The following is a 57,279-nucleotide window of genomic DNA, read 5'->3' on the forward strand; positions in this document are numbered from 1 at the left end:
TTTTTTAAGTACATCTGTAACACCGTTAAGGTGAAAGTTACACAACGTAGGACATTTATAATAAACAAGAGATAGTAGCACCGGTTTATCTCTTTTAAAGAAGGAACTTAAGAGAACCGATTTTCCGGATTCATCTCGGAAAGAAAGGGAAAGATCAAGTTGATTACCCAACTTTTCCTGAACTCCCACCCCTTCCAATTCTTTCGGTTTTTCATTTTTATCAAACCGAGCAGCGGGATCGTATGAGTAAATGGAAGCAGTAAATAAACAAAAGATGGCCCCTGAAATCAGGGAATTTTTAAAAAACAAGATTTAACTCCGGGTATTTTCCCAGATTATTTTGTCTGAATATTTGCAGGAAGATTAAGAGAATGTTCTTTAACTCCCGGATGTAAAAAAGAAAGATAAACGAAGAATACCAAATTTCCTAATAAAACAATAATAAAAGTCCAAAACCCAGGTCGATTGTATCCACTTTGTTGTGTCATGGAAAAAGACTCCTCTGTAATTGATTCCTATTCTCTTAAAGAATAAAATTAAAAGATTCAAGGACAAAATCGGACGAATCTATTTTTTTGAAAGTAATATTTTAATACTTTCAAAATACGTTCGGCGATTCTAATAAAAACTACAATTTTAGAGATTTCGCGTTTACATTTATCTACACTTTCATTGCTCTTAAAAATCGTTTTTCGAGTATGGTATTTCAGAACCTCTTTTGAGGATTTCAGAAAAGAATGAACTCTAACTCAGATATTTCTTCAAAATTTCGTTTGTTCTATAAAGTCTCTCTATTCTTGAGTGTACTCATTTTTTTAAATTTACTCTATGGTCCTTTGGTGAGGGCGACCGGTTCAGGCCTTGCTTGTCCTGATTGGCCGTTTTGTTTTGGAAAGATTTTTCCGACTTTTGATTTTCAAATTTTTATGGAAGTCTCTCACCGTTATTATTCCGCTTTTTTAGGACTGATTCTTTTAGGTCTTACAATCTGGACGTTTACGGATAAAATTCTTAGAAAAGAATTCGGCATCTATTTAGGAATCGCGATCCTTCTATTGATCTCTCAAATCAATTTAGGAAGACTTACCGTCACTTTGAAACTCGATCCTACTTCTGTAAATCTTCACTTATTGAACGCGATCGCTTTCTTTTTAGTTATACTTACAGTTTCTATCGACTCTAGAGAAAAAGCTTTGTATCAAAGTAAACATTTTATCGAAACCGCTTATTTATTCAGAAAAGATAATATCCTTTATTTTATTCTTTTGATCGGAATTGTAGTTCAAATTATTTTAGGCGGTCGTGTTAGTTCTCACTACGCGGGACTTGCCTGTCCAGATTTTCCGACTTGTTGGGGTCAGTGGATTCCCAACAACCCATTAGAAATCGTTAAAATTCAAGTATTCCATAGATTCGGGGCTTATGCGGTGGTTTTGTTGCTTGTGGTCTCTCTTGGTTTTGCAATTTGGAAGAATTTTCCAACGACCTCAAAAAGATTTCTTCAAATTTCCATGTATCTTGTAGTCGCCCAAATTATTTTAGGAATTTTGAATATATTTTTCGGCCTACCAAAACTTATAACCGCACTTCATACCGGCTTTGCCGTTCTTTTACTTACCTCTACTTATTTATCCCTGATTTCTAGGGTCGTCGTATTGACTAATGAACGGAGGACCGAAAAATAATTTCGGTAAGCTATAATGGCTAGTTCCACTTTCTTTTCAGACTGGAATCAAATGCTGAAACCTAGGGTTACTTCTCTGGTTTTGGCTACAATCATTCCGGGTTTATATCTCGCAGGCGAACAATCCCCTTCCGGGTTTTTGATTGCGACTACTTTGTTCGGAACATTTTTAATGTCTTCGGCTTCGTTTATTTTCAACCAAGTGATCGAAAGGGATCGGGACGCAAAAATGAAACGTACTTCGGACCGTCCGATTCCTTCGGGGAGAATCAGTGTCACACAAGCAACATTAGTCGGAATATCTATGATGGGATCTTCCTTTTATGTTCTGGCAGTCTATGTAAATCTTTTGACCGCCTTGTGTGCTTTTGCTGCTTTAATCTCTTACGTCTTTCTTTATACAATTTTTTTAAAACCCAGAACAACTCAAAACATAGTAATCGGCGGAGTGGCCGGATGTGTAGGACCTTTGATTGGTTATGCTGCAATTGGAAATTCTCTACCAGTACAAGCATGGGTTTTGTTTATGATGATTTTCTTATGGACTCCAGCTCACTTTTGGGCTTTAGCAATTTTTCTGAAAGAAGAATATTCGGATGCAGACTTTCCTATGTTGCCAGTTGTCAAAGGAATTCATCAGACTACAAAATCCATATTCTTCTATACAATTTTTTATTCTATTGCCTGCGTTAGTTTTTATTTTTTAGAATCTTCTATGGGATTTTTGTATCTCATGACTGCTTTAGTCGTTTGTGCTTGGATGGGAATTCTTTCTTACCGATTGATTCAAAACCCGGAACCTCAATCTGCTAGAAAATTTTTTTTCTTTTCCATACTTCACCTTTTCATAATTAATATTACGATCGTAGTCGATCATCTTATTTAACATAAGTTAGGCCTAAGAAATCCGTTTTATAAAAACCTGATTTTTCCATAAAAAATAAATGTGGAACTTTCCGACTCGAATCACAAAAAATGAATGTTTAAAAATTTATTATGTGACTTAATCTGTGGGAACTCACACAAATAATAGTTAAAATTTGAAATTGTGGGAACTACTAGGAAACACAAAAAGAATCATCATCCATCCGATTTTTGCACAAAACCGCTGTTTTGTGGTCATCATCAAATTTAAATCCTATTTTTAACGTGAGTTCGGCCTAACGCGAAAGGGATCGTACGGGGAAACTAAAGCAGAACGCTCTCTACCAACCCCACAAGTATTTAGATTTCAATATTAAATCTGTGGGAATTACGACAAATCCTCTGTAAAACTGAGTTCCCACCCCACGACGCGATCCATAGAGAGCGTTGTGTTTAGTTTTCCCTATTTTTGGGTGGGGGTAACTCAATGAATTGCTTCCCATGGGTCGCAATTCAGGTGGAGAAGTTCGGAAGACTTTTTCTCTATCAGAAAAACATACTTTTTGCAAGTAAAAAGACTCATTCTTGTCGGAACACTTGAAAAATGTGCGTTTTTGAGCCCACAACGCGATCCGTAGAGAGCGTTGTGTTGAGTTTCCAACGCTTTCGCAAAAAGCGTTTTGCTGAGTTCAATTTTGATTCTAAAATCCTATTCAACTTGTGGGGTTGGTTATGGCTCTCTACGGATCGCGTTCTAAATTGAATCTAAAGACGATTTGTTGTATTATGTTTCCTGTATGCAATTGATTGACCAGAGCTAAAGAGCCCAGTCGGCTGCCTGTGGCAAGCCGGATTCGCCCAGTTTTCTTACGTCGAACTCACGTTATAAACGTAAGTTGGAGAAAGCCTAAGAACATCCTGCTAAATTCATCCAGTCAGATTTCGTTATATTGCTCGATACTATTATAAACATCTTGAATTGTATCTGATAATTCGAAACGAGGCTCCCAACCGAGTTGTTTTAGTTTCTGACTATCTCCAAAAAGACGTTTCATTTCTGCAGGACGAAAACGAGTAGAATCCACTTCCACCGGAATTTTCTGTCCCGAAGTAGAAATGATTTCATCTAACACGTCTCTGATGATCACTTCTCTACCGGAACAAATATTATAAATTTCACCTGGTTTTCCTTTTTCAGCAAGAATTCGATACGCAAATACGACGTCTCTCACATCTAAAAAATCTCTCGAAGACGAAAGATCTCCTACTAAAATTTTTCTTTCCGATTCCGGTCTTTTAAGCGTCTCTAAAACTTGAGAACAAAAATTAGGAATCACAAAATTCAAACCTTGTTTTGGGCCAGTATGATTGAAAGGTCTTGCAATTACAATTTCAAGATCTTGAATCCATCGATGATACTGTAGACAATAAATTTCCGCACAGTATTTAGAAGAAGAATACGGATTGAGAGGAGCAGGGACGACCGACTCCGTAACTGGAAGATAAGATTCCGGAACGTTTCCATAAACATCGGAAGAAGAAATATAAACGAAACGAACTTTCTTTTTTAAAGAACGCAAAGATTCTAATAGATTCAACGTTCCGTGTATGTTGATCTCCAAAGTTTCACCCGGATCTTCCACCGCCTTTGGAACAAAAGGTTGTGCCGCAAGATGAAATATAACATCCGGTGAAAATTCATAGATGATAGAACGAACTTGATTTAAATTCCGTATATCACAAACAACGGAGCGATATGATTTCGGAAGTTCAAGATTTTCTGTTATATTAGGACCGGATTGAATGCCTATTCCTAAAAAATCGGTATAAGATTGTTTTAATTCTTTTAGTAGATAACTACCAACAAAACCTCCCGCTCCCGTTATTAGGCATTTCATAGAATTCTTGATTTTCCGTAAAAATACTGTTGTTTTAGAAAATGAATAAAAAACAATCGAATAAAATTCTTTCCCCCTTTTGAGTATGGAAGATAAATTTCAGGAACTATTTGAAATCAGAGATTCTCGGATCAACGTTCGGGAGATCATGGAAGAAATAGAATCTAAACTCAAAAAAAATCCTTCCACAAAAGAAGATATAGAAAAACTCACTCATTGGAAATTCTCTCCTCCTAGTCCAGAAGGTTATAGAGATTTTGATCCTTCAGAAATCGCCCATCTTTTCGAAAAAGGAATTTCTCCTCCTAAGTTCACCAATCCTAAACTTAGATTTGTAAAAGGACCTCTCAAATGGCTTTTGATTCGATTTGCAGAATTTTATTCTTTTTTAGATAAAAAACTTTCCGAAAATAGAACCCGCGCATTCTACAGTGTGTTACACGAATTAATTTTAATCCGTTCCGAAAATCAAAATCTGAAAAGAAAAATGGAATCCTTTTATTCCGAATTTTTAGAATGGAATCAAGCCATCGGAAAAGAAGTAAGACCGGAATTTCTTTGGGCTAATGAAAATCTTTATTCGGAAGATTCCACACAAGAAAGTGAAAACTTTTTATTGGAATCCGTCAATCCTTCGGAAAAAGTTTTGGTTTTATCTCCCGGCTGGGGAAAAATGCTCAAACAACTTTTGAAGTTAGGCGCTAAGTTTGATTCGATTAGTTGGAACAAGTCTTGTGCTGAGTTCATAAAAAATTCAATTACAACGAACATACACTTTGAAGAACTCGGCGAAGTTCCTAAAAGTTGTTCAGAATATTCTAAAATTATAATATCAGAAAATTTATCGATTCATCCGCATTGGTTGATTGAAAAAACGCTCAAAACTCTAAGTTTGAAAGTTTCACCAGGAACTGAAATTCGTTTTCGATTTTCCAATGAAAATTCCAACTATCCTTCTCCTTTTTTGCCTTTAAGACTTACAAGAGTTCAAGAACCTTTGATCCGAGATTATCTCAAACAACTCGGTTTTAGAAACATTATAGAAAGAAAATCAGAAGACGGTTTTACCGTTCTTTCGTTTCGAAAATGAAAGTTTATCAACACGTCACCGAATTTAAAGACGGAGACGGAATCGGAAACGACATTAAAGGAATTCGAAACGTTCTCGAAAAAATAGGCGTTCCTAATTCTATTGTATGCCTTAAAAACTTTTCTAAAGAATCACTTCCTATCGAAATTCATCCTACTACATTACGTTTTTCTCCCAACGACATTCATATATTAAACTACGGTGGTTGCGGTTATCCACTGGATTGGTTCCGAAATTTATCCGGAAAAAAAATAGTTCGTTACCAGAGTTTCACTCCAGCAATCTATTTTAAGAATTTCTTAAGTTCCGAAATTTACAACACACTTCAACTTGAAGAAAAACGTTCTTTGTTAGAACTCTATTCGCTCAAAAACGAAACGGATCTATTTTTACCTTCTTCCGAATTTAACGTAAATTTTTTACGATCTCTACAAATCACAAATGTTTTCGTTCTTCCAATCGTCAAAAAATATCCGATCAGAGAAACGGTAATAAAAGATAAAAAGGAATTTACGATCGGTTTTATCGGTAGAATTTCTCCAAATAAAAAAATGGAAGATCTTTTGGCACTTTTAGAATCGATTTTAACAATCAGACAAAACGTCCAACTTTTGATTTGTGGAAACGTTCCTTTGGTTTTTAAAGAATATTACAATTTTCTTAAAAAGAATATTTTAATCAAGCGCTTGACGGAAAACGTTCAAATCCGTTTGGGCGCAAACGACGCAGAAATAAATTCTTTTCTAAATTCTATGGATTTATACGTCTGTATGAGCGAACACGAAGGTTTTAACATTCCGGTTTTGGACGCATTCGGGGCCGGAATCCCTGTGATTTCTTATAAAGCGGGAGCAACTCCCGAAACGATGAAAACCGGAGGAATCATTTTCAAAGATAAATCTTCTTCTTCCATAAATCTACTCGCGCTTCTGATAGACAACCTTTTGGAAAAAAAATCGTTACGCCAACAAATTTCTAAAAAGGAGCAAGAAATCGCCCAAGAGTATAATTTTTTTCCATTCGAAAGTTTTTTTAAAGAGAAAATCCTAGCATGAAAGAGGTTCATCAATTTTCTGCGGGTTTTAATCCGGGTGATGCGATCAGCAATCAGATGCTTGAAATTCGCAATCACTTAAAAGATTTTGAATATAAAGGAGATATATTTTCGGAAAACATTGGAGCGTCTAAACTTACTTTTGTAAAAAAATATAAAACCTACAACAAATCTTCAAAAAATATTTTATTTTATCATCATTCGATCCATTCCAATGTGTTTGATTTTTTAAGATCCTTTCGATCTCCCAGAGTTTTAATTTATCATAACGTAACTCCTCATCATTTTTTCGAATCCTACGATCTAAAAATGAGTTATCTTCTCAAAAAAGGAAGAGAAGAGTTAGAAAAAATGAACGAGAAATTCAATTTCGTTTTTGCGGTTTCTAAGTTCAACCAAATGGAATTAGAAGAATTAGGATTTCGGAATGTAGAAATTCTACCGATCACTTACCAATTGTCCGAACGTTTTCCTAAAATTGAAAAGTCGAAATCTAAAATTAAAAAAATCATTTTTGTAGGTAGAATCACTCCCAATAAAAAACAGGACGATTTAATCCGTCTTGCATTCGCATATAAATCCATGATTTCCGACCAGTTCCAGTTTTATCTCGCAGGTTTTAATTCCAAAGAATTGTATCTTTATCGAGAAGAACTAGAAAGGATGCTGGACTTTTACGATCTCAGAAAAAACGTTTTGATCACAGGTTTTCTCTCCGACTTAGAACTAAATTCTCTTTATCAAGAAGCGGACGCTTTCGTTTCTATGAGCGAACACGAAGGTTTTTGTGTTCCTTTGATCGAAGCTATGATTTATAGAATTCCAATCCTCGCTTTTTCAGGTGGCGCGGTTTCCGAAACTTTAAACGGAGCTGGTATTCTTTTTAAAGAAAAAAATTTTCCGAACTTGGCTATCTTACTCAATAAAATTTTGACTGATGTTTCTTTTCAAAATCAAATTTTGACGGAGCAAGATCTACGTCTGAACGAATTTAAAAAAACGGATTATAAATCCGTTCTTAGGAAGGCGCTTGAAATCATCTCTTAAAAAGATCGCGGTTGTTTGTCCGATTTTTTCGGACAAGGTTTCCGGAGGTTCGGAAAAACTTATCTTTCAATTTGTAGAATTATTGTCCTCCGATTTTGATATCACCGTTTTGACTACCCGAAGTCTGGATTATATTTCTTGGAAAAACTCAATTCCAATTCAACCCAAGGATCTATTTCAAGACGGTTCCAAACAGATCCGTTTTGAAGAAAGGCACTCATCTTTGGGCGGAAGTTATAAAATTCTCCAATTTACTGTCGAAAAACAAAGAAACATAGATCGATTTAATCGAATTTCGAAAAAAATTTTAGAAAAACCTTCCTTACAAAATAAGGAAAATGTAAATTATTGGCTTCAGGAACAAGGTCCTTACGTCCCGGAATTAATTCAATTTATCGAATTTAGAAAAAGTGAATATGATATTTTTTTCTTCGTAAGTTATCTTTATTATCCTTTGGTTTTCGGATTACCTTTGGTAGAAGAAAAATCAGTCGTTATTCCTACATTTCACGACGAAGCTCCGGCATATCTTCCAATATATAAGGAAGTTCTAACGGACCGTAGCTCGTATTCTTTTAACACTCCTGAAGAATTGGAGGTTTTTCGAAATATCTTAGGATTCAAACCGACTATATATTCAATTACTGGAATGAATTTGAATTTTGATCGATGGTCCGATTTTAAAGAGAATTCGAATTCAGAAGTAAACCCTAGTTTTTTAGAAAATTTCGAAATCGCCCATTCTTTGATTAAATCAAAATCCTCTAATTTATCCGAAAGTTCGCCTTTTTTACTCTACGTTGGTCGTGTGGATCAAGGAAAAGGTTTTCTGGAAATGGTGGAATGGTTCCTGGAATGGAAAACGAATTCGTATTTTCCGCACACTCTCAAAATCGCCGGTAAAATCGTTTCTAAAATTCCTAAAAAAATATTAGAAAATCCGAATGTAGAATTTTTAGGATTTGTGGAAGAGAATATCAAATTAAGTCTTATAGAGAATTGCTCCTGTTTGATCAACTCTTCTCCTTTGGAAAGTTTTTCCATCGTTCTTATGGAAGTTTGGTTAAAAGAAAAACCTGTTCTTGTCAACGCAAGATCGGACGTCCTCAAAGGTCATTGTCTCAGAAGCAATGGCGGTCTTTTTTATTCCGATCGCAAAAGTTTTTTTGCCACCTTAAACTTCATTTTGAATCATCCGATAGAATCCATTGAAATGGGCAAAAACGGTAAAAAATACGTAGAACAAAACTTTAATCCGAAAATCGTAAAAGATAAATTACTGCGATTGATCGAAAAAACGATTCAGAAAAAGTATTCCGGTTCGTAAACTTTAAAATTCCCGCTAAATTGTCTTTTGAGGAAAAGAAATAATTTCTAGATATTTTATAATTCATTATAAAATAAAGTTTAGAATATTCCAAATGATTAAAATTCAAAAAATCATATATAAAATCCCTTACAAATAATTCTCCAATTAAATACCTACATAGGAAACTTAACAGAACGCTCTTTTAAACTAAAGCCGTCTCACTTCTACGGGCGCTCGAAGTACTAAAGCGTCTCACTCCCTAAACTCAGCAAAACGCTTTTTGCGAAAGCGTTGGAAACTAAAGCACAACGCTCTCTACCATAACCTTACCCACAAGTTGAATAGGATTTTAGAATCATAAGGCTCAAAAACGCACATTTTTCAAGTGTTCCGACAAGAATGAGTCTTTTTACTTGCAAAAAGCATGTTTTTCTGATAGAGAAAAGTCTTCCGAATTTCTCCACCTCCGCCCCCACCCAAAAATAAGGGTGGGAACTCAGTTTTACAGAGGATTTGTCGTAATTCCCACAGATTTATATTAGAGTTGCTGAAAAATTCCATAGTTCAGTTTAACAAAACTATTTCAATTGCTCGTTTCCATGAAATAGAAACAGATGGAGAATTCATTTTTCAACAACTCTATTGAGATCCAAATACTTGTGGGGTTGGTTATGGCCCTCTACGGATCGCGTTTTAGGTCGTTCGACAAGTCGCACTCTAAATTGTAGCTAAAGATGAAATAGAATATTATGTTTCTTTCATGCAATTTATTGACTATAGCCATAACCCGGTTTCGGAGAAACAAATGAAAATCAAATTTTCAGAATATAATAAAAATATAAAGCTCTAAAAACTCTTTCTCCGAAAACTACCCAACCTAAATCACGTCGTGCAGATAATCTCCCATTCTTTCCATCATCTTTTGATGAAGCAGTTTGTTACTTGCGATCACGTTCGGTATATAAGGAGTGAATGTATTACCATCGTAAGTAGACATTTCTCCACCCGCTTCTGAAAGTATGATAGCCCCCGCGGCCATGTCCCAAGGTTTTAAATCTTCTTCCCAAAACGCATCAAAACGTCCTTCTGCTACCCAACATAGATCTAATCCGGCAGCTCCGGTCCTTCGAACTCCCCTCGTTTTTAATAAAAAGTTTCTATAATAAAACATGAGTCGATCAATTCTCTTTTCTCGATCGTACGGAAAACCGGTACAGAGCAAGGATTGTTTTAATTCCTTCGTTTTTGAAACCGAAATTCGTTTTTGATTTTTAAACGCTCCTTGTCCTTTTCGAGCATGATAGATTTCGTTCATCGCCGGAAGTGGTACAATTCCCATTACAACTTCCTGATTCTCTTGATTTTCCAAACCGATACAAATACAATACAACGGAAGTCTATGTGAATAATTAATCGTTCCATCCAGTGGATCTATAATCCATTTAAATACGGAACTTCCTTTTTTATTGGTTCCTTCTTCTCCTAATATACTATCCGAAGGAAACACCCTTTCAATCTCATTGATGATTCTTTCCTCAGAACCTTTATCCGCTTTGGTTACTAGATCGATCTCTCCTTTATATACAACTCCAAGATCATTCTCTTCTTGAGTCGCCGCTAAAAATTTCATCACCTCAGGAACAAAATTCAAGAAGTGTTCGTATCTTATTTTGATTTCGTCGTCTAAGCTCATTTTTTCTCCAAAAATTCTCTAGCCTTTATCCTATGTTCTTCACGGATCGCGGACTGAACACTTGCCAGTACGGCAGCGATTACTCCGGCGTCATCTAGAAATCCCGCCCCAGGTATAAAATCCGGAATAGCGTCCAACGGAGAAATAAAATAAACAAGCGCTCCTGCAATGATAAGTTTAGTCCTAAACGGAGTTTCAGGGTCCATCATGGAATAATAAAGTGCAATTAGATCTTCCGTGAACGGTATCTTGGATACTACGTTTTTCAATTTAGGCCAAAATTCCTCTTTTACCTTTTCAATCAGATTCATAAAAGGCTCCTTTTCTTTTTCAATCGATGATTTCTCTCTTGTCCTCAATTGGACGTTAGAGTATCAAGAAAGAAAGATGATTTTCATTTCCGTCGCACTTTTTGCCGAAGCAAAACCTTTGATCGAAAGCTTAGGTTTAAATATCCTACGAGATAAAACCGTTTTCCCGGTATATCAAAATGAAAACCATACTTTAGTTATTTCCGGAACTGGGAAAATCCATTCCGCAATGTCAGTCGTTTTTTTATTAAACGAATTTAAAAATCAAATCTCAGATTCCTCCTGGATTTTGAATTTCGGCATCTGTGGCGCTCGGAAAGATATTTCCGAAATTGGTAGGTCATTTTTGATCCATAAAATCACAGATGAAAGTTCGTTTAAAAACGTTTACCCGGATATTCTTTTCCATTCTCCAATTTCCGAATCGGCTCTTCGAACCTTTGACAAACCGATTTTCGACGACGTTGTTCCAGAACTCCCGAATACACTAGTCGACATGGAAGCCTTCGGCTTTTTTACGGCTTCTAGAAAATTTTTTTCTTCGGATAGAATTCGAGTCGTAAAAATAGTTTCAGATAATTTTAATAAATTAGAGTATTCTAATATTGAAGATTTTTCGAAAACGATCTCGTTTAGGATACAAAACTCCCTTCCGGATATTCTTTCAATTTTGTCTATTCCTGTTTTTCAAGGAAACGACATACAACTTTTAGCTAAAGAAACTTCCGCACTTTTACAAATCTGTGAGACATTACGTCTATCGGAAACAGAAAGGATTCAACTCAAAGATTGGATGATCGGCTATAAAATCAGGACCGGCAACTCCCCCGACCTAGGTCTTAGTATTTTAAAAAATTCGAATGGGCTTTTTAAACCCGATCGAACCCTAGTGGAAACCAGAGAATTAGGTAAAAAAGGACTATATGCGCTCAGGCAATTTTATCAGTCCTAAAAGATTCTCCCATATTTATGTGGAAGAGTCCGCTAAAGATCATCCAAAAACTTTGGAAATTCTCTCTAAATTTCCAAAATCATATACAATCCCTATCAATTCTTACAAAGAAGTATTCAACCCTTCTGCCCAAAATTTCCAGGCTCAAAAAAGAAGTCCTAAACTCATATTAGCAAAACGTAAAGAACAATTTTTATATTCAGGTTCGGGTATCGCACCAGATTTCGGCTATCGTTTTTTTTATTACAATGCGCTTGTACTAAACTGTCTTTACAATTGTTCCTATTGTTACCTTCAAGGAATGTATCCTTCCGCAAATATAGTCATTTTTGTAAACAATGAGGACTTTATTTTGGAAACCAAAGAACAACTTACATTTTCAAAACCGCTGTATCTTTGTATTTCTTATGATACCGATCTTTTAGCCCTAGAAAATACATTAGGATATTGTAAAGAATGGATTCTATTTGCAAGCTCCCATCCGGATTTGATAATCGAAATCAGAACAAAAAGCGCAAATTTCAAGTCGATTGCAGATCTTAAACCGGTTCCAAACGTTATTTTAGCTTGGACGCTTTCCCCTAATTCAGTGATCCAAGAACACGAACCTTTAACTCCCAGACTTTCCTCTAGATTAAAAAATATTAAAGAAGCGTTAAACTCTGGCTGGCAGGTTCGTCTTTGTATCGATCCGATTCTAAACGTTCCAGATTGGAAATCGGTTTACCCAGAGTTCATCCGTAAAATTTTTGAAGAAATTCCAGGAGAAAAACTAAGAGAAATCAGCTTAGGAGTTTTTAGAATGAATTCGGATTATTTTAAAAATTCTAAAAAAAGGAGACCGGATTCTTATTTGTTTTATCTTCCGATGAACACAAATTCCGGAATGAAATCGTATCCGGAAGATTTGGAAAAAGAAATGTTTGCAGTCGTTGAACAAGAATTAGAGCTTTTCATTTCGAAAGAAAAAATCCACAAACTCTCCGCCAGTGAAATGGAATTCAAATGAAAACACCTAACGGAAATTTAGCGATTGTCACAGGTTCTTCCAAAGGAATCGGAAAGGCCATTTCAGAGTTTTTAGTCTCCGAAGGTTATAGAGTGATCGGAATTTCTAGAACGGAACCGAATTCGTCTTTTTTAAAAGATTCCTCCTTATATCGGCACATTTACTTGGACCTTTCGAACACAAAAGAAATCGAATTCAAGTTATCTAATATTCTTAAAGAAGAACCTGCTCTCAAAATATTGGTAAATAACGCTGGCTTGGGTAATTTTTCACCTCACGAAGAGATTCCATTTGGCACATTAGAAAGAATGCTTCTTGTAAATTTTGTATCTCCAATTCTTATCACTAAATTATTTTTAAGAGATTTGAAAAAAAACGAAGGATGGATCTTTCAAATCCACTCCATCGCGGCTTTAAAAGAATCCATCCGAGGCGCCGCATACGCCGGATCCAAAGCGGGTCTCAGGCATTTCGGTTTAAATTTATTCGAAGAAATTAGAAAATCCGGAGTCAAATTAGTAAACATCAATCCGGACATTACGGAAACTGAATTTTATGATCGTTTGGATTTTGAAACGGATTTCAATCCTACATCTTATTTAAACGTCTCCGAAATTTTAAACGCTTTTAAATTCTCTCTCTCTAATCCGGAGAATGTAGGTTTTACTGAAATTACGATTCGTCCGAAACTTCATCGAATTTCCAAAAAACCTTTTGTTCGAAAAAATGAAAACGATTCGAAAGATTGATTATAAATTATCTAGAGAATCATTTAAATTATTTGTAATTAGTTTTGAAACAGGTTTTAAAAATAAGATTCTAAAGTTATTCAAGGAGAATCAAATTGAATCCAAATGAATTGAACGTCGCCCTCATACAATGTGACCTTTCTTGGGAAAATCAGAAAGCGAATTATGAGCACGTTCGAAATTTGATCCATTCCACTTTGGAAAAAAACTCGAACGAAAAACCAGATCTGATTTTACTTCCGGAAACCTTTGCCACCGGATTTACGATGAGATCAGAAAGAATCGCCGAACCAGACGAAGGTCCAACGGAAACCTTTCTACAAGAAATCGCAAATTTTACACGAGCCACGATCTGCGCCGGTTGGATCCGGAAAAACCAATACGGCAAACCTCTCAACACGGTAAGCGTAGTAAACCCCAAGGGAATTATTATATTAAGATATTCTAAAATTCATCCATTTACTTTCGGTGGAGAAGATCGTTATTACAGCGCTGGTTCCGAAATTTTCAGTTACGACCTGAACGGTTTCAGAATTACCCCCTTTATTTGTTACGATATTCGTTTTCCGGAAATTTTCAGAAAAGTCGCCGGTGATACTGACGTTTTTACAGTACACGCCAACTGGCCGGTTCCCAGAATTCATCATTGGGAGTTAATCCTAAAAACGAGAGCGATCGAAAATCAAGCTTACGTTTTCGGAGTCAACCGAATCGGTATAGCAGGCTACAATCAAAGTGTTCCTCACAACGGTCATTCTCTTGCAGTAGCGCCTAACGGAGATTTTGTGGATGCGGGAGAAGGAAACGAAACAATTCTATTTTACAAGGCCAATAAAAATTCCATTTTGGATTATAGAAAAAATTTTCCAGTCCTTTTAGATCGTAAAGACCCAAATCTAATTGGAGTCAAAGTAACGGAGCATTCTTCTCAAATCTAAGAAATCTCTCGCTTAAAGGCAGAACCGCTTCTATCTTCTCGTTCGTAAACGGATCCTTAAATTTAAGAAAATAAGATAAAAGCTGCAGTCCATAGGATTCAAATTGAGAACCAGCTCTTGAATACAATAAGTCTCCTACAACCGGACATCTCTGATTTTGAAAATGAACTCGAATCTGATGAGTTCTTCCCGTTTCCAAACCCACTTCTATAAAACTGAATTTTCTTCCGGACCTAGAATTGATGTATTTTAGTACTTTATAATGAGTTATAGACCTTCTTCCTTTTGAAGAAACCGTCATTTTTAACCTTTCAACGGGATGTCTTGCAATCGGTAAATCGATGGTCCCCGACTCTTCCGGGGGATGTCCTTGTACCCAAGCGTAGTATTTTTTTTCAATTTCTCTTTTTCTAAATAACTCCGAAAGTTTTCCATGAGCCCGGTCGTTTTTTGCGATTAAAATCAATCCTTCCGTTGGTTTATCCAATCGATGTACAATTCCCGGCCTTGCTTCTCCCCCCATTTTTGATAATTCTTTAAAATGATAAAGAAGTCCGTTCACCAAACTAGGAGATCTATCTCCCGGTCCGCTATGACTTGCGATCCCAGAGGGCTTATGAATGATTAGAAAATTCTCTCTTTCTAAAATTACCGGCAACTCCATCGGAATCGGTTCTAAATTGAGAGGAGGTTTTGGTGGGATGGATAGTAAATATTGCTCTCCTGTTTTTACCTTCCAGGAGCTTTTATCTAAAATTTTTCCACCTTGACCTTGAACATACCCTGCTTCGATCCATTTCTGAATCGTTGCTCTGGATATTTCATCCCCTAAAGAATATTTTAAAAATCGATCCAATCGATTTCCGGAAAGTTCTTCTGATACGTCTGCTTTGAGCTCTAAGTTCATTGAAAATGAAAAAGGATTCCAGATTTTTACTTAGCACGTTTTTAGCACTCTAAAAAAACAGTTTTCATTTTCCTTCCTTAACCTTATTATGACACTCTGATATCAAACCCCTTATATTTAAGGAAGGAAAGAAACATGGTCAAAAAGATTTTGAATCTGATTCTGCTCGGTGCAATTGCATTTTCATTCACTCTTTGCTCCTCTGCCGAAAAAAAAGAGGAATCCGCAGCTCCTGAGCCTTCAGCACAAGAGCAATCCGCAGCTGCAAACAGAAACGTTGACGTCAATTCTCCGGAAGCGATCGCAGATTCTTTAAACGAAAAACTAAAAGATTTCCGGTATCCAGACGGATTAACTCGTCCTGGATTTAGTTATAAAAAAGCGGATGTTACCGCTGGTGATTTCAGCGAGTGGTCTAAAACAAACGCTCCTGTAATCAAAGAAGGTCTTGGAAAACTTCCAGATAGTTACGCTCTTGAAATTACAGGTCACACCGATGCGATCGGTCCCGAACAAGCAGAAGGTGCTAAAAAAGGAAATATTTTTTACTCCGAGCTTCGTGCAAATGCAGTTAAACAAGCTTTAATCAAACAAGGGATTCCAGCAAATCGTATCGTTACTAAAGGTGTCGGTTCTTCCGAGCCTGTTTCTGGTCTTGATGCGAAAGACGCTAGAAACAGAAGAGTCACTTTTCGTTTTGCGACTTCTGCGCCACAACAATAAAATTATCAATCGAAAGTATAATTCGATCTTATCAAAAAGGCCGATGAGAAATCATCGGCCTTTTTATTTAAAGTGAGTTAAGAAAATTTTAACAATAAAGAATTCAAAAGAAACATTATTAATTTTGAATATATTTGAATCCGGATTGTAAAGTTTTACCTCTTAAAATCAGAGTATGATTTCTATAAGGCATACAAGGTATCTTATAGTCGTAACATCTATCACCTTCTGCAGGAATAAAAACTTCTAAATGATTCATTTGAATCTTTTTAAATTCTAGATTTTGCGGAATTTCTATTTTTTTAGGACGAACAAAAAGTGCTGAGTTTTCTCGAATAAAACTCTTAAACCTATTATAAGTTCTGCGGTTTATTAAAAAAACAGATATTACAATAAAAATGAAAACAAGAATTACTTGTTTTGAAGTTTTCGATATTTTGATCGGAAAAAAATCAATCCTAAAATTGAAATAGAAAAGAGGTGAAATTGCAGAAATACCTAAAAACGCTTTACCGAATCTTATATCGGGAGCGAGTAAAATCCAAAAGATTGCTCCCATCCAAGAAGTAAAAAGTATCGCAAACGTTTGAAAATCTATTTTTACCTTTTTAAATAAACTATATATAAAAATAAAAATCGGAGATAAGAACGATATAACAATAAAAAGTCGATTCAATTTTGAAATTGAACTCCACCAAATCGGGAACCACTCCCAAAACTTCATCTGAGCCGCTTCTTTATATCCTTCTCCTGGATTTCTTGCCCATCCCGTAATCGATAATTTTTCGGAAACGACAGCATTCAAAGGAACTTTCCAATCAAAATTGAAAATGTCAATAGCAGGAAAAGGATAAATTAAATAACCGGATAAGATAACATTCCGTATCAGCCAAGGCAAAAGGATCAGAAACATTATTGAAATTACAATCGATAACTTTTTTCTGTCAAATTTATATCGAATCATTAAAAGTAGAATCAATATACATAGCGGAACGGTAGATAACTTAACGCTTATAGTATATACGGATAAAATAATAGAGACAAAGTAATTTTCTAAATTCAACTCTGAATGGTTTTCGTTTTTTGGCAAGTTCGTCAGAATATACAACGGAAGTACAATAGAAATAAGATCCGGTGTAGGAGATGATAAACTCATAAACTGCTCTAAAACTAAAAATAATACAATTGAATTTAATAAAAAAGAGTTCGTAAATCCTTCTTGTTTCAAAATTTTATATATTCTATTTATAGAATGTAATACCAATAGAGAATAAACTAAGAAATTAACCGAGAATATTTCCTGTTTAAAAATCTCTTTTAAGGAGGTAAGCGCAAAAATCGTGAATATATTCGGGTTAAAACCAAATCTTCCGTGTAAGTTGGCCAGACCAGGAACTACTGAATATTCCTGAATCCATTTGATAGATTGAATATGATAAAGTCCTGAATCGTAAGCAAATGGAGGATTTAAGGAAAAAATCAACGCCGATAATAAAAACGATACTTTTACGTATCCAATCAAACGCTAACGACTTTAGATTTTCTCTTTCAAAGTATAAAAAGACGGAACAAAATAATAGGAAAATGTATAATACCGATACGGTTATTGGTAAAAATAAAGATACAAAAGATACTAACGTATTTGTTACGGACAAACCTACTAAAACCCTGTCCGTAAATTGAAATTTCACTTTTAAAATTCTTTCCGCTAAAATTCCCAAAGAAATAAAAATGTACAAAGACGAAATACTGGAAATTAAAATGGCAAGCATAGATGATCTTTTGATTTTTTTTTAGCTAAAAAGATTCGCAACTAAATTCAACACCCTTTTACTAGTTTGGATTTGATTTCTTCAATAATTTGAAGTTTTTTCTTAGAATTATTTTAAAGATGGGGTTTAATGTGGTGTGTTTCGAGAAATTTGATTCAGGTCTATGTAATAGAATATCTTATATTTTATACTGAAAAATAATTTCAAAATGAAAACTTTCGAACTCAGCTTTATAAGTACTCTATGTAAATAACTTTTTTACGTTGAAATTTTACTTAACCAATAGTTTTGGATTTTATAAAAGTTTTTCTATCCTTTAGAATTACAATTTCTTTTAAAAACTTTATTATATTTAGGAATTAAAGGTAACATTTTAAGTATCAAATCAACATTAGGCGAATGTTCAATAAAATATTCATTGGATAAACTTTACGGTAAATAATTATTTTTGAGATGAATCTTTTAAGATATACTTTTGGATTTACACAAAACTCTATTGCTAATTCTTTTTGATTGGAATTTATTTTAAAAGTACTTTATCTTTGTTTAAAATTTCGATTCTACCAAATTTAGCACCTAAATGTTTATCACAAACCATCGTTTCACGTAAATTCGACAGAAAGTGATTGAAGCATAAAGGCACTCGCAGAACGCTCTCTCAAACAAAAGCAGTCTCGCTTTCTGAATGCCAATCCTTAGAGAGTATTCGCTTTAGTTTTCCGGGTCACTCTGCAGATCGTATTCTAAATTGAAATTAAAGACGAAATATTATATTAAGTTTTTTTTATGTAATTTATTAATTGGAGCTGAAAGCGGTCCGGTAACGCCGGATTTTCTTACGCCAAGCTCATGTTAAGTATATTTTATTTATTGAATATACGTTTATTATTATTTTATGCAATTTAGTCCTTCTAATCTCTATGAAACTGAGCATCTTAGGCTTTTATTGCAAAATCTTGTCTTAAAACAAAATTTGGGTGTTCTATTTTTTATATATGATCTATCTAAAATTAATACAGATTCATAAAAGTTCTAATCCAAGTTAACTTAACTTTTGATACAACTTATTTCGTTAGCGCACAAAATGTTTGTACGCCAACTTGATTACTGAATTTTTTATAAAACTCGTTTTACAAACACATAAGGAAATCCTGATATACCTCTAACGTCTGTGGTTTTTCCGGTGCGATGGGAACCATTTGCCGAATCTGTGGTAGGACCAGTAACAGTTGTCGAAGGATAACCGTTTAATAATAATCCACGCGCTACTCCATCACCATAATAACCTGCCGCAACCAAAGAGCCCAATCCTCCCGTTGCACCTTGCGGAATATCAAAGGAAATAGAAGTGGAAGCTCCATGTCTATGCCCTTGAAACCGATCCCTTCTTCTCAAACCACCAATCCATTCGCTATCTGTATCCATTACGGAAATAAAACCTCTTCCTTGAACCGTAAAATGACGAACCTGATTGGTAATCGTAGTTCCAGAAACCGCATCCGGTAACCTATGTTTATAAAAACGAATCTTTACACCTGAAAGAGATCCGCTTGAATTTGTCGCCGTACAAGTAAAACTGATCGTTCTACTCGCAGAAGAAATAGAAGTAATCGCCAAAGTAGAGTTAGTCGAAATCCCACTAATTGTTTGTAATAAAGTTCCAGTCATCCAGTTCGTAAAAGAACCATGAACCAGATAATCTTCTACCAATGCATCTATGATTTTTTGACATGCAGTTGTATTTGCAAATGTCACAGTCAAAACGTTACTCGAAATCGTATAACTGATCGCATCAAAATCCGTTACGTTACTTCCCAAAGGATCATAACGAAGCGGTTGATTCAGCCAATAAGAAACTAGATCAGGCATGCTCCCACTTCCAGTCGAATTGATCAATTGATCTGGAGAAGCTAAACAAAACGCTGGAAAATCACTGGAAGGGCTTCTTAAATCATCCATCCAAAACATTTCTCCTAAAAATTTACGTTCCTGTTTGAACGTTACATCTATAAAGTTTTTGAAAAAAAGATATACCTGATTGATCGCCTTGACAAATTTCAATGGATTATTTGTATCCGGATTGATTGCGGTAACTATATCTGTATGCAAATCCGTTAATATACCCGTCTTTACGGAATTCGCCTGTTTTTCTTCGGTGATTTCGTTGTCTTTAATACGAATACCTTTGATACCTCTAAAAATTCTTAAGTCATTCCCCAAAGTTACTACACCAGAAGTATTCGTGGAAACGGCTCTCAAAGCAACGTCTCCGGCAACCAAAGCCCCTTGCCTAGCTATAATTTCAAATGAATTGTTTTTCCAAATAATCGGGCCATCGTTTGGCATATTTAGAGGGTTATTATATTCTGTTTCTTGAAATTTATGTCGAACTACAAGAGTAAAAGTAACATTGCTCGGAACCAAAATTCCAGTTGTAGGTGGAACTTCGATCCGTTTACCGTATTCGTCATAGGCAATTAAAGTATTAGTCAAATCGACTCTATTCGTAAGAGAACCTACTACAATACTTCCTCCGGAATCAATTCCGGGCCCAAAAGCGTCCAGATCTCGATTGATGATTTCTTGACTTTTAGATTCTTGTTCTTTTTTCCAATCGTCCGGAAAAACCCTCTTACCTACGCTTGGAAATTCTATCCCTGATAACTTATCCATAATTGATTACTCCGTTCAGTGCAGTGAATTCGATTAGAATCGATTTTAATTGTTCATAAAAAAGTTTACACATGATTTTACGTTATTTTCCATTTTCAACCAAGTAGATTGTAATGGGAGCATAGTATATTTTTCGAGTAAATCGCAAGAACCAATGTTTCTCTTTTCCATATTTTTCCTTAAAAGGAAGCGATTTTAGTAGTCCGGACCTTTGATTTATTTTTATATATGGTACTTCAGTTTATTCTAAATATTTAATATAGTTTTTGAAAAATTAATTCTCCATCCGCTTCTACTCCATGGAAACGATCGATTAAAGCAGTTTTGTTAATTGAACTATTGAATTTTCAACAACTCTAATATATATAATCTTTAAATTCTCAACACAATACGGCAGTTCTCACAGTTTATACCACACTGCAGCAAACAGGCTTTTAATATTTTTTTCTATCATTTAATTTCAACATAAGTTCTTACATTCTTAAGTTTTAGGACAAGATCTCTTTAGCCCATAAAATATTTTGAGATAATTCTTTATTAAAACATAGAATTCAAGATACTTTATTATATATATTTAAATAATATTGTATACCAATCAGAAAATATGGATGGTTTTTTATAAAACCCTCCTTACAAATATATAAGGAAATCCTGATATACCTCTAACGTCTGTGGTTTTTCCGGTGCGAGGAGCCCCATTGTTTCCGTCCGTGTTCGGAGTTCGAACTGGTTGTCCTGAAGCACCGCCGCCTTGAAATAAATAAGTATTTGGCGATGCTCCACCAAAATGTGCTGTACTAGATCCACTATAACTGCCAATCATTCCATAAAGTTCATGATAGTGCCCTTGAAACCGATCTCTTCTTCTCAAACCACCAATCCATTCGCTATCTGTATCCATTACGGAAATAAAACCTCTTCCTTGAACCGTAAAATGACGAACCTGATTGGTAATCGTAGTTCCAGGAGTAATATCCGGTAACCTATGTTTATAAAAACGAATCTTTACACCTGAAAGAGATCCGCTTGAATTTGTCGCCGTACAAGTAAAACTGATCGTTCTACTCGCAGAAGAAATAGAAGTAATCGCCAAAGTAGAGTTAGCCGAAATCCCACTAATTGTTTGTAATAAAGTTCCAGTCATCCAGTTCGTAAAAGAACCATGAACCAAATTTATCTTCTACTAATGCTATCTATGATTTTTTGACATGCAGTTGTATTTGCAAATGTCACAGTCAAAACGTTACTCGAAATCGTATAACTGATCGCATCAAAATCCGTTACGTTACTTCCCAAAGGATCATAACGAAGCGGTTGATTCAGCCAATAAGAAACTAGATCAGGCATGCTCCCACTTCCAGTCGAATTGATCAATTGATCTGGAGAAGCTAAACAAAACGCTGGAAAATCACTGGAAGGGCTTCTTAAATCATCCATCCAAAACATTTCTCCTAAAAATTTACGTTCCTGTTTGAACGTTACATCTATAAAGTTTTTAGAATATAGATAAGCCTGGTTAATTCCTTGTACAAGTTTAAGAGGATGATTCACATCTGGATTGATAGCTCCGACCAACTCCCCGTGTAAGTCTGTAACCAATCCTGTTTTTACGGAAGAAGCTTGTTTTTCTTCGGTAATTTGTCCGTCTTTGATGTTGTTTGTAAAAATTCCTCTCCAAACTCTTAAGTCGGTGCCTAGGGTTACAACCCCAGAAGCGTTAGACGAAATTAATCTCAAAGGAACGTCACCGGTAACGAGTGAACCTTGTCTTGTTAGAATCTCAAAAGAATTATCTCTCCATAAGTTTGGACCATCGCTCGGAAGGTTGGAAGGACTATCATATTGTGTTTCTAAAAACTTATGGCGAACTACAAGAGTGCAAGTAACGTTATTCGGAACCGGAATTCCAGCAACCGGTGCCACTTGAATCCTTTTTCCTTCTACGTCATAAGCAATTAGAGTATCAGTCAAATCCACACGATTTGGTCCCGAACCGACTACGATCGTCCCACCCTTCTGGATTCCAAATCCCAAAAGATCCAAATCCCGATCTATGATCTCTTGACTTTTTGACTCTTGTTCTTTTTTCCAATCTTCCGGAAAAACCCTTTTGCCTACGTTCGGAAATTCGATCCCTGATAATTTATCCATGATTGACCCCTTCGAAAGACGGAAAATCTATTACAATCGCTTCCAACTCGTTATAAAGAACACTCACGTTTGTTTTTGTATTATTTTCGATTTGTAAAATCATTTCTCTTTTCAGTTTTTTACATACACCGCTGAAAGATTCATATACATTCGACTTAGTTAAAATGAAACTTGCAAGTTCTGTAATATCTTCATCATCTTGACTTTTAGATTCGCTTATCAAAGAGATAAGTTCAGACTTAAAACTCTCTCTTTCTTCAGCACTTGCATAAATCCATCTTTTGGCTTGTGGAGCCAGGATTGGCCAAGAGAGAGGTTCTGCTTTAGGATATTTGGAAAGAATTTGATTCATCGCTTCGTCAAACTTAGCGTGAATCTTTTGAATTTTTTTTTCTTTGTAAGAAGAGATCGTCAAAAGACCACATTGTAAAAGTTCGAGTTCCGTTTTTGGAACCAATGTTTCTTCTTCTATTTTCATATTTTCCGGAACGGAAATCAAACCTCGATCCGCCTTTTCTGAAAGAGAAAGTTCCTTCAATTCCCCGCATTCAAATTTAAAACCTTCTGGAGGAAATGAAATTCCTTGATGGATCTTTTTCTTTTTTTCTTCCGACTTATCTCGATTAAAAAGCTCCACTTCCAATTCTATGGACGATAGATTGGAATATGGATATTCCTCCAAAGACTCGGAAGAATAGACGTATATCTTTTCCATGATTGCTCCTTAAAAGGAACGACTGAGTAGTTTCAGAAACATTAAGTGATTTTTATATTTAATAAATTGAATATTCTCGAACCTTTTCGGCTCTGCGGGAATGGAACTTACCTGTGAGAGTTCCTCCCATCACGAACGGATCAAATTCTCCTTGATCTTCCCAAAGTTCACATACGTTTCCGCCTATATTCACGTTTTCGATGGATTGAACAAGAGCGGATCGATTTAAAGAATCGGCAAGTTTGGGAAAGAAAAATCTACATCTAAATAAAACGTATTTTCTAGACATCATTCTTTGATCCAAAAAACCACCCATCACAAAACAATTTTTAGCCTCTTCGGACTTATATACTTTAAAATAACTGATCTCTTCCGGATCGAGTCCCGTTGAAAATTGAATGACCTGTCTTTTGGAAGACACAGAAGCAATTGACATTTTAAAAAGTTTAGCGAGCAAAAGTCTGTTCCTATACAAATCGTCCGTTTCTCCCGGAAGTTTTTCGATCTTGTATCTGGTTCCCCACAAAATCAAACCAAAGCCATCGCTTGTTTCGAGCCACATCTGTCTATAAAGCCAGCTGAGCCTTCCCGCCCTTTCGTTTAGGATCGAGAGAATAGATCTTAAAATCTTATACCAAAGACTATCAACTCCTAACTTTCGTATTAAACTTCTCTGATTTTTCCAAACGGTCGAATCGAAATCGAAAATAAATTTTTCAGACATAGACCACACCAATTACTTGAAACCCTGAGCCAGCGTTTGCCAAAGAACCAGAGGGAACATCAACATTTCCTAATGGATTAAATTCTACATCGATACAATTTGGAAGAGCTTGATACAAAGTTTTTAACTGTGTGTCTACAAAGTCCTGACCTTCTCCGAGTGAAAGAAAATATTCGTCCTTTATCTGATCTAAAACAACCTGACTTGGAATCGTATCCGAAGAAGAAAACTTTACGGTAACGGTTTTATTAATTATGGTTTCGGAAATATTCTCTACGAGCACATGAGCAACTCCGCCCGGATCGTTTTCTTCTGAGTTGAAATAGTCTATAATCTGTGTAAGTTGAGAATCCGTCAAAGGAGCTACCGTTCCTTGAACTAAAATTTTTACCTCTCCATCTATTTTCAAATTCCTAGCACTTTTAAAAATAGCTCTTTTTACAAAAGCAAACGTCTCAGCCTCTCCCACATACCAAGTGGGAGTCCACTTAGAAGAAACACCTTCTGCATTTCTTAAACGTGCTCTAACCGAAGTTCTTGTTTCTCTATATTGACCTTGTTGAATCGGATTGATTTCTATGTTGGAAACGTAATCAATTCCATCTGGAGGATTTTCAATCAAGTTGATAGAACGTGAAACTACATTTCCTATCGGACCATCAACCGTACATTGAACGAGCGCTTCTACAGTATATTTTCCCTGAGCATCTTCTGCAGTGCCCGCGGGAAGTATTAAAGATTCTTGAAGAAAAAATTTTACTCTTTGATCTTCGTTTCCGGAAGTAGTAACGATCAAAGATTGTGGAATTTCACGATTAATTATTGATGGGGTGGAAGAACCAATTCTAACCTTAATGATCGCTGGAAGTGCAGGTTTCCATTGCATTCCTCTACGAATTAAATGTTCGTGTAAAGCATCGTCCTCTGCCGTATGAGGATGAATCGCCTTCTGAATAGAAACAAGATTGTCATCGATAAATAAAAATACAGCATTTGAAACGGCCCTCAAAATCGAAAAAGTTTTTGAAGTGGGACTAAAAGTATGATTTCTGAATACTCCAGAAGCTTTTACACTTTGAAGATGTTCATTAAGAACTTGTTCTTTAGTTATATTTAAATTCACTGATTACCTCCGTCATAAATTCAAAATTTTAATTTTATGAAATACTAATATACTTTTCATTTTGAAATGTTAATTCATAAATAAATCGAAAGATTCAATTAAAACATTTTTCAAATCCTCGGTATAAAAACGTAGGAATTCCTACGTTTTTTTAACTATATCAAAAAGAGTCCTAAAGTCCATACAACATCGAATAGACATAATTTGTGGGAACTCATACGTTTTTTAAAAAACTTACCAGATAGTTTCCCAATCCTTGGAACAAACAAGAAACGATAAGATGTCATAAACGCCACCTCTAAACTCGTTCTAAAACTTCTAGCGAACCGTCATATAATAATCAATAAACGAAACTTTAAAAAAATATTATAATATATAGAATATTATAATATTAAAATTTATTTCATTAAAATCCCTTTGGCTAACTCTCCCATTTTTAATCGAAAATCGACTACAAGCCGTCTTTCCTCGTCGAGAACTATATTTATAGATTGAGGATTTATAAAGGGATGAAATTTAAGAATCCTCTCCGCGTCTTGGATCCGTTCCGATAACTCATCGTATTCCGTAGAATTTTGAGCAATCCTTTGTCTGCTATAAATTTCCGGATAGTCGATGTCGTCGGCTACAGTCATTTCAAACATCTCTCTAATTTCAGACAAAACGATACGAACCGAATTACTATCGCTTAACAAATCGTTATCGGAAGGATCCAATGTTAAATCTCCGAATTGTATAAGATCATTTGCAAAATCGATCATTAGGTACCTGCCTTAGGTTTGCTCGAAACGGAAGGACCAACCGGAGTATCTACGTAATCGGTTAAATGTGTAGATAAACCTACAGAATTAGAAGACTGAGCAAAAGCAGTCACCTCCTTCTCTGCCTCTATCTTTCCAGTAGTTTTAAAATCTCCGTCCTGTTCTATATTTCCCTGAATTTTAAACGGCTTACCGCCCAAATCCAAAAGAAACCCTTCATCGTTTATAGTTAATTTAATTATATTATTATAATTTATAAAAGTTTTATTTTCATTGATTTCTATTTCTACCTTATCCGCGACTTTCGTTTTGATTGAATTGATCTTTTCAAAACCGAATGCGGTGTATCTTTTTTCAATATTATCTCTTGCGATCAAAAGACACTTGGAACCCTGCATTGGAACCACCGGTTCGGTCCAAGTAACGTTATGAATGAAATCTTCCGCAACCTTTACGATTAGAAGTTTTTTTTCGGAATCGACGGAATCTACAATTCCCAACTTAGGAAAAAAAATAGGAAAACCTATTTTCCATGCCTGAACGATTGCTTGTATTATGGTTTTATCAGCCATTAGACCCTACTCGATTTTGAAGATCCTGTCTTCGGAGGTTCATAATAGAAACCTGGAAAAATTTCTTGCCTATAACCTTCTTTACTGAATTTTTTAATTACTTTATCTACAAATGCTTTAGCACTTCGAGAAGGATCATCCGGATCTTGAACGTCAATGATCTGAGAATGAGTGATCGAAGGAAAACCGAAAGAAACAAACTTTCCTTTAAAACCAGAACCACATTTCTCATCGAAAATTTCTTTTGCTCTTTTTTCAGCTCCTTGAGAATCCAATCCGTCGATTTCGTAATAACAAGTTTCACCCGTTCCATAAGCCCCTCTATATGTTTGTCCGGTTTTGGGATTTTCTCCTCTTACAATAATTTGAAATGGCTTACTTTCTAAAGGAGTAAGTTCGTCCTGAATAATATTTTTTCCAAAACGAAAAATAGGAAATGTTTCCTGAGATTCATTTGGGTTTTGAGTTTTATTTTTTTTAGAAGAGAAACTTAAATCAGTATGTTTATAAGCTTTTTGAACCACCAATTTCCAATCGTGAAAAAAAATGTCCACGCCATGAGTTTTTTTCAACTCATATAACGCATAACGTGCTGATTTTTTGGCGCATCTAATATCTACCGTTCTTTTAATGTCTGAATCACGAACGATAATCGAAATATCCGATTTAATTTGAGGATGAATACAATCATTCAAAAAAACCATCAAAGGTTTTTGATGATAATCCTGTGTCATCATCTTACGTTGACAAAAGAAAAATGGATCCACACATTTTAACTCAAACGGAACTTTGGGGCTGATCTCTAATATATAACCGTTAAACTCACTTAAAAGTCCGTATTGAGAATATCCCGCTTTCCAAGTGACTTTTGAGAATTTTACGATCGAATCTTTTTTTAAATTCCTATACTTAGGAAGTTTAACGGTAAGTATGTCGGTAGGAATCTCTCTTGAGGATTCTAATATAACTTCCGTTATTGCCGGAAATTTTATATTCGATATTTCTAATTCTTGATTTAAAACAAACATTATAAGTTCGCCCTTCTTTTCGCGTTTTGGAGTTCGGCTTTGGAAACAAGAGCCTCTATAAAAAGAGTCGATCCTACATTTTCATAAGGTTGTATATTAGAATTATTATCGCGAATTTTACCCGAAAAATGTTCTGTTCCATAATAAAGAAAACTGATAGATTCATATGTTTCTCCATCTGCAATCGTATGCAGACGATCTTCCGTCAAAGGCTCCGGGATTTCTATTAACACTCCTGCCCTAAGATTGTTTACGCTTTCGATCTGAGGATTGTTATCTAGAATCAATCTCCAAATTTCCCATCTTCCGTAATAACGAGCGGAAAGTCTCTGTAGAGTATCGTTGTTTTTAAGAACGTAAAATTGACTCATAAAGAAGACTCCACTACGTTGTTTTTAGCTTCTATAGAAGCAAGATCCAAATCGTATTCCTCATCGGATAAAAAAGTGATGATAACGTCTTGTTCATATTGGATCGGAGCGTTCAAAAGTTCGAACTTTTGACAAACTACATTCGTAATTCCTAATACTCTTAACATGGCATGAGATAACGAAAGGGTTTCTTCTTGTTCCCAAAGATCCCGCAACTCTCTCATTTTTTGTCTCATAGTTTTAATCAAAGGGTTTGAAGGAGCCGCAAAACTCCCAGCTCCATAAGTCGAAGCAAGAAGAGTAAATTCTACCGTAATCGTCCAATCTTTATATCCAGTGAGTTCTTTGACAGTTCCGTACTTTCCTCCGGGAATAGAGGTCATTACGATTTCCTTTTCTCGATGCGCTTTAATCTTAGTGCCAGAAGGAAACTCGTATCTATTACCGGACCAGCTCACTTTCAATCGATCTATATCCCCTGTTATCGCCTCCAAAGGGAGATACCCTGCGGGAAGCGCGGGTGGTGTAATTCCTCCGATCATATTAGTTCCATCTCCTCAAATCGGTCCAACTCTTGAAAAATTGCATCCGTAATCATCTCGCCGATTTTTTTCTTATCCGTAGTTTTATTTCCGATCACCAGTTGACCGATGACAGATCCTATATTTGTATTTGAAGTTACATTCGATTTTCCTGATATAGATTCTGAGCTTTCTTTACTTTCTAATGTCCGTTTAATAATTCCTTTGGAATCGTTCATTAAAACCTGATGGAATCTTTGAAGAACTGGATTTATTTTAGGAATTTCTAATTCCAGTCCCGAAGAAAACGCAGTGATGGTAGCCCTGCCCGATTTGGTCAAATTCGAAAACGGTCCTTCTTTAGCGTCCGAATTTGGGAACAACCTTTTTGTATTTTCAAATATATCTATTAATTTATTATAAACTACTGACTTACCGGAAGAAATCCCTTCTGAAAAAGTAGTTACGGTTTTAGTTCCACTTTCTTGGATCGAATCCAATCCAGATTTGAATCCGTTAGACACATCACTCAAGAACCCGACTAACGTATTATTTTTTTGTTTCATTCCTAAGATGAAAGTATCAATAAATGCAGAACCTGAATCGGTGAGTCTAGAAAGAGGTCCTTCTAAAGCGTTGGAATGAGGTAAATACCTATCGATAATCTGCATCACATTATGAATCGTAGATTTTAGATCCGTAATAGAATCTAGGATTCCTTCTGAAAAAGCGGTAAAAAGACTTTTACCGGAATCTTTCATACGATTACGGATGTTTCCGATCACATTACTAAGCGCTTGCCAAATCAAACTGTATAAACCGAAGATCGGATTGACCATAGCAAGAACTAGAATTTCTTGAATTCCAGGAGGAAGACTGGTAAATATGCTAAAAATTGAATCTACTATTTTTCCAAAAAAATTAGTTAAAGAATTCCACGCCGAAACAATTCGGGAAGGAACATTGATAATCGGTTGAATATAGGGATAAATATTAGAAAATGCTTTTGCAATTATAGTCCCTACCGATGAGAAAATATTTTTAATTTTATCCCAATTTTCATAGATCATTAAGGGAATGCCTACGATCGGCATAAACCAAACAACTAATAATTTACCAAAACCGGAAAGATTGCTCCAAGTATTTACGATCCAATTCCAAGCTTTGATCGCAACTGCTTTTATATCATCCCAATAAGTAATGATCAAAGCCAGGGCTGTAACAATACCTACTACTGCTAGCCCAATCGGATTGGACATTGCCGCAACTTTCAAAGCGGCAAACAAACCGAGTGCGACCGATTTTAAAACGATCAAAGCGCCTACTCCAATTAAAACACCACCACCTAACATCAAAAAAGTGCCTGCAAACTCTGCGAGTTTAGGATTTTCGCCAAGAAACGTATTTACTTTGCTTATTCCGTCAGCCAATGTTCTAAAGATATTTTTAAGAACGGATTCTATAATCCCAAATTTTACAAGACTGGAATCTTCGATTCCTTTCCCTAAAAGAATCTTAAAATTTTTCCAAGCTTCGGAAACTCGATTAAGTTGAGACGGAAACGTATCCATTTTTTCTGATGATAATTGAAAATATATTATATTACCAAAATCTAATTGATTGACATCTCCGTTGAAATTCTTGACTTGTTCACCGGTAGAAATCAATTGTTTCGTTAAGTCTGAAAAATTTCCGCCGGTTGCCAAAGCGGCATTTGCCACAGTATCGACTAATGCATTCAAATCGGAAGAATTCAAGTTTTTGAATGAAGATTTTATTTTATTCGCACTAGAAAGAATCGTTTCCACTGGAATACCAGTTTCATCGGAAAGTTTAAAAGCGGACTTGGAAACGTCTCCGACTTCCTTAGCCGATAAACCAAGTGTTTTGAGATCTTTTTCCAGTTTAGAAGATTCCATTCTTGCATCATATAATTCCTTACAAGTTTTAGCGATCGATACCCCTAGATCCAACATCACAAAACCTTTTTTCATACTCGTAAAAGAAGAATCCACTTCTTGAACGGATTTTTTAAATTGTTCTGAATATTTCTTATTTTCACCGATCAACTGCTTCATACTATCCCATTTACCGTTGATCTCGTTGATTTTACTGGAGGCGAGATCCGCTATCGTAAAAACAATTTTTAATTCGTTTGTATTCGTATCGGCCATACCTCGCCTCCCGTAATATTTAATCCCCGTTAAACGCCTTGACGATTGCACGCGTTAACGTATTGATCTCTATTTGTTGCACAAATTCCAATTCTGCAGCCAACTGAGCTTCATAAATTTCGCGTTCGTCTCCGTCTTCAGGGTATTTTATTTTTCTTCCAGGGAAATAATACATTATAAGAACGTCTAACGCACCATTTCCCGTCTTTAGAAGCTTAAGCTTCTCTCCTATAGCTTTTTTGCCGTCACCTCTTGGGTTGTTGCAGTTAACTCGATCAGTTTATTACTGATCGGGATAAAGATACCTGGAGAATCTTGAGCCCATCCGTTTACAACTTCGAAACTAGGATATAGACAACACTGACCCGTAAGACGTTGTGCGACATCCGTTTGTTTTTCTTTTCTAGCTTTCTCTAAAGTTTCATCTACTTGAGTTTTATTTGGTACTCTGCAGATAATTTTTCTACCTTCACCCGCATCTAAAACGTGAAGACCTCCTTTATCCGCAAAGTGGGATTTGATCACGTCGATCGCGTCCTTGTTACGTGCGATAAAATCGTCGTCAATGTTCTGATAAGGTTGTGGAAGTTTCTCAAAAGCTTCCTTAAGAGCAGGAATTGAACTAATTAATGGATTCATTATATATCCTTGATTTATAAATGATTATCAACGTCGTCACGCAAACGAAATGATAGGAATCGAAAGCAAAGCAATATCTAAAGGAACCGCTACCGCTCCCGAATTTCCACTTTTGAAATCCGCGACGTACTTTGTAATTTTTGCAGCTGGTGCGAGATATTTGAAATCAGGTCTTCCCTCTGCTTTTAATACCGCGGTCAACGGAGCAGGTGGAAGTTTTTCAATCAGACCTCCATAAGGAGCAGCAAGAAGAGCTAAACGATCTAGTTCCTCAAAATAAATTTCCGCGCTGATGTTGCGTTTGTAATTCTTAGTCGTGTATCCTACGATCTCTCCCGATTTTCCGTATGTTAATTCAATTTCAACACCATGATCAAATTTGAATCCGGAAAAGTTCACCATATCATATCCGAAAAGTTTCAGTTCAAGATTGGTGAAGCTATAGTTTTCCTTTACTACTTCTAATGCCATTGTTGACTCCTATTTGGGTGTGGCGAAAGAGGTTTCCCATTCGATCGCTTTGGTTCTATTACTAACGTACATCTTACATTTTGCTTTTAAGATCCGATCAGTGTTGAACGTTTTATTCGGATCCAAAACAATCTCGTGACCGGAAATTTCTTTTCTACCAGGAGCTTCCATTTCCGCCGAAATTTTGGAATCGATGTATGCTTTTAAATAATCTAAACCGCCCGATCCAGAATCCACTTCTGTATCCATGTTCAAGAATTGAAGAGATTCACGATAAAGAATACGATGCATCTTATCGGCGCGTCTTCTTTCAGGAAGTTCCTTAAAATCGGAATCACTTCCAGCTTTGATTTTATCTCTGGCGATAAAAATTCCGTCGTAGTCGTCGTATTGTTTGAGAACCATCAGACCCATATCATGAAGAAGATCCATATAGTTTCTGTATCCTTCGTCCCAATAACGGATTTCTGAAAACGTAAGAGAACGCATATCTCTAACGTAACCGATAGAAACGTTAACCGCAGTCGCTGCAATTTTCGCGGTAGCCATAGTCGCAAAGTTTCTCCAAGTCCCGATAGAATCACCTGCAGATTTAACTGCGGAATAACCACCGGAAGCGTTAACACCACCTTTGATATAACGCGCTTCACCGACTGCGATCATCACTCTACCTTTAGGAGAGGCGAAAGGTTCGAACTCGTCTTGGATGTATTGAAAGTACTGCGGAATTGTTTCCGATTCGTTCTTACTTCTTGCTTCCAGGATCATAAAAGAAGGAAGGTGATGTTCCGTTTCCATCTCTTCTAGAATGACGTTACACGACATAGTAAAAGCTCTAGAAGCAGGACCCAAAACATGAATCCAATATGAGCCGTATTCTCTTTTTAAAACCTCAATTGCCGTAAGTCTTGAAGCGTTAGACGCCTTTGGTCCGGTAATTGTAAAAGTGAATGTATCACCTAACTGAAACGTGTTCGCAGGAGTGGAAGCATTCGTAAAAGTAGCGTTGACTCCTACGTCCAAAGAAATTGCGGAACCACTTGAAGGAACGATCAAAGGAGTGGAGAAGTTTGCACCTCCGTCCACGGACTTACGATATTCCGCATTACCACAAGCTCCCGCTTTTGTGATTTTAAACACTACAACTCTACTGCCTGTTGGAGTTCCGGAAGTTGCAGGAAGAGCCGCTTCTCCTGCGCCGACTTTGATAGGAGTTCCTACACTACCGGCTAAGTCGTTGAATGGACGAACACAAAGAACCGGTACCGGTTTTTGACCTTTCGATTCGTCAAATTCTTCGAAAAATTGTTCCAAGGCATCCACAAGTTCTCCTCTTCCGAAAACATCCTTGGCTTGAGGTGTGTTATTGATGACGTAAACTCTGTTAGCGTCTCCCGTCTCAGCGGTACCCACTTTAGAACCTACACGATCCGGTTTTACGTCATTGAAATTGATCCCACCATCCTGATGGTAGGTAGTCACGTTACCTGTTGACATTGATACGCTCCTAATAAAAAGAGCAACTGAGTAGAATGGCGGACGAGCCGCTCTTTATAGAATTACTTTCAAGATTCTGATTCGGTTCGCTTACATTTCCTTTGGAAAAATTTTTTCTTCCATAGGAACGGCTTCGTGTTCCAGAACGGAATTTTTTATTTTACCCAAATTTATACCCGAAAAGTCTTGATAGGCATTTTTAAGAATTTCTTCTTTTACGTCTTCTTCGGGTGCTCTACGCAAATGATCCAAAAAACCGGCAGCTAAAACCGGTGTAATTTCGTACTTTTTAATAAACTCAACTGCTTTCATTGTTCCTCCGATGTTCCTATTTCCGTTGGCTCTTCGATCTGAAAGGTTCCTTGAGCCAGAGTAGGAACCGATTCCGTTTCAAAAAGTCCGTCGTTAAAAAAGATTTCTGTAGTTAATTTATAAAATCCTAAATTTTCGGAAGGATCGGCGATAATAGAAAAAACACCGGGTTTCACTTCGACGGTGACTCCGTGAGGAGTAGTAAATTTCCGTTGATTAGAAAGAAAAATTAGAATCTGATCAAAAATTCCCAAAGACCCAGAACCAAGATGACCCGAAGAAGGAATATCCTTAAGAGGATTCTCCATCCAAAAACCAATAGTATATTTAAATTCTTGAATATAATGTCTTTTTAAAAAACGAATATTCTTAACACCGTTTACGAATTCAGAATCCAATCTTTGAAACCTTCTTCCGTCCATAATCGAAACAAGTGGAGATTGAAAGATTATACAGAAAGGGAATAGGTCCGGATAATCGTTTGTGTCCGGAGCGGATTGAAAAATTCTATCTTCGGAAAATAAAGGAATCGGATCCGCAGAAGGCGATTCTGGTAGAGTTTTGATCGATAAAATTAAGGATTTCAAATAATCCAAATGACTAATTCTCATAAAGTAGTATTACCCAAACGTCAGATAGAATACGGCTTTTCCGACAATAAACAAGAACGGAACCGCCTCTAATTTTTGAAACTGCTCAACTTAAAGTTTTTGGCCCTACTTTTGATCTACAATTCAAAGGATCATAACCGTAACACTTGATTTAACAAAACTATCTGAACACTTTTTAGGTTATTCGATCATAATAGAGTTATTGAAAAATGAATTTCTATCCGTTTCTATTTTAGGAAACGGTCATTAAAGCAGTTTTTTTAAATGAAACTTTCAATAATCCTAATATGAATTTGAGGAAGAAAATAGGGCGAATCCGGCTTCGCAGGACCACGTTCAGCTCCAGTCAATAAATTGCATAAAAGAAACGTAATACAACAATCGTCTTTAGATTCAATTTCAAACTCGATCTAAAACGCACATTATTCAAGTGTTCCGACAAGAATGAGTCTTTTTACTTGCAAAAAGTATGTTTTTCTGATAGAGAAAAGTCTTCCGAACTTCTCCACCTGAATTGCGACCCATGGGAAGCAATTCATTGAGTTGCCACCCAAAAATAGGGAAAACTAAAGCACAACGCTCTCTATGAATCGCGTTGTGGGGTGGGAACTCAGTTTTACAGAGGATTTGTCGTAATTCCGACAGATCTATATTGAAATCTAAATACTTGTGGGGTTGGTTATGATAGAGAGCGTTCTGCTGAGTTTCTCTACGCTTCAATCGCTTTCGCATTGAATTAACTAACGTAAAACTATAACTTTGAGATAAACATCTAATACAATTCTATAGGGATAAATTATAACGTGAGTTCCGGCCACAGCTCGTTTTTCTGAAAAAAATTGGAATCTAAACTTTGAGCTAGTCCCAAAATCTGTCGAGCGCCAATAGAAGCGAGACGGCTTGAGTTTCCACCGACCCATTTATTGAGTTACTTCGAATCACCCTAAGATTGAATTTCACAAAAATGTGGGAACTACTACTAAAATTTAACGACATTAGAACTGTTCAAAAGTTCGCAAATTGCCAAATGCGGCCTAATTTGTAGGAACTACTACACTTCATTAAAAATTTCTAAAGAATGATCGCACAAAATTCTTTGAGGTTTTGGGACAAGCTCTTTGTAAAACATTCTTAAGATGTGGGAACTACCACAAATCATGATTAGAGTTGTTGAAAAATTAATTCTTGATCTGTTTGTATTAGATTGAATGGACAATTGAAGCAATTTTACGAATTTTCACTATGGAATTTTTCAATAACTCTATTTTACAAAAATACGGAAGTCCTCAAAAAACGATCTAATCAACAATTTTCCAAATAAAGAGCGCTAGGAACACCTAGGTCAAACAAAACGTCCAGTTCATACTGAATCATATAACCATAAGGATCTAAATAAGACGGCCCAACTCCATAAGGATCTGAAACCTTTAAAAATTTTTTACCATCGTCATTAACTACGATGCCGATACCTCGGATAATATGTCCTTTTTTAGTAAGGTATGTTCCTAAACCACAAGGAAAATTTCCATTTTCAAAATAACTGCAAAGCTCTTCTTTGTTTCCCTTTTTTTTAACAATTTTAAAAGGAATTTTATTTGAGTTCATTAGAATATTAAAATGTTCAGAATGATCTCCAGAATCATATACGTTTTTTTTATTTTTAATCGCCCAATCCTCAAAAAGAGCATAATAATTATAGGTAGTAAGATAAATAAAATCCGGTATTTTATAAATTAGACCTATATAAATTATAAAATCCTGAAATATGTTACCCATACACTGCTGATAGTCTTTCAAAAAAAGACGCGGAGTAGTATGGTCCTTTCTCTGAGGATTCCAAGGAGCAATTGGATGAGATATATAAGAAATCATTTCAATTAACAAACTAGATTATTTAAGATTGTAATCTTTTCGAATCGAAAAAATTTACAGTTGCTTACTTTTCACATCTCGAACAATCGAATCCGATCCTTCGGGTTCCTGAAATCGATTTAAAAATTCGCCTAGAATTCTTTTTTTAGAATTTAAATTCTCGTTAATTCTTTTACCCAAATAAAGACTTCCAACCGTAACGTAGAACACAATCAACCATTGAATAATATCCATCTGAAGAGGCCTTAACGAGTCTGGAGAAAAAACGGATAAAATCGACAAAACAATTAGATAAAAAACAACTAAAAAGAAAACGATCCAAGTACGAAGAGTTGTATCAGAAGACTTTCCAGTCTTATCATCTTTTAATAAAAATTTCATTCCATTCTCCTTCCTTTAGCGGAAGTGAGTTTGATGAGGTCCTTGACATCTGCTTTTATTTCCGCAAGATCTTCAGAAATAGAAGCCATTTCAGTTTCTATTTTAACGATCCGAATCTCATGCTCTTTATACATCGTATTGTATTGAATCGCTCCGGAAATTACAAAGCCCAAGATGACTAGAAAGTCTTTGATACCGAGTTTTATTTGACTGATTTTTGAAGATTCCATTCTTCCTCACAAAAACGGCCCGCACGAGGCGGGCCAAATGACTACTCAATCGCTTCCGATTGTAAGCAAAGAATAGCACAATTTTTTTCTATACAAAGAACAGAACAGAATCGTATCGAATCATTCCGCCACTAATTTTTAAATGGATCGCATAAAACCTGATTCGCCTTACAAAATAGAAAGGAAAATCAATAGATTTGTTTTTTTGTTCTACGAGCAAGAACAACCTTATCCAAATCTCCAACCATAAATCTTCGAACTCGAGGACTCCATTGTATAAAAGGGATCTCGTGATCGATTACATACTGATTGAAAGTTCTTACCGAAAGATTTAAATATTGAGCGGCTTCTTTAGTTTTTAAAATTTGGGTTTTATCTTTTACGGACAAAAACTCGGTAGTCTCTAAAATCGGTTTTTCTTTTTCCGAACCGGGAGATTGTGAGCTTTTGAGTAATGATCCTTTTTTTGTGTTACCGTGAATTATAGACATAGCGTCTTGTTTGGATAGAATACAAGTTTTTTGTCAAGCGCTTTCTAAATTTTGGAAATTCATAGGGACCAAATAGAAATAAAATATATTTTGAATATTCTATTTATTGAATTATAAATACGTAAATATTTTAAGATAACCGAAATATGCATTATAAGCAAAGATAAAGTATCTTTAAGATGGGCTTTTATATAAAATTATTGATAACTAACAAAAACCCAATATTTTGCATTCAAACGGATTTTTGCGATAAAAGTTTATGGTACTAATTATATAACTATGAGCGGTAAAATTTAGGACCAAAAATTTATTTTTTTAAAATCGAATATTGTAATTTCCCTATACATTTGAAAATTCAATCTTTACTTTATTTTTCTTGAATATAGAAATCAATATTCGTTCTTTAAATTCTAAAGATCCGATTATTGATTCGTAAAAATTTTAGATTTCAGTAAGTTACAAATCAATAAGATAGATCAATTGAAGACTCAAATCGTATTACGAGAAAAAACATACAAATCCAATCAATGGGACATATCAAAATTATTGTCATTTAAAGTCATCGTAGTTTTAAATTCGAAATCAATTTAAAAACCCAAACGATCTAGGACAAAAAAAAGCCACATTTACGGATTTAGGTTGGATTTTGTCAGGGGTAAAAATATACTAAACATATATATAGCCATTTTGTTGGAGTACTAAATTGGAAACAAAAGAAGATTTACGCGAATTTCTTTACTGGAAAGTAGAAAGAACCTTGAAAAAATTCGAATACGATTTCCAAGTTTCACCGCAACCGATTCAAATTCTTAGGCATACATACACGCAAGAAATCGTAAATCTTGTGTTTGAATCGTTGGAAAAAAAATAATTATTTTTTCTTTTTAAATTTTTCTATGACTACGCGCAAAGCCTCCAATTCAGAATCAGGAACCTCCATAAGACTCTCCAATAAAACTTCTATCTGCGGACGCATTCTGATCCTTCTAAAAAACGATCGATAACGATCTGTTTCAAGATCCGTCTTTACTTCCAACTCAGCAATCAACATCTGACCTTCTCCTGCAATCAACCAAAGCGGACTCACATTATGCACGGCTCGAAGTTTCAGTAAGGATTCTTGAGAAAAACTTTTGGCTCTTTGATTGATAAGATCGCTGATAAACGCGGGTTTTAGATCAATCGAACGAGCAAATTCAGCCTGCGAAAGCCCAAGAGTTTCGATGAGTTTTTTGAGACGATCCGGAAATTTTTTATCCGATTTATACATTTTTATCGTATTAATTCTTGACAATTATACATTTTTAACGTATGGTCGTATTCAGCGAGATTGAACTCGCCAGGATTAAAAATCGATTTTGAAACGAAATTGGAACGTTGGACACAACCCAATCTTTGCAAATGAAAACAAAATCGCAATCACAAAAAGGAGGTTCAATGATCATCATCAACGGAAACGAATGTAAGGATTTCATTTGTATCACACTAAAAATGAAAACCCTAGCAAAATTCGCAAGAGAAGCGGAAGTAAACTACGATTATCTTTCGAAAAGTTTAAACGGACAACATTCATACACAGAAGTCAGGGAAGCATTCAAAAAATGGAATGTTCCTTACCGTATGGGTCGTTCTACACGACCTCACAATAAACGAAAGAACAGGAGAGCCGCCTAATGATACAAGAAAGTTCGACTAAAAATCCGATCTTAAACAGAGACAATTTGGATCCGATCGTTCTTTCTGATATAGAAGAAAAAATGATCGTTCAAATTGCAGAATATGTAAGGGAACAATTTACAACTTTCGACTGGAGATGGGATGATCACAGTGAAATGCACGATAAAACGGTTACCTCTCTTTTTCTGGTAAAAAACGACATCCTACAGATCTGCGGAAGAAACCAGAGTAAAACTCAAGAATTCATTAGAATTCTTGAATATATTTTGGAAGAAGAATTCGACGAGTAAACAAACCAAAAACATCAAGGAGAATTTTATTATGACAATTAATCTATGTGTTCAATGTAATCAAAGTGAATCTATGCGTCAAACAGATCTTTGTGAAGAATGTCTGATTCAAAACTTTAAACCTTTGATCTCCCTTTCGGATAAAATCCGTTCGTTTCACACAAATAACGAAGAACCAAAAGGAGCGGCGTAAAATCAAATGATGAATTTGGAAAAAATCAAAAGATATATCGTAAACGGCGAAGTCGTTCATAAAGGAGAATTCTGGAGAAGAGGAAGAAAACTCTCTCAGAGATTGGAACAAATCGTAATAGAATCAAAACTCAATCTAAGAGATATAGCTTTTAAATATTCGGCAAACACCGAAGGGAATACTCAATGTGGTCCACTATATCGAGAACACCTTGCAGATGTAGTAAAAGGGATAAGGAACACAAAACGTTATGTGAAAGCGATCGAAGAATCCTGGAAGCTTCCTATAGAAACGATTCGTTCCATTTATCGGGAAGATAAAGAGGCAGAAAAAAGAATGGAAAAGTTAGATTCTAACTCAATTCGAGAATTTGCGAACTGGTACAAAAATATTCTAAGCTCCAAAAAAGAAACTTCTAATATTATAAAAATTGTAAATACAGAAGATCAAAACGTAAACGAAATCGCGATCTAAAGACGAAAATCGCAATTTCAAATAGGAGAATTTAAAATGACAAAACAAAAACCGGTAAAATCGAAAATCCAGAAAAATAAAAAGAAACCTTCGGTAAAAAAAATTCCTTCCGTTTCAGTTCTATCCTCATCGACTAACTCAATCACTGTGGATATGACACCCCAAAAAACCAAACCGTCCAATTAGGAGGAACAATGTCAAAATCAAAAAACTCGCCTAACAAAACGATTCCTATCGAATTACCAAACAATCGATACAAAGAACGTCCCGACGTGGCTCGGGCAATTCAACAGATCGGAGAAATCAAAAGGGAAAAAGATAGAATCAAAAATAAAACAGACGAACAGATCGCCAAATTGCTGTTAGACCTTCAAAACGAAATGGCCCCTTTGGATTTAAAAGTCCAACATTTAGTTTCCGGAATCAAATTTTACGTAGATCACCACTTAGAGGAGTTATTTCCAAATCCGGAATATAAAACCTGTAAACTGACAACTGGAACTTTAAAACTTCGTAAAGTCCCACCTTCAGTAAAAACCAGAGGAACGGCAAAATTTTACGAAAAAATTCTGACTGATAATAATCTTTTGGAAAGATTCAACAATCTGGTCTTTAAGTTAAGTGGAGTTTATCTGAGGATCAAATTAGAATTAAATAAAGAACAAATACTGGCAGAACCAACAAGGGCAATACAAAAATTCGGAATTCAATTAAACGAAGAAAAAGAACGTTTATACATATCCCCAAACGAAACCGAATTGGAAATCGAAGCCGTAGAAAACGTCGCTTAATCATAGTTATATTTTAAATGTCTTCGGTTCCTTAAAAGCAAGCAAAAGAAGGAAGTATTATGTTACCAACGTTTAAAGCACAACTGAAAATCCAATTTGAAGATTTGGAATTTAACGATTTTTCGGACGCGGTTCAAGAAGAATTTGGAATTGTAAACGTTACAACGATGACGTTATACACAAAGAAGAGATTGGGAATCAAACAATCTACAATTGAAAAAGTAAAAGAATCGCAACAAAATTATTTTTAGCTTATTAAAAATTATTAAAGAAGGAAAAAAATGGATTATATCGTTTATAAAAATTTAAAGAATTATAAATATCAACTCGTAAAACCTTATAACTTCCAAACTGAAATCAAAACGGATTTTTCACTTAGGATCGGAAAATCAGAAGTAAAAGTTTTTGTGGATTTAGATCGGGAAGGTCTGTTAAAAATCGACGCAGGTTACGCCTGGGATGGACCGAGTGGTCCAACAATCGACACAAAAACGTTTATACGAGGTTCTCTTGTGCACGACGCACTCTATCAATTGATGCGGGAAGAAAAATTGGATCGGATAAAATATCGTGAAAATGTAGATCAGCTTCTAAAAAAAATTTGTCTAGAGGATGGGATGAGTTCTTTTAGAGCTTCTTACGTTTACCAATTCGTTCGCTGTTTTGGAGAATCCGCGGCAAAATCGAAAGATGAATCCAAAGAATGGGAAATAGCACCTTGAAAACTTTCGATATAGTCGTTTTAGTTTTGGGTTATACTTTGTTTTGGATTTTTTTGATTTGGACTTTAATGGGAATCGTAGCAATACTTTTTTGGTATTCTTTATTTTTTCCTAAAAAGAAAAAATCTTATTTAAAGAAAAAAGAAACTAATAAAAAATAATTTATAAAATTAGAATATTCTTCTTTTTTTAATTAGAGTTACTGCTTATTAAAGATATAATACTTTTTGAAATTAAAACAAAAAGACCAACAAATTAGACAAGCGAAGGGCCGAAACCCTTCGCCTAACACCTAACATTAATCCACCGAAGGATGGATCATCTTTTCGGGAAGAACCCATTGATCAAATTGTTCACTTGTCAAAAGTCCCAATTCGATTCCGGATTCTTTCAGAGTTGTTCCCTTCTTATGCGCGTTCTTAGCGATTTTAGCAGCGTTATCATAACCTATATGAGGATTCAAAGCGGTTACGAGCATCAAAGAATTATTCAAATGTTCGTTTAATTTTTCCTTATTCGGAACAATTCCACGCGCACAATGTTCTTCAAAAGAAACGCAAGAGTCAGAAAGTAATCGAATCGAATTCAAAACATTATGAATGATCAAAGGTTTAAAAACGTTTAACTCGAAATTTCCGGAAGCGCCGCCTATGTTTACCGCAACATCATTTGCAATCACTTGAGCTGCAACCATCGTCATCTGCTCCGACTGAGTCGGATTCACTTTTCCCGGCATAATGGAAGAACCTGGCTCGTTTTCCGGAATACTAATTTCACCGATTCCACAACGCGGACCGGAAGAAAGCCAACGTATATCGTTCGCAATTTTCATCAAAGAAGCGGCTATCGTTTTCAACACACCACTCGTTTCTACAAGAGAATCATGGGCCGCAAGCGCCTCAAACTTGTTTTCCGCGCTTACAAAAGGAAGTCCAGTTTCCTTAGCGATTTGGGTCGCCGCTTTTACAGCGAACTGAGGATGTGTATTTAGTCCGGTTCCGACAGCTGTCCCGCCTAACGCAAGTCTATAGATCGAAGGTAAAACCGTTTTTACTCTTGTAATATTATAATCCAGTTGTTGAACGTAACCGGAAAATTCCTGGCCCAAAGTCAAAGGAGTCGCATCTTGAAGATGAGTTCTTCCGATTTTTATAATATTCTGAAATTCATCTGCTTTTTTCTTGAGAGTTTCTTTCAGTTGAGTCAAAGCAGGAATTAGCTTCTGATTCAACTGTTCCGCCGCTGCGATATGCATAGCGGTAGGAAACGTGTCATTTGAAGATTGAGCCTTGTTTACGTCGTCGTTTGGATGAATCGGTTTTTTAGAACCTTTCACTCCTCCTGCAATTTCGATCGCACGGTTCGAAATTACTTCGTTAGAATTCATATTGGTCTGAGTTCCGGAACCGGTCTGCCAAACAGAAAGAGGAAAATGTTCGTCCAATTTTCCGGAAATCACTTCGTCAGCGGCTTGAATGATCAGTTTCTTTTTATCTTCGCTTAAAAGACCAAGCTCCGCGTTAACGACCGCTGCGGATTTTTTTAAGATTCCTAAAGCGCGAATCATTTCTCTTGGAAATCGATCGTTCCCGATATGAAAGTGATGTAGGGAACGTTCGGTTTGTGCACCCCAATATTTGGAATCGTCTACTGCAATTTCGCCCATCGAATCCGTTTCGATTCTGGTTTTCATGAATCCTCCGAAAACTTAAATGTTAATTGAAATATAAAATTTTTCCGAACGAAATATTAGAATTTAATAAAAATATAATATAATATTTATTAAAAACTTATTCGTTTTGAAATCGCCTCAGAGTATCCGCAAGCGCGGAAAACTCTGGTTTTTTAGCGGAAACATTGTCCAGATAATCCAGAGTGGTTTGGATCCAAGCAGAATCCGATTCCAACTCTTTTCGTATAAAAACATGTCGAACCTGGTTCATGGCCCTGATTTCCATATATCTCCGCTTCTGGTCATAGTATATAAGGTCGGCCACTTTGTCTTTTCCGAATTCCGGAGAAGAAATTGCGACCACAACTTCATCCAGCCAAATTAATCCGTTGTTTTTACGATCCACATAATCAATCGCCTTTTGAACTCTAGACGGAATCATCAACTCTTTCTCTTTCGGGCCGACGATGACTCCGAGAGATTTTTTCTTTTTTGGTTTGGAGGATTCTTGAGAAGAATGATCCAATTCTATATTTTTAAGATCCTTTTTAACTGAACCCTTGTTTGTAGAATCTCGTTCTTTAGGAACAACTTTGATTCCGAACAAACTAAGAATGAATTCGATGATTCTTTCTAAAATCGACTTAGAAGCCCTTTCAGAACGGATTCTTTCTTTTTCGGTATCTTCTTCCCATTCTGCGATCGCCTTACTCAAACGAATTTGTTCGTCCACTGCAACTTGACCGTCTTTTATGTCGGAAACCTCTTTTAAAAATTCATAAATTCCACGCGTAAATCCGTTTTGTCGAATCAAGTTATGAATAGAAGTTCTTCGCTGGCGAACTTCTATAAATGCCCGAACAATCATACTCTTCGCCAAAATCATCAATCCAATGGTTTCGCCTCCGGAACCTTTTCTTTCTTTTTTGAGAAAGTCTTCTCTGGAACGAATTCGTTCTAAAACTTCACGAAACAATTCGGTTCTACTCATACCAACACTTTTGATACTCGCATCATCTACTTCAAAATTAGAAAGATCAAAATGAATCGGTTCTTTAGATTCTTTAAAACGGACTAAATTCTCTCCCGTGATTAAATTGATCAAAGATTCTTTTTTAAGATTTTCTAAAGTTCTTACGGTTTGAAGTAATACTTCGTAAGATCTAATAAAATCTCCGCCACCCGCCCAACTTTTTCCGGAAGTAAAAGCGGGATGTTTTTTTAATTCCTGTAAATATCTTTCAGCTTGAGAATGTCCTGTCAATTCTATCCAGGAAGATTCTTCGCCTGGAAGAATTTGAAGAAGAATCTTACGTGCAATTACATTAAATAAATCAAATATGATTTCCAATTCTGTACTTTTGTTTTGTTCATTTTTTTCTTTGGAAGTATGTCTAAAACTCAAAAGTTCCTCAAAAGAAGGCTGAAACAAATGAAAACGAGGATGTAATTGTAAAAGAGGAGATCTAGAACCTCTTTTTTCAAGAACTGGTAAAACTTCGGGCTCTACCTTTATAAGAGAAAGCTGATTTAAAATTTCGCCTGGTTTTTGATTCAAAATTTGAAAGATATTACTGAATAAATCACCTCGAACCTTCAATCGACTTAAAAGAGATTCCAAAGAAAGGGATTCCAAATTTTGCATAGACTTTTCCAAAAATTTAGAATCCGATAAATTGATCTGAATTCCTTTATCGTCAACGTTGATATAATTCTGATGAACCCAATCCTCCACTTCCGAATTTTTAGAAATATTCAGGATAAACTGATCCCTTGCGTATAACATTTCGAGAATTGCGGCCACACTTTGAAGTACACAACCACGTTTAACCTTTACGATTTGATCCGCCTTTAAAGAAGCGGGGCGAATGATTACATTTGCGATTTGAAGTTCTCTAATTTCTTTTTGAAATAGAAGAAACTGGTAGGATTGAATTCCCCTTCTTTCTTCTAAAAATTTAAGATCGTTAAGTTTAAGATGTTGTAGTTGTTCGATTTTAGTAAGTGCGAACGGAGATTGATTGAATAAGAAATAATTTTCCACCCCCTTTTCAATCAAATCTATATCTTTAAACGCACCCGGATTATATTGAAGCATCAGAACTTTCAGTTCTTGATCTCCGATCATATCCTGAGTGTCCTCCGAACTTAAAACGAAGGTTTCAGGAGTTGGGATTTGATTTTCAGATTTGGACATAACCCACCGCGCCCATATCATTAAGGGACTGTAGAAAATTAGAAAAGTCGATTACTCTTTGTTTGAAAGTAAGATTTTTCATTCTTGAAAAATTGAAATCCATTCCATAAGAAACCCTAAGCACAATTGTTTTTACATTCTTAAAAACGCGGAAGCTTTCATAGATCAGTTTCTTTCACAAATTTTATATCGATAGTTTTTGTGGAAGTTCCATATTCTAAGGTTTTGAAACTTTTTATAAATATCGGGACCTTTTTGGGAATAACTGAGAATCTTTTCCAGAAAGAAGATTTATCGAACGTTTTAATCTAATGAATACAAAAAATCCAGGTAAAACTTCATTTCTTAGGACGTATTCTTTATGATTTAAAAAACTTTTTTTGAAAACTGTCTAATACTTGAAACTCGGTTACAACGATAACATAACTCGAACCATCGATCATATACTTGAATAGAATGGGCCAGGTTTAGTTTTCAATTACACTTTCAATTTCAAATCCATACCAAAAGTGTTAAGAGATTTGTAGAACGATCACACTTCCATTAACATGAATTCGGCGTAAGAAAATCTAGACGAATCCGGCTTGCCATAGGCAGCCGGACCGGGCTCTCGCTCTGGTCAATAAATTGTATACAGGAACGTTATACGAATTATCGTCTTAAGTTTCAATTTATCGACCCCGCATCGATCCCTTTCGCATTAATGTAAGTTAAATAAAAGTGTATTTGTTAATTCACCCTTAAAACAAAATCGGACAATGTTAATTTCTAATAATCCCTTCGAGGAAGTCTAAATATTTATCTCTTCCCAAATAAGGAATACGAGCAGACCCACTTGCAACCGCAGCCTCAGCAACCGCCGGAGCCACATGAAATAAAACTCGTTTATCAAAGGGTTTTGGAATCAGATATTCCGGGCCAAACGTAAACTTCTCTCCGCCATAAGCCTTGCTGACCAATTCAGGGACTTCCAAACGAGCCAACTCCGCCAAAGAACGAGCGGCCGCAAGTTTCATCTCTAAAGTAATATGGCGCGCTCTAACATCCAGAGCACCTCTAAAAATAAAAGGAAATCCTAATACGTTATTCACCTGATTTGGATTATCACTTCTTCCAGTTCCCATAATTAAATCGGAACGGACCGCTTTTGCAACATGATATTGGATTTCGGGATCAGGGTTTGCAAGAGCAAAGATCACTGGATTTTTAGACATAGAACGAACCATATCTTCATCTACCATATTCTCGACGGAAACGCCGATAAAAATATCGGAACCTTTCATCACGTCTCTGAGAGTGGTAGAATCCGTTTTTTGAATATACTTTTTTTTAGAATCGTTTAGATCGTTTCTATTGTGATGAATCACACCCTTAGTATCGACCAGAAAGATCTGCTCTTTTTTAATTCCTATATGTTGAATGAGTTCTGCGATTGCAATTCCCGCGGCACCCGCCCCACAAATCACTACTTTAACATCACCTGGATTTTTACCCGTAAGTTCAAACGAATTCAATAAACCTGCAACCGTGATGATCGCGGTTCCGTGTTGATCATCGTGAAAAACAGGAATGTTCATCTTTTCGATAAGTTGTTCTTCAATATAAAAACTTTCAGGAGCTTTAATATCTTCTAAATTGATACCGCCAAAAGTTGGCTCCAGAAGTTTCACCGCACGAATAAATTCATCCGGGTCTTTTGTATTGATCTCTATATCAAATACGTCTATCCCCGCAAACTTTTTAAAAAGAACCGCCTTTCCTTCCATAACCGGTTTACCGGCAAGAGCACCTATATCACCTAATCCTAAAATTGCGGTTCCGTTTGTTATGATCCCAACAAGATTTCCTTTGTTCGTATATTCATAAACGAGCTCAGGAGAATCCTTAATCTCTAAACAAGGATAAGCGACACCGGGAGAATAAGCGAGGGAAAGATCGTAAGAATCTTGAGTAGGTTTTGTAGGAACTACTTCAATTTTTCCCTTAGGATGAAGCGCGTGATATTGTAACGATTTTTCCCTCATAGATTTTTCCCATGTTTTTCAAATTCAACCTTGCGACGATAAAATTTCATTTACCAACGCAGAACTTACTGAAGATTCTCCCGAGAACCTCTTCCGTATCCACTCTGCCGTTGACCTCTCCGATTTCGACAAGAGCATAATTGATTTCTTGAATATAAATTTCTGCGGGAGTCCCTTCTTCAATCAGACAGAGGGTTTTATCAAGACATTTAATGATGGTTTCGAAATGATACCTTTGGCGTTCTTCTAAAAGGACATAATCCTCGGAATGACCCAACCTGCCCGTCCTTTCCTTGATCGTATCTAAAAGCTTTAAAATTCCTTCTTTGGTTTTGCAGGAAATTTCGAGTACGATTAAATCTTTTATGTCTGAAAATAAGTTTCGGTTCCAGGAAGAATCTAGAATATCAATTTTATTTGCGACAAGAATAGAACCTTCTAACCTTTCCCTAGATTTACTAATAAATTCTTTCCAATTTTCTTTTTTAGAAACGTCTACGAGGAAAAGCCGAATATCAGCAGATTGAAATTCTTTTTCACTTCTTTCGATTCCTAGTTTTTCGATATGATCTGTAGTTTCTCGAACACCAGCGGTGTCCACAAGTCGAACAGGAATTCCTTCGAGAAGAATTTCTTCACTGATATAATCCCGGGTCGTTCCAGGAATTTCAGAAATGATAGAACGTTCCCTGCCAAGAAGAACATTCATCAGACTAGACTTACCAGTGTTTGGTTCTCCATAGAGAACGATTCTAAATTGTTGGATTAACTTTTCCGCAGAATCAGATTTTGAAATCACGGTTTGACAAAGAGACTTTATATTTTCGATACGAGTCTTTCTTTCTTCCAAGGATTCATACGTGAGATCTTCCGTGGAAAAATCAATCTCAGCTTCACATTCAGCTTTGAGGGAAATCAATTGACTTCTCAGATTAGAAGTAAAACGGGAAACTTCTCCAAAAACGTTTTTTTGTGCAAGTTCCAATTCAAAACGGGAACGCGCAGAAATAAGTCTACCGATCGCTTCCGCTTCGGTCAAATCCAACTTCTCGTTTAAGAATGCTCTACGAGAAAATTCACCTTGTTTTGCAGGACGAGCGCCCGCTCTAAAGATGGCGTCTAACGCTTCTCTTAACAAAATTGGATTTCCGTGAAAGTGAAACTCGCAAAGCTCCTCTCCCGTATAAGAATTTGGAGCCTTAAAATAAAAGAATAATATTTGATCTACTTTTCGATCACCGATTTGAAAAACGCATTGAATCGCCGTTCTAGGTAGAATTTCGGAGGGGGAGAGAAATTTATTTTTCGAAAAAAGAAAAGAAGAGGAAATCGTAAGCGCTTCCGGACCGGACATTCGGATGATTCCGATTGCTCCGGCACCGGAAGGAGTGGATACAGCGGCTATCGTATCATTCAAAGTTCACTTCTTCGAGAAGGTCGTTGTTTGGACCTTTTTCGACAACGTCTTTGTATTTGTGTTTATCTTTCATCGGAATGATTCTTACTTTTTTGTAAGTGCCGTTTCCTTCTGATCTAGTAAAAACTTTTTCATTTTCTTGAAGAGCCATATGAATGATTCTTCTTTCAAAAGGGTTCATCGGTTCCAACAATTTCGATTTGCCGGTTTTAGCGACAGTCGCGGCAACGGATTTTCCAAGACGGACCAAAGAAAGTTCTCTTTTATCTCTGTAAGATTCTATATCCAGAACGATTTTTCTACCGTGCCTAATTTTGGAATCAACCATCAAATTCAAGATAAACTGAATTGCGTCTAACGTAGATCCTCTTTTTCCGATCACGAGCCCGGATTCTTTACTTGCAACTTCGACGTAAATTTTTCCGTCCACGTCGCCCATACCGACCACTTCCGCTTCAATCCCCATCTTTTTCAAAACGGTAAGAACGACCCCATGAATGATTTTTTCAGCGGGAAGATCTCTAGAAGTAACGTAAGCTCGAACGATAGCCGGCTTTTTTTGAGAGATTCCGAAAAAACCTCCTTTTCCGGAATCTACGGTTTCAAAACGAACCTCGTCCGAGTTTAATCGGAGAGTTTTGAGAGTGTACTCTTCGGCCTCGGACTTAGATTTAGCCTCGGCTTCAAAGATGTAATTTTCCATGTGTATATCCTCGATAATGAGTTCGTTGCGGTTAAACTTTCGCCTTTTTCTTTTCTTCGGTTTTTTTTAGATGATTTGTGATCCACTGTTGACCAATGGAGAGAACGTTCTGAAAAGTCCAATAAAGAGTAACTCCGGAAGGCATGTTCCAGAAAATATAAAGCATCATAACCGGCATCACGTACATTAGCATTTTCTGATTTGGGTCCATAGATACAGAAGTCATTCTCGTTTGAAAGACCTGCGTCCCCACCATCAAAAGAGCGAGAAGGTTTAAACCGATTCCCGTTTGAGTAAAGTAAGGAATCGCGGGAGAAGTCCAGATTACGTCCGGTTCGCTGAGATCCTTGACCCATAAAAACGGTGAATTCCAAAGATCTATTGTATCAGAAAAAGCAGTGTAAAGTGCTATAAAAATCGGAATTTGAATCACCATAGGAAGACAACCGCCAACTGGATTTACGTTATTCTTCTTATAAAGTTCCATCGTTTTTTGCTGACGCATCTTAGGATCATTGGCGAACTTTTCGTTGATCGTTTTCAGTTGCGGACTAAGCTCTTGCATCTTTTTCATACTATCCGCTTGTTTCTGGTTTAACGGATAAAAAACGAGTTTGAAAAGGATCGCAAAAATAATGATGCTCCAACCATAATTTGGAATCGTAAAACGGTAGATTTGTTTTAAAATCCAAATGATTCCATTTCGGAAAGGAGTAGTAATACCTTGATTGAAGGATTTATTTAAGTCAGAACTTAAACCAACAAAAGGACTATTTTTAGCTTGGCTCGGATCCAACTCCGGATTTTTAAAAGCCATACCTTCACTTTCTCTAATACCTACATAGGATGCAAAGTCTAGATTATATCTTTCACCAGGACTCAAAAGAATATTATCATATAGTAAAACAGCTCCGCTTTCGTTTTTAGGTCTATTATCTAAAACGATTCCTTGCGGTTTATGATCAAGAGGATCAGCTACGGCAATAAAATAGCGAGAGCCGGTTCCTGCAAAATCCACTCCGGATTCTTTATCTGTTTTAATGCTAAAAGATTCGTCGGTTCCGGAATTTCCGGTAAAAAAATTGCCGACTGAAGACCAAAAACCAACGGAGGAACTTCCGTCTAACGTATCTTGAAAAGAACCGCCTAAATGATAAAAACGAAAAAAATTCGCAGTATCTCTATCAGTCAAAGGCCTATCTTTTGGATAAGGCCCGAGACTTCCAAAGGTTCTCAAATATCGAATATTTTTTTGAGAAGCGAAAGAAAGTTTCTCGTTCGAAAGATTCACGATGGAAATGGAAAGTTTAAAATAATTTTCATTCGGATAAAAACGAAATTCTTTTTTCAGTTGATAACTTCTATCGGGAGAAATTGCCGAGAAAGAAACGGAATGATTTATTTTATCTTCAGTTAAGGAAAATTGAATATAGTTCCAAGGTGAATCAGAAATTTCTACAAGAGAATCCGAAAAATTGAAATCAAATCCTTTATCTCTGGATAACTCCACCGCTTGATAACTTTTACCATCTACAACAACCGTTTCGGGATTTTTACGAGCAACTTGAATGAGTTCTCCGTTAGGACCCGTAAAATCTTTCATGTAAAATTTGGAAATTTTTCCGCCTAACGATGAAAATTCGACTATATAAGAATCTGTTACGACAAAACTTTTTTTCGTATCGGAAGGAGTTATTTTTTCTTTCTGAACAACAGGATCGATTGAATTGGATTCTTTTGTTTTTCCAGAAGTGATTTGTTGTTTCGTATTTTCGGACGTTTTATCGGGTTGAGTCTGTTTTGTTTCGGGATTTTTTTTTGTGGATGTATTAGGGAAGAAAAAATAATTCACTCCCATCCAAATTCCCATACTGAGAATCAAAGCTAAAAACAATCTACTTTGTCTATCTTCCATAAATCAGTTTCATCCTTTAGTGTTTGGTGGTAACGGATCGTCAAACCCCCTAGAAAGAGGATTGCATCTCAAAATTCTCCAAATACTGAGCTGCATAGCGCGGAAAAATCCGTATTCTTGAAACGCTTGAGCGGCATATTCGGAACAAGTAGGTGTAAAACGACAGGCAGGGGGCAATAACGGAGAGAGTAACCTTTTATACAATTGAATCAGTTGGATTACAAATCGGTTCATCGGATTCGATTGATCAGAGAGACCAGAATCTTAACCAGTTCCCTATGGTTCAGATCCAAAATTTCTTTTTTGGCTAATATTGCTATATCAAAGCCTTTTGAAAAATTTTTCTCTTCTTCGTGTATAATTGCTCTAAGCTTTCTTTTCATTCGGTTTCTTTGAACCGCAGTTTTTACAGCCCTTTCCGGACAGTAAAGAAAACGATTTTTTGAGAAGGAATTAGGAAGATATACCAGAACAATCGGGAAACTGGAGACTCTCTTTCCAGTCTTAAAAAGAAATTGAATCTCCTTTCTGGATTTTAATGTCTCTTCGATGATTCGTTCTTAGTATTTTTTACCGAGTTTTTCGTCGGATACGGTCAATTTATATCTGCCCTTTTTTCTTCTGCGAGAAAGAACTTTTCTTCCTCCGGCAGTAGCCATTCTGGCGCGAAATCCGTGTGTTCTCGCTCTTTTAACTCGGCTGGGCTGGTAATTTCTTTTCATATTTATCCCTGATTGGCATTAATGATTACGTTTTTTAGGAAAAAGAATATTTCCCATACAGAAACTTACTGAAAAAGGTTTGAGTCAACCATTTCACGTCCAAAATTGGAGCGAATTGCCTTCTTCGGGAATTTATTCTTTGGGATTTTAGGGAAAAGAAAATACCCGAACGAAAGAGAATTTATTTGAATCAAGTCCTTCGCCTAAAAACAAAAAACCCGGCAACGTCCTACTCTCCCATGCAGCGAACCACATAGTACCATCAGCGATGAGAGGCTTAACTTCCGTGTTCGGGATGGGAACGGGTGTGGCCCTCTCTCTATAGTCACCGGGAATCTTGAAGCCAGCATCTCGTACTGATTTCTATGGTCAATCTAAATTTAACAAAAAAGTTTAAATTCTTTTTAAAAATTTTCTTGGTTTAATGTTTTTCCGCTTAGAATTCCAGATGATCCATAGAGTTGTTGAAAAATTAATTCTTGATCTGTTTATATTGGATTGAATGGACAATTGAAGCAATTTTACGAATCTTCACTATGGAATTTTTCAACAACTCTAATATCGAAATAATAGGAGTTATAACAATCCTATATTAAATAATTATACTTCCCTAATATAATATGAGTTCGACGCAAGAAAACCGAGGCGAATAAAAACTCAATGCAACGTCTGCTATGTATCCGCGTTTTGGGTGGTGGAAAAATTTGAAAGATTTTTCTCTATCAGAAAAACATACTTTTTGCAAGTAAAAAATATGTTTCTTGTCGGAACACTTGAAAAACGTACATTTTTGATCCAAAACCTTCTCAGTTTATGGGTTGAATTAGTAATTTCGAGTGGGCAAACCAAGATAACGTGAGTTCAGTATAACCAATACAAAGGCGAGCATTCATCCTCCGTAATCCGTAGATAAGTGTGTATTTTGAACGGTGTTTGAATCAAGAAGGTCTGTGAAAGTAACTCAGCATCTGGGTTATCACGGTCGCTCTAGATTTGTTCACTTCATAAACTCAGTGAACAAACGTTTAAAATCGCCGCGGCAGGGATCGATGCGAGGTCAATAAATTGAAATCAAAAGCTATAAATTATATAACATTTCCTTTATATATTTTATTGACCAGAGCGGAGAGCCCGGTCCCGCCTGTTACTGTCAAATTTACTTTCACAACATTTTGGCGGGAGCCGCCAAAGTCGAACTCACATTAAGATATAATATTTAACTGTATTTTTACTTTTTCTTACGACTGGGTAGATATTTATAATACTCCACTTCGATCGTATTAATTAGAAAAGTATAATATTTAACGAGTTTCTTATCATATTGTTTCTTTTGGGCCTCGTTTCTAAGGAACTCTGCAATCTGATCCCGAATCAAAGGAGCTTTTAAATCATTATGACTTAAAATGATAGAACCGGGCATTCCTTGCGGAACTATATCATCTGGAATTATAATCGTAGCTGAATTCTGTAAAAGTGCGTATTCAACCGTAGAAGCAACCTTGTCGTCGTCTTTTTCGCCTTTAAGATGTGCTACGTTGTTTCGAATATTATCTAAATTTTCGAAAATCTTTTTACGTAAAGAACGGGAATCGTGAATTTTATCCGTAATCTTAGTAAATCGACTTGGAAAAACAAATCGTTCTGCTCCCTTTGCGATTAAACTCACTTTCTTTTCTTTCGGAGTTTCTCCCTTGGAAGATTGATAACGTTCATCTTCAGAATCTTCTCCAGCATCATAATCATTGGAAGAAGACATGGCTCCATATTCTCCTTTAAAGCCAGATCCAAGAGAAGAGCCGGAACTTCCACCGGAAAGAATATCAGCTTTTTCTTTATCCCTAAAATGAAATGCGATCATCAGTCCTAAAAACAAACTGACCGGAATTCCCACGAACAAAATTCCAGTAGTTTTAAAATGTACGGATGCAATTAAAAATAAGATCATACTCGCTACAAAACCCAACATCCCCATCGGAAGATTGAATTTTTTTGCAAATTCTCGAGAACGTTGTTTTTCTACTTCCAACTGCTCCATTGTCTGAATTCCTTGTTGGAGCTTTACAATGTGTTCCGCCTTTATTTTTGCGTTTAGTCCGGGATGTTTCGGATTACTCAAACTCGCATTGATCTCTTTTGCTATTTCCAATTCTTTTTGATAAGCGACATTCTTAGTCGCTAAACTACTCAACTTATGTAGTACAGCAGCCATATAACCTGGATCAACCGCATATATCTCGGAAGTTTGATCCGGTTTTTCGATTACTTTCATTCCGTATTGATCGGAAATCTCCTTTTTCAATTCCTCAATCAATGAAGGATAACGTGTTTCGTCAGATAAACCTGAGGATTTCAATTTTTGTTCCGGAGAAAAACGATATAAAGTCTGTTCTTCAACTGTATTCTCTGAAATTTTATGAATAATTTTTAATTTTAAAGATTTAAATACACTTTCCTCTTTTCTTTGAGAGAGTTTTTCTTTTTCTTCCATCAATCTAGAAATGATTTGAATAGAAAGCCTACAGGTCTCAGATACTTTTTTACCAAGCTCATCGGTTTCACGATCGAATGGATAATCATTGATAAGCGAAATCAAAGCTTTTACTTTTTCTGAGTTTTGTTTTCTTCCAGGTTCCACCATCTGAATATGAGTTTGTTCAAACTCTATAATTCTAGTTCCAAAAAGACCGTAACCTGCTCTTTCACTCAGTTCTTTTAAATAAGGAATCGCAAATTTTTCAAGAGCGTCCACCTGACAACGATAATGTGCTATCACTTCTGGTTGATTTACGTAAGAACCATCTGGATTTAACTGAAGATCATCTAAAATGATATGATAATCTGGAAGAATTTTCATTACGTAATTCTTCTTATTTGCATAAGTTAGAAAATCTCGTAGAAAATCTGTCATTGGAATATAACCGTAAGGTTGAAATCCCTTCTTTAAAAGTGTAGAAAATTCAGCTTCGAGCGAAGCCAACTTAGGAAAGAGCCAATTTTTTCCTGCCTTGTTTTTATGAAGTAAAAAAGCTCCGGGATTATCCTCGTCGGGAAGTTTCGGTTTTTTAGCTCGATTCTGTAAAATGAGATCGATCATTTCTTCCGAAAATTCAAAACAAGCGACTCGATAAGGATTTACATCCGTTTTGGTTTCTTTTTGAGGACTTGCAATTGCAATTCTAGCCTGAATTTTTGCACCATTACGAACTAAGAAAGGATAAATATAAGCAGATTTATTTTTCCCTTTTTTTTCATAATCAACTAATTGTCGTAAGGCGAGGTCAACACTAAGAGGAGACTTTGCTTGTTCGCTTAAATTCCTATATTTATTTAAAAGATCGGAGAGTTTATCTAGGGTAAGTAAATAAGAAGGATGAATACTTTTAGAACCGTGTTTCTCAGTTTTTTTATGCCAATCTCTAAGTTCGTCTAAAATACAACGTGCAGTTGCAGACAAGCCAACTGCTCCTTCGTTTAGAAAAATATAATCGGGTGTAAGAGACTGAATTTCCGTCGGTTTACTCGCCGCCAGTTCTTCAAAGCTTATGTCCTGTTCAGTGCTTTCCATATTTCCTATCAATTCTACAGTACGATTCTTTTTAATTGAACATTTTTACTTGTCCAGTATTCCACTAAATAACTGGATAAAACATTTATTTCAAAAATTTTTCCAATACCCTTCCGATTCTCAAAATTCCTTCTTCAATCTCTTTATCTTCTCTAGAAAAACTCAATCGAAAACATTCTTCTCTATGAGACCAATTTGAGTCTGCTCCTGGAAAAAAAGTTTTACCTGGAACGACAATAACTCCTGCTTCCTTTAGAATCGGATAAAGATCACTAACGGACAGAGATAAATTCCTAACCCAAACCCAAAGAAAAAAAGCGCCTTCACTTTGATGAATTTTATAGTCAATCCTAGAACTCCAATTGTTTAGAATCGTTTCCTGAGTAAAAATCGATTTTTTTAGATAAAAAGGTAAGATTGTTTTTTCACATAACTCTTTCCAACGTCCTGAGCGAAAAAGATCCAATGCGATAAATTGCCCCGGATTAGCGCTCGTCAAATTGATAACCGAATTGGCTCTATGCAACAAAGTAATTGTTTCTGAATCGCCCACTACAAAACCAGTTCGAACTCCGGGAAGACCCAACTTAGAAAGACTAAAACCCTGAATCATTCCAGGTCTATGAATGAAAGAACTTTTTCCAAAAACAACTTTGGGAAATGGAAATCCGTAAGCGTTGTCGACCAATAAAGGAATTCCTACGTTATTTGCTCTTTCAATTAAAAATTCAAGTTCTTGATCTGTAATTACATTGCCAGTTGGATTTGTCGGTCTAGAAACGCAAATACAACCCGCCTCCTTTTTCCAACTTGGAATGAAATCGAAATTTTCCAAAGATATAAAGTATTTATAATATCGATCTTCTATTTCCCGAATTTCAGGCGCAAAAGATAAAAAAGAATCCGGCTCCAAGGTTTGATCCGTATAACCGATGTATTCCGGAAGAATGGGAAAAAGGATTTTTTTTCTTTGATCATTGCCGAAATTTCCGGAAAAAAAATTTAATAAGAAATAGAAAGCATTCTGACTTCCGTTCGTAATTGCAATTTGGTCTTTGGAAATTTTCGTTCCGGACTCATCCGATAAAATAGAAGCGATCGTTTCTCTAAGTTCTAAAATTCCAGAAGGGGATTCGTAACCTCCTAAAATTTTATCCATACTTCCGGATTGGATTTGTTTTGATACGATCTCTCTCCAAACTTCGATCAGTTCCGGAATAAAAGCAGGACTTCCTCCACCCAATAAACAAGAGCCCGGAGGAGGATTACTTAAATCGTCCATCAATTGTCCGATTCCGGTTTGTTTTAAAAATTTCCGACCGAAAATTGAGTATTGCATATTATACAAAATTTCTTTCTAAGTAAGATATAGAAACTAGAATCCAATCTGAAAGGAAAATTTCGCAGACTCTTTTTTAACTTTATATCAAAATACTTTTACTACATTTCGTCTGAAAAGTTTATTATTTATTTTTGAAAGGTAGATATTTAAATTAAGATCTTTTGTAGATGTTTTCAAGAAAACATCTACAAAATTCCAAAAGAATCATCGTCTAATCCAATTTTTCCACAAAATCGCTGTTTGGTGGTTATCGCAAAA

General features: G+C 36.0%; 59 protein-coding genes, 1 rRNA gene and 2 pseudogenes (1 of these 62 only partly in view). 19 read left to right on the top strand and 43 right to left on the bottom strand.

Translation table 11 applies throughout. From position 1 onward, the window contains the following. The 3 genes in view from LEP1GSC049_RS217970 to LEP1GSC049_RS2000000225935 are tightly spaced (at most 57 nt apart) and all read right to left on the bottom strand, a layout consistent with a single transcriptional unit that may run on beyond the window. Positions 1-309: the 5' portion of an SCO family protein gene (locus tag LEP1GSC049_RS217970; RefSeq protein ID WP_016560665.1), read on the bottom strand. Its footprint begins 531 nt before the window's first position; 309 of the gene's 840 nt are visible here — the first part of the coding sequence; the start codon lies at positions 307-309; the stop codon falls past the left edge of the window. Between the two features lie 26 nt (positions 310-335). Further along, positions 336-488: a hypothetical protein gene (locus tag LEP1GSC049_RS2000000227405; RefSeq protein ID WP_004753658.1), complete on the bottom strand. Its 153-nt coding sequence runs from the start codon at positions 486-488 to the stop codon at positions 336-338. Positions 489-545: 57 nt separating this feature from the next. After that, positions 546-731 (bottom strand): hypothetical protein, encoded by a 186-nt coding sequence (locus tag LEP1GSC049_RS2000000225935; RefSeq protein WP_080593352.1) that lies wholly within the window; start codon positions 729-731, stop codon positions 546-548. A gap of 6 nt (positions 732-737) precedes the next feature. Between LEP1GSC049_RS2000000225935 and LEP1GSC049_RS217965 the strand changes: the two genes are divergently transcribed. Together LEP1GSC049_RS217965 and cyoE are read left to right on the top strand one after the other, a co-directional pair. Next, on the top strand, positions 738-1,685 hold the full coding sequence (locus tag LEP1GSC049_RS217965; protein ID WP_004754845.1) for a COX15/CtaA family protein: 948 nt from the start codon (positions 738-740) through the stop codon (positions 1,683-1,685). Positions 1,686-1,700: 15 nt separating this feature from the next. Beyond that, positions 1,701-2,570, top strand: a complete 870-nt coding sequence (cyoE, locus tag LEP1GSC049_RS217960) for a heme o synthase (protein ID WP_004771614.1) — start codon at positions 1,701-1,703, stop codon at positions 2,568-2,570. 913 nt (positions 2,571-3,483) lie between these two features. Here the strand turns inward: cyoE and LEP1GSC049_RS217955 are convergent. After that, complete coding sequence (locus LEP1GSC049_RS217955) at positions 3,484-4,446, bottom strand: GDP-mannose 4,6-dehydratase (RefSeq protein WP_004763391.1); 963 nt, start codon at positions 4,444-4,446, stop codon at positions 3,484-3,486. Between the two features lie 85 nt (positions 4,447-4,531). Here LEP1GSC049_RS217955 and LEP1GSC049_RS217950 point away from each other — a divergent pair, with 85 nt between their 5' ends. The 4 genes from LEP1GSC049_RS217950 to LEP1GSC049_RS217935 are packed head-to-tail and all read left to right on the top strand — an operon-like array spanning position 4,532 to position 8,964. Next, positions 4,532-5,536: an LIC_10202 family protein gene (locus LEP1GSC049_RS217950; RefSeq protein WP_004753959.1), complete on the top strand. Its 1,005-nt coding sequence runs from the start codon at positions 4,532-4,534 to the stop codon at positions 5,534-5,536. Beyond that, on the top strand, positions 5,533-6,591 hold the full coding sequence (locus LEP1GSC049_RS217945) for a glycosyltransferase family 4 protein (protein ID WP_004755432.1): 1,059 nt from the start codon (positions 5,533-5,535) through the stop codon (positions 6,589-6,591). Before LEP1GSC049_RS217950 ends, LEP1GSC049_RS217945 begins: the two co-directional genes overlap by 4 nt. Beyond that, entirely contained in the window at positions 6,588-7,637 is a 1,050-nt protein-coding gene (locus LEP1GSC049_RS217940; protein WP_004754470.1) for a glycosyltransferase family 4 protein, read from the top strand. The genes LEP1GSC049_RS217945 and LEP1GSC049_RS217940 overlap by 4 nt, the downstream gene beginning before the upstream one ends. Next, positions 7,621-8,964, top strand: coding sequence for a glycosyltransferase (locus LEP1GSC049_RS217935; RefSeq protein ID WP_004754734.1), 1,344 nt, complete (start codon positions 7,621-7,623; stop codon positions 8,962-8,964). Before LEP1GSC049_RS217940 ends, LEP1GSC049_RS217935 begins: the two co-directional genes overlap by 17 nt. Positions 8,965-9,823: 859 nt before the next feature. Here the strand turns inward: LEP1GSC049_RS217935 and LEP1GSC049_RS217930 are convergent. Beyond that, on the bottom strand, positions 9,824-10,639 hold the full coding sequence (locus LEP1GSC049_RS217930) for an inositol monophosphatase family protein (protein ID WP_004755310.1): 816 nt from the start codon (positions 10,637-10,639) through the stop codon (positions 9,824-9,826). Continuing rightward, a complete protein-coding gene (locus LEP1GSC049_RS217925) occupies positions 10,636-10,950 on the bottom strand; it encodes a YkvA family protein (RefSeq protein WP_004754248.1) in 315 nt (104 codons plus the stop codon). The genes LEP1GSC049_RS217930 and LEP1GSC049_RS217925 overlap by 4 nt, the downstream gene beginning before the upstream one ends. 76 nt (positions 10,951-11,026) lie before the next feature. On the opposite strand from LEP1GSC049_RS217925, the gene LEP1GSC049_RS217920 reads away from it, so the two are divergent. From LEP1GSC049_RS217920 to LEP1GSC049_RS217905, 4 genes are all read left to right on the top strand, one after another. Further along, positions 11,027-11,902: a 5'-methylthioadenosine/S-adenosylhomocysteine nucleosidase family protein gene (locus LEP1GSC049_RS217920; protein WP_004755114.1), complete on the top strand. Its 876-nt coding sequence runs from the start codon at positions 11,027-11,029 to the stop codon at positions 11,900-11,902. Next, the gene (locus LEP1GSC049_RS217915; RefSeq protein ID WP_004758043.1) at positions 11,874-12,911 is read left to right on the top strand and encodes an SPL family radical SAM protein; all 1,038 of its coding nucleotides are present in this window, start codon (positions 11,874-11,876) and stop codon (positions 12,909-12,911) included. Before LEP1GSC049_RS217920 ends, LEP1GSC049_RS217915 begins: the two co-directional genes overlap by 29 nt. After that, positions 12,908-13,660, top strand: coding sequence for an SDR family oxidoreductase (locus tag LEP1GSC049_RS217910; RefSeq protein ID WP_016560567.1), 753 nt, complete (start codon positions 12,908-12,910; stop codon positions 13,658-13,660). The genes LEP1GSC049_RS217915 and LEP1GSC049_RS217910 overlap by 4 nt, the downstream gene beginning before the upstream one ends. 95 nt (positions 13,661-13,755) lie before the next feature. Continuing rightward, entirely contained in the window at positions 13,756-14,598 is an 843-nt protein-coding gene (locus LEP1GSC049_RS217905; RefSeq protein ID WP_004776887.1) for a carbon-nitrogen family hydrolase, read from the top strand. Here LEP1GSC049_RS217905 and LEP1GSC049_RS217900 read toward each other — a convergent pair. Continuing rightward, complete coding sequence (locus LEP1GSC049_RS217900; RefSeq protein WP_004754878.1) at positions 14,567-15,505, bottom strand: RluA family pseudouridine synthase; 939 nt, start codon at positions 15,503-15,505, stop codon at positions 14,567-14,569. The genes LEP1GSC049_RS217905 and LEP1GSC049_RS217900 overlap by 32 nt on opposite strands. A 135-nt stretch (positions 15,506-15,640) precedes the next feature. Between LEP1GSC049_RS217900 and loa22 the strand changes: the two genes are divergently transcribed. Continuing rightward, positions 15,641-16,228 (top strand): OmpA family outer membrane lipoprotein Loa22, encoded by a 588-nt coding sequence (loa22, locus tag LEP1GSC049_RS217895; RefSeq protein WP_016560629.1) that lies wholly within the window; start codon positions 15,641-15,643, stop codon positions 16,226-16,228. A 118-nt stretch (positions 16,229-16,346) separates the two neighbouring features. Here loa22 and LEP1GSC049_RS10440 read toward each other — a convergent pair. The 23 genes and pseudogenes from LEP1GSC049_RS10440 to LEP1GSC049_RS217800 all read right to left on the bottom strand — a co-directional run bounded on the left by LEP1GSC049_RS10440 (position 16,347) and on the right by LEP1GSC049_RS217800 (position 38,587). Further along, positions 16,347-18,000, bottom strand: a pseudogene (locus LEP1GSC049_RS10440) (DUF8201 family protein). Positions 18,001-19,116: 1,116 nt separating this feature from the next. Then, on the bottom strand, positions 19,117-20,673 hold the full coding sequence (locus LEP1GSC049_RS217890; protein ID WP_016560644.1) for a hypothetical protein: 1,557 nt from the start codon (positions 20,671-20,673) through the stop codon (positions 19,117-19,119). Between the two features lie 616 nt (positions 20,674-21,289). Further along, positions 21,290-22,824 (bottom strand): annotated as a pseudogene (locus LEP1GSC049_RS02000000224605) (hypothetical protein). After that, positions 22,817-23,539: a hypothetical protein gene (locus LEP1GSC049_RS217885; protein WP_016560540.1), complete on the bottom strand. Its 723-nt coding sequence runs from the start codon at positions 23,537-23,539 to the stop codon at positions 22,817-22,819. The pseudogene LEP1GSC049_RS02000000224605 and the gene LEP1GSC049_RS217885 overlap by 8 nt, the downstream one beginning before the upstream one ends. 58 nt (positions 23,540-23,597) lie before the next feature. Further along, positions 23,598-24,263, bottom strand: coding sequence for a hypothetical protein (locus tag LEP1GSC049_RS217880; protein WP_004764134.1), 666 nt, complete (start codon positions 24,261-24,263; stop codon positions 23,598-23,600). Further along, positions 24,256-25,386 carry a baseplate J/gp47 family protein gene (locus tag LEP1GSC049_RS217875; RefSeq protein ID WP_004776885.1) on the bottom strand — a complete coding sequence of 377 codons (1,131 nt, stop codon included), beginning with the start codon at positions 25,384-25,386 and terminating at the stop codon, positions 24,256-24,258. The genes LEP1GSC049_RS217880 and LEP1GSC049_RS217875 overlap by 8 nt, the downstream gene beginning before the upstream one ends. A 398-nt stretch (positions 25,387-25,784) precedes the next feature. After that, complete coding sequence (locus LEP1GSC049_RS217870) at positions 25,785-26,147, bottom strand: LIC10183 family protein (RefSeq protein WP_004776858.1); 363 nt, start codon at positions 26,145-26,147, stop codon at positions 25,785-25,787. Then, entirely contained in the window at positions 26,147-26,719 is a 573-nt protein-coding gene (locus LEP1GSC049_RS217865; RefSeq protein WP_004776865.1) for a hypothetical protein, read from the bottom strand. Before LEP1GSC049_RS217865 ends, LEP1GSC049_RS217870 begins: the two co-directional genes overlap by 1 nt. After that, complete coding sequence (locus LEP1GSC049_RS217860) at positions 26,719-27,747, bottom strand: hypothetical protein (protein ID WP_016560630.1); 1,029 nt, start codon at positions 27,745-27,747, stop codon at positions 26,719-26,721. The genes LEP1GSC049_RS217865 and LEP1GSC049_RS217860 overlap by 1 nt, the downstream gene beginning before the upstream one ends. Further along, positions 27,747-28,118, bottom strand: a complete 372-nt coding sequence (locus tag LEP1GSC049_RS217855; protein ID WP_004754223.1) for a LysM peptidoglycan-binding domain-containing protein — start codon at positions 28,116-28,118, stop codon at positions 27,747-27,749. Before LEP1GSC049_RS217855 ends, LEP1GSC049_RS217860 begins: the two co-directional genes overlap by 1 nt. Continuing rightward, positions 28,115-28,660 carry a DUF6046 domain-containing protein gene (locus tag LEP1GSC049_RS217850; RefSeq protein ID WP_004753961.1) on the bottom strand — a complete coding sequence of 182 codons (546 nt, stop codon included), beginning with the start codon at positions 28,658-28,660 and terminating at the stop codon, positions 28,115-28,117. Before LEP1GSC049_RS217850 ends, LEP1GSC049_RS217855 begins: the two co-directional genes overlap by 4 nt. Then, positions 28,657-30,813 (bottom strand): hypothetical protein, encoded by a 2,157-nt coding sequence (locus LEP1GSC049_RS217845; RefSeq protein ID WP_016560548.1) that lies wholly within the window; start codon positions 30,811-30,813, stop codon positions 28,657-28,659. Before LEP1GSC049_RS217845 ends, LEP1GSC049_RS217850 begins: the two co-directional genes overlap by 4 nt. Positions 30,814-30,832: 19 nt before the next feature. After that, positions 30,833-30,988, bottom strand: coding sequence for a hypothetical protein (locus LEP1GSC049_RS2000000228245; RefSeq protein ID WP_004755216.1), 156 nt, complete (start codon positions 30,986-30,988; stop codon positions 30,833-30,835). Positions 30,989-31,041: 53 nt separating this feature from the next. Then, positions 31,042-31,452, bottom strand: coding sequence for an LIC_10177 family protein (locus tag LEP1GSC049_RS217840; protein WP_004754533.1), 411 nt, complete (start codon positions 31,450-31,452; stop codon positions 31,042-31,044). A gap of 36 nt (positions 31,453-31,488) precedes the next feature. Then, entirely contained in the window at positions 31,489-31,923 is a 435-nt protein-coding gene (locus LEP1GSC049_RS217835) for a hypothetical protein (protein WP_004754977.1), read from the bottom strand. 9 nt (positions 31,924-31,932) lie between these two features. Continuing rightward, a complete protein-coding gene (locus LEP1GSC049_RS217830) occupies positions 31,933-33,420 on the bottom strand; it encodes a DUF2586 family protein (RefSeq protein WP_016560605.1) in 1,488 nt (495 codons plus the stop codon). Positions 33,421-33,510: 90 nt separating this feature from the next. Continuing rightward, positions 33,511-33,732: a hypothetical protein gene (locus LEP1GSC049_RS10370; protein ID WP_004754819.1), complete on the bottom strand. Its 222-nt coding sequence runs from the start codon at positions 33,730-33,732 to the stop codon at positions 33,511-33,513. Continuing rightward, a complete protein-coding gene (locus tag LEP1GSC049_RS217825; protein ID WP_004768910.1) occupies positions 33,729-34,343 on the bottom strand; it encodes an LIC10173 family protein in 615 nt (204 codons plus the stop codon). The genes LEP1GSC049_RS10370 and LEP1GSC049_RS217825 overlap by 4 nt, the downstream gene beginning before the upstream one ends. Positions 34,344-35,645: 1,302 nt before the next feature. Then, a complete protein-coding gene (locus LEP1GSC049_RS217820) occupies positions 35,646-36,215 on the bottom strand; it encodes a hypothetical protein (protein ID WP_004753892.1) in 570 nt (189 codons plus the stop codon). 54 nt (positions 36,216-36,269) lie between these two features. Next, positions 36,270-36,596, bottom strand: coding sequence for a hypothetical protein (locus LEP1GSC049_RS217815; protein ID WP_004754812.1), 327 nt, complete (start codon positions 36,594-36,596; stop codon positions 36,270-36,272). Beyond that, the gene (locus tag LEP1GSC049_RS217810; protein ID WP_004753541.1) at positions 36,593-36,826 is read right to left on the bottom strand and encodes a hypothetical protein; all 234 of its coding nucleotides are present in this window, start codon (positions 36,824-36,826) and stop codon (positions 36,593-36,595) included. The genes LEP1GSC049_RS217815 and LEP1GSC049_RS217810 overlap by 4 nt, the downstream gene beginning before the upstream one ends. 188 nt (positions 36,827-37,014) lie before the next feature. Continuing rightward, the gene (locus LEP1GSC049_RS217805; RefSeq protein ID WP_004754326.1) at positions 37,015-37,317 is read right to left on the bottom strand and encodes a helix-turn-helix domain-containing protein; all 303 of its coding nucleotides are present in this window, start codon (positions 37,315-37,317) and stop codon (positions 37,015-37,017) included. A gap of 871 nt (positions 37,318-38,188) precedes the next feature. Beyond that, positions 38,189-38,587 carry a helix-turn-helix domain-containing protein gene (locus tag LEP1GSC049_RS217800; RefSeq protein ID WP_004754242.1) on the bottom strand — a complete coding sequence of 133 codons (399 nt, stop codon included), beginning with the start codon at positions 38,585-38,587 and terminating at the stop codon, positions 38,189-38,191. Between the two features lie 131 nt (positions 38,588-38,718). Here LEP1GSC049_RS217800 and LEP1GSC049_RS217795 point away from each other — a divergent pair, with 131 nt between their 5' ends. The 4 genes from LEP1GSC049_RS217795 to LEP1GSC049_RS217785 are packed head-to-tail and all read left to right on the top strand — an operon-like array spanning position 38,719 to position 39,951. Continuing rightward, a complete protein-coding gene (locus LEP1GSC049_RS217795; protein WP_016748252.1) occupies positions 38,719-38,991 on the top strand; it encodes a hypothetical protein in 273 nt (90 codons plus the stop codon). After that, entirely contained in the window at positions 38,991-39,284 is a 294-nt protein-coding gene (locus tag LEP1GSC049_RS217790) for an LIC13344 family protein (RefSeq protein WP_004755067.1), read from the top strand. Before LEP1GSC049_RS217795 ends, LEP1GSC049_RS217790 begins: the two co-directional genes overlap by 1 nt. 31 nt (positions 39,285-39,315) lie before the next feature. Further along, positions 39,316-39,477, top strand: a complete 162-nt coding sequence (locus tag LEP1GSC049_RS2000000227410) for a hypothetical protein (protein ID WP_004759741.1) — start codon at positions 39,316-39,318, stop codon at positions 39,475-39,477. A 6-nt stretch (positions 39,478-39,483) separates the two neighbouring features. Further along, positions 39,484-39,951, top strand: a complete 468-nt coding sequence (locus tag LEP1GSC049_RS217785; RefSeq protein WP_004759723.1) for a hypothetical protein — start codon at positions 39,484-39,486, stop codon at positions 39,949-39,951. Between the two features lie 17 nt (positions 39,952-39,968). On the opposite strand, the gene LEP1GSC049_RS2000000228930 is transcribed toward LEP1GSC049_RS217785, so the two are convergent. Further along, positions 39,969-40,097 carry a hypothetical protein gene (locus LEP1GSC049_RS2000000228930; RefSeq protein WP_004769523.1) on the bottom strand — a complete coding sequence of 43 codons (129 nt, stop codon included), beginning with the start codon at positions 40,095-40,097 and terminating at the stop codon, positions 39,969-39,971. A 48-nt stretch (positions 40,098-40,145) separates the two neighbouring features. On the opposite strand from LEP1GSC049_RS2000000228930, the gene LEP1GSC049_RS217780 reads away from it, so the two are divergent. The 4 genes from LEP1GSC049_RS217780 to LEP1GSC049_RS2000000227415 are packed head-to-tail and all read left to right on the top strand — an operon-like array spanning position 40,146 to position 41,625. Further along, the gene (locus LEP1GSC049_RS217780; RefSeq protein ID WP_004755181.1) at positions 40,146-40,742 is read left to right on the top strand and encodes a host-nuclease inhibitor Gam family protein; all 597 of its coding nucleotides are present in this window, start codon (positions 40,146-40,148) and stop codon (positions 40,740-40,742) included. A gap of 59 nt (positions 40,743-40,801) precedes the next feature. Next, complete coding sequence (locus LEP1GSC049_RS217775; RefSeq protein WP_004754651.1) at positions 40,802-40,993, top strand: hypothetical protein; 192 nt, start codon at positions 40,802-40,804, stop codon at positions 40,991-40,993. A 30-nt stretch (positions 40,994-41,023) separates the two neighbouring features. Then, positions 41,024-41,464: a hypothetical protein gene (locus LEP1GSC049_RS217770; RefSeq protein ID WP_004767422.1), complete on the top strand. Its 441-nt coding sequence runs from the start codon at positions 41,024-41,026 to the stop codon at positions 41,462-41,464. After that, positions 41,461-41,625 (top strand): hypothetical protein, encoded by a 165-nt coding sequence (locus tag LEP1GSC049_RS2000000227415; protein ID WP_004759783.1) that lies wholly within the window; start codon positions 41,461-41,463, stop codon positions 41,623-41,625. Before LEP1GSC049_RS217770 ends, LEP1GSC049_RS2000000227415 begins: the two co-directional genes overlap by 4 nt. A gap of 137 nt (positions 41,626-41,762) precedes the next feature. On the opposite strand, the gene fumC is transcribed toward LEP1GSC049_RS2000000227415, so the two are convergent. The 12 genes from fumC to LEP1GSC049_RS217710 form a co-directional block, all read right to left on the bottom strand. Continuing rightward, positions 41,763-43,157: a class II fumarate hydratase gene (gene fumC, locus LEP1GSC049_RS217765; protein WP_004753814.1), complete on the bottom strand. Its 1,395-nt coding sequence runs from the start codon at positions 43,155-43,157 to the stop codon at positions 41,763-41,765. 97 nt (positions 43,158-43,254) lie between these two features. Continuing rightward, the gene (locus tag LEP1GSC049_RS217760; RefSeq protein ID WP_004763326.1) at positions 43,255-45,333 is read right to left on the bottom strand and encodes a hypothetical protein; all 2,079 of its coding nucleotides are present in this window, start codon (positions 45,331-45,333) and stop codon (positions 43,255-43,257) included. 761 nt (positions 45,334-46,094) lie between these two features. After that, complete coding sequence (locus LEP1GSC049_RS217755) at positions 46,095-47,357, bottom strand: malic enzyme-like NAD(P)-binding protein (RefSeq protein WP_004778237.1); 1,263 nt, start codon at positions 47,355-47,357, stop codon at positions 46,095-46,097. A gap of 46 nt (positions 47,358-47,403) precedes the next feature. Beyond that, complete coding sequence (mnmE, locus tag LEP1GSC049_RS217750; RefSeq protein ID WP_004755317.1) at positions 47,404-48,774, bottom strand: tRNA uridine-5-carboxymethylaminomethyl(34) synthesis GTPase MnmE; 1,371 nt, start codon at positions 48,772-48,774, stop codon at positions 47,404-47,406. Then, entirely contained in the window at positions 48,767-49,477 is a 711-nt protein-coding gene (jag, locus tag LEP1GSC049_RS217745; protein ID WP_002148755.1) for an RNA-binding cell elongation regulator Jag/EloR, read from the bottom strand. Before jag ends, mnmE begins: the two co-directional genes overlap by 8 nt. A gap of 31 nt (positions 49,478-49,508) precedes the next feature. Next, on the bottom strand, positions 49,509-51,392 hold the full coding sequence (yidC, locus tag LEP1GSC049_RS217740) for a membrane protein insertase YidC (protein WP_004755110.1): 1,884 nt from the start codon (positions 51,390-51,392) through the stop codon (positions 49,509-49,511). A gap of 9 nt (positions 51,393-51,401) precedes the next feature. After that, on the bottom strand, positions 51,402-51,626 hold the full coding sequence (gene yidD, locus LEP1GSC049_RS217735; RefSeq protein WP_004759754.1) for a membrane protein insertion efficiency factor YidD: 225 nt from the start codon (positions 51,624-51,626) through the stop codon (positions 51,402-51,404). After that, complete coding sequence (gene rnpA, locus LEP1GSC049_RS2000000225950; RefSeq protein ID WP_306292221.1) at positions 51,623-51,946, bottom strand: ribonuclease P protein component; 324 nt, start codon at positions 51,944-51,946, stop codon at positions 51,623-51,625. Before rnpA ends, yidD begins: the two co-directional genes overlap by 4 nt. Positions 51,947-51,952: 6 nt before the next feature. Beyond that, positions 51,953-52,114: a 50S ribosomal protein L34 gene (gene rpmH, locus LEP1GSC049_RS217725; RefSeq protein ID WP_000828326.1), complete on the bottom strand. Its 162-nt coding sequence runs from the start codon at positions 52,112-52,114 to the stop codon at positions 51,953-51,955. A gap of 216 nt (positions 52,115-52,330) precedes the next feature. Next, positions 52,331-52,447 (bottom strand): 5S ribosomal RNA (gene rrf / locus LEP1GSC049_RS217720). Positions 52,448-53,342: 895 nt separating this feature from the next. Then, complete coding sequence (locus LEP1GSC049_RS217715) at positions 53,343-55,679, bottom strand: hypothetical protein (protein WP_004763378.1); 2,337 nt, start codon at positions 55,677-55,679, stop codon at positions 53,343-53,345. 85 nt (positions 55,680-55,764) lie between these two features. Next, a complete protein-coding gene (locus LEP1GSC049_RS217710; RefSeq protein WP_004754215.1) occupies positions 55,765-57,018 on the bottom strand; it encodes a valine--pyruvate transaminase in 1,254 nt (417 codons plus the stop codon). Positions 57,019-57,279 lie beyond the last annotated feature (261 nt).

This window comes from Leptospira kirschneri serovar Cynopteri str. 3522 CT, assembly GCF_000243695.2.
Classification (GTDB): Bacteria; Spirochaetota; Leptospiria; order Leptospirales; family Leptospiraceae; genus Leptospira; species Leptospira kirschneri.

Coding starts and splice junctions, on each gene's coding strand:
- LEP1GSC049_RS2000000227405 (WP_004753658.1), bottom strand. CDS start 488: ATGACACAACAAAGTGGATACAATCGACCTGGGTTTTGGACTTTTATT.
- LEP1GSC049_RS217965 (WP_004754845.1), top strand. CDS start 738: ATGAACTCTAACTCAGATATTTCTTCAAAATTTCGTTTGTTCTATAAA.
- cyoE (WP_004771614.1), top strand. CDS start 1,701: ATGGCTAGTTCCACTTTCTTTTCAGACTGGAATCAAATGCTGAAACCT.
- LEP1GSC049_RS217955 (WP_004763391.1), bottom strand. CDS start 4,446: ATGAAATGCCTAATAACGGGAGCGGGAGGTTTTGTTGGTAGTTATCTA.
- LEP1GSC049_RS217950 (WP_004753959.1), top strand. CDS start 4,532: ATGGAAGATAAATTTCAGGAACTATTTGAAATCAGAGATTCTCGGATC.
- LEP1GSC049_RS217945 (WP_004755432.1), top strand. CDS start 5,533: ATGAAAGTTTATCAACACGTCACCGAATTTAAAGACGGAGACGGAATC.
- LEP1GSC049_RS217940 (WP_004754470.1), top strand. CDS start 6,588: ATGAAAGAGGTTCATCAATTTTCTGCGGGTTTTAATCCGGGTGATGCG.
- LEP1GSC049_RS217930 (WP_004755310.1), bottom strand. CDS start 10,639: ATGAGCTTAGACGACGAAATCAAAATAAGATACGAACACTTCTTGAAT.
- LEP1GSC049_RS217925 (WP_004754248.1), bottom strand. CDS start 10,950: ATGAATCTGATTGAAAAGGTAAAAGAGGAATTTTGGCCTAAATTGAAA.
- LEP1GSC049_RS217920 (WP_004755114.1), top strand. CDS start 11,027: ATGATTTTCATTTCCGTCGCACTTTTTGCCGAAGCAAAACCTTTGATC.
- LEP1GSC049_RS217915 (WP_004758043.1), top strand. CDS start 11,874: ATGCGCTCAGGCAATTTTATCAGTCCTAAAAGATTCTCCCATATTTAT.
- LEP1GSC049_RS217910 (WP_016560567.1), top strand. CDS start 12,908: ATGAAAACACCTAACGGAAATTTAGCGATTGTCACAGGTTCTTCCAAA.
- LEP1GSC049_RS217900 (WP_004754878.1), bottom strand. CDS start 15,505: ATGAACTTAGAGCTCAAAGCAGACGTATCAGAAGAACTTTCCGGAAAT.
- loa22 (WP_016560629.1), top strand. CDS start 15,641: ATGGTCAAAAAGATTTTGAATCTGATTCTGCTCGGTGCAATTGCATTT.
- LEP1GSC049_RS217890 (WP_016560644.1), bottom strand. CDS start 20,673: ATGGATAAGTTATCAGGGATAGAATTTCCAAGCGTAGGTAAGAGGGTT.
- LEP1GSC049_RS217885 (WP_016560540.1), bottom strand. CDS start 23,539: ATGGAAAAGATATACGTCTATTCTTCCGAGTCTTTGGAGGAATATCCA.
- LEP1GSC049_RS217880 (WP_004764134.1), bottom strand. CDS start 24,263: ATGTCTGAAAAATTTATTTTCGATTTCGATTCGACCGTTTGGAAAAAT.
- LEP1GSC049_RS217870 (WP_004776858.1), bottom strand. CDS start 26,147: ATGATCGATTTTGCAAATGATCTTATACAATTCGGAGATTTAACATTG.
- LEP1GSC049_RS217865 (WP_004776865.1), bottom strand. CDS start 26,719: ATGGCTGATAAAACCATAATACAAGCAATCGTTCAGGCATGGAAAATA.
- LEP1GSC049_RS217860 (WP_016560630.1), bottom strand. CDS start 27,747: ATGTTTGTTTTAAATCAAGAATTAGAAATATCGAATATAAAATTTCCG.
- LEP1GSC049_RS217855 (WP_004754223.1), bottom strand. CDS start 28,118: ATGAGTCAATTTTACGTTCTTAAAAACAACGATACTCTACAGAGACTT.
- LEP1GSC049_RS217850 (WP_004753961.1), bottom strand. CDS start 28,660: ATGATCGGAGGAATTACACCACCCGCGCTTCCCGCAGGGTATCTCCCT.
- LEP1GSC049_RS217845 (WP_016560548.1), bottom strand. CDS start 30,813: ATGGCCGATACGAATACAAACGAATTAAAAATTGTTTTTACGATAGCG.
- LEP1GSC049_RS2000000228245 (WP_004755216.1), bottom strand. CDS start 30,988: ATGTATTATTTCCCTGGAAGAAAAATAAAATACCCTGAAGACGGAGAC.
- LEP1GSC049_RS217840 (WP_004754533.1), bottom strand. CDS start 31,452: ATGAATCCATTAATTAGTTCAATTCCTGCTCTTAAGGAAGCTTTTGAG.
- LEP1GSC049_RS217835 (WP_004754977.1), bottom strand. CDS start 31,923: ATGGCATTAGAAGTAGTAAAGGAAAACTATAGCTTCACCAATCTTGAA.
- LEP1GSC049_RS217830 (WP_016560605.1), bottom strand. CDS start 33,420: ATGTCAACAGGTAACGTGACTACCTACCATCAGGATGGTGGGATCAAT.
- LEP1GSC049_RS10370 (WP_004754819.1), bottom strand. CDS start 33,732: ATGAAAGCAGTTGAGTTTATTAAAAAGTACGAAATTACACCGGTTTTA.
- LEP1GSC049_RS217825 (WP_004768910.1), bottom strand. CDS start 34,343: ATGAGAATTAGTCATTTGGATTATTTGAAATCCTTAATTTTATCGATC.
- LEP1GSC049_RS217820 (WP_004753892.1), bottom strand. CDS start 36,215: ATGATTTCTTATATATCTCATCCAATTGCTCCTTGGAATCCTCAGAGA.
- LEP1GSC049_RS217815 (WP_004754812.1), bottom strand. CDS start 36,596: ATGAAATTTTTATTAAAAGATGATAAGACTGGAAAGTCTTCTGATACA.
- LEP1GSC049_RS217810 (WP_004753541.1), bottom strand. CDS start 36,826: ATGGAATCTTCAAAAATCAGTCAAATAAAACTCGGTATCAAAGACTTT.
- LEP1GSC049_RS217805 (WP_004754326.1), bottom strand. CDS start 37,317: ATGTCTATAATTCACGGTAACACAAAAAAAGGATCATTACTCAAAAGC.
- LEP1GSC049_RS217800 (WP_004754242.1), bottom strand. CDS start 38,587: ATGTATAAATCGGATAAAAAATTTCCGGATCGTCTCAAAAAACTCATC.
- LEP1GSC049_RS217795 (WP_016748252.1), top strand. CDS start 38,719: ATGAAAACAAAATCGCAATCACAAAAAGGAGGTTCAATGATCATCATC.
- LEP1GSC049_RS217790 (WP_004755067.1), top strand. CDS start 38,991: ATGATACAAGAAAGTTCGACTAAAAATCCGATCTTAAACAGAGACAAT.
- LEP1GSC049_RS2000000227410 (WP_004759741.1), top strand. CDS start 39,316: ATGACAATTAATCTATGTGTTCAATGTAATCAAAGTGAATCTATGCGT.
- LEP1GSC049_RS217785 (WP_004759723.1), top strand. CDS start 39,484: ATGATGAATTTGGAAAAAATCAAAAGATATATCGTAAACGGCGAAGTC.
- LEP1GSC049_RS217780 (WP_004755181.1), top strand. CDS start 40,146: ATGTCAAAATCAAAAAACTCGCCTAACAAAACGATTCCTATCGAATTA.
- LEP1GSC049_RS217775 (WP_004754651.1), top strand. CDS start 40,802: ATGTTACCAACGTTTAAAGCACAACTGAAAATCCAATTTGAAGATTTG.
- LEP1GSC049_RS217770 (WP_004767422.1), top strand. CDS start 41,024: ATGGATTATATCGTTTATAAAAATTTAAAGAATTATAAATATCAACTC.
- fumC (WP_004753814.1), bottom strand. CDS start 43,157: ATGAAAACCAGAATCGAAACGGATTCGATGGGCGAAATTGCAGTAGAC.
- LEP1GSC049_RS217760 (WP_004763326.1), bottom strand. CDS start 45,333: ATGTCCAAATCTGAAAATCAAATCCCAACTCCTGAAACCTTCGTTTTA.
- LEP1GSC049_RS217755 (WP_004778237.1), bottom strand. CDS start 47,357: ATGAGGGAAAAATCGTTACAATATCACGCGCTTCATCCTAAGGGAAAA.
- jag (WP_002148755.1), bottom strand. CDS start 49,477: ATGGAAAATTACATCTTTGAAGCCGAGGCTAAATCTAAGTCCGAGGCC.
- yidC (WP_004755110.1), bottom strand. CDS start 51,392: ATGGAAGATAGACAAAGTAGATTGTTTTTAGCTTTGATTCTCAGTATG.
- yidD (WP_004759754.1), bottom strand. CDS start 51,626: ATGAACCGATTTGTAATCCAACTGATTCAATTGTATAAAAGGTTACTC.
- rpmH (WP_000828326.1), bottom strand. CDS start 52,114: ATGAAAAGAAATTACCAGCCCAGCCGAGTTAAAAGAGCGAGAACACAC.
- LEP1GSC049_RS217715 (WP_004763378.1), bottom strand. CDS start 55,679: ATGGAAAGCACTGAACAGGACATAAGCTTTGAAGAACTGGCGGCGAGT.
- LEP1GSC049_RS217710 (WP_004754215.1), bottom strand. CDS start 57,018: ATGCAATACTCAATTTTCGGTCGGAAATTTTTAAAACAAACCGGAATC.